Below are 40874 nucleotides of genomic sequence, written 5' to 3' on the forward strand. Positions count from 1 at the left end.
CTCCGCGCTTCGCCCCGCGTGCTTCTTGGCTCGGTCGCCTACGGGGCGCCCAAGCCGGTGTCGAGACCTCGATCGTGCTCAGCGCTTCGCGCCTCCGCGCGTTCGAGGTCTCGACACCGGCGCGCCCCTTCGGCTCCCTCGCGGCCGGCGCGTGGGGACGGTGGGACTTGGTGGGCCCTTGCCCTTGAGCCGTGGCAGGGCAGGCGCAGCCCGCCCCGACACCAGCGCCTCTTTGGCGCGTGGGGGTGGTGGGACTTGGTGGGCCCTTACGTGAGGCCGTAGGGGGGCGCGGCCAGCCCCTGACACCAGGGCCCCGGTCTTTGCCCGCCCGGCACCGGCGCGCCCTGCTTGGCCCCTCGCGGCCGGCGCGTGGGGACGGTGGGACTTGGCGGGCCCTTGCCGTGAGGCCGTAGGAGGGCGGGCGCGGCCAGCCCCTGACACCAGGGCCCCGGTCTTTGCCCGCCCGGCACCGGCGCGCCCTGCTTGGCCCCTCGCGGCCGGCGCCTGGGGACGGCCGGACTTGGCGAGCCCTTGCCCTTGGGCGGTAGCAGGGCAGGCGCAGCCGGCACCCGACACCAGCGCCCCTGTGGCACTCAGCCGGCCCCGGCTCCGACGCGCCCCTTCGGCCCCCCTCAGGGCCGGCGCGTGGGACTTGGTGGGCCCTTGCCGTTGGAGCGGCGGGCGTCCTTCGTCGGGTGGGACGGGGCTACTGCTCGCCGGACTCCACTCGCTTCTTCAGGCCTGCCAGGGCCCGGTCGATGATGACCTTCTCCGCCTTGCGCTTGATCATGCCGAGCATGGGGATCTTGACGTCCACGGTGAGCCGGTAGGTCACCTCGGTGGATCCGGCGCCCGCCGGCTTGAGGATGTAGGAGCCGTCCAGGGAGCGCAGCATCTGGGACTTCACCAGGGTCCAGGAGACCTCGTTGTCACCGGTCCAGGTGTACGCCAGGGTCTGGTCGTCCTTGATGGCGCCCGCGTCCATCACGAGGCGGACCTGTTCGGCGCGGCCCTGGTCGTCGGTCTCGAGGACCTCCGCCTCCTTCACCTCGCCGGTCCAGTCCGGGTAGCGGGCGAAGTCGGCGATCACCCCCATCACGTCGGCCGGTGCCGCCTCGATCGTGATGCTCGAGCTGGTGTGTTCCGCCATCGCCGTGGCTCCTCCAGATGCGGGCCGGTAGTCAGGCCTGACAAGGCCGGTGGTGCGGTTGTCGTGCGCACGTGTGTGCAGCGTGAAGGCTACCGCGCGGGCGAGCGCCCGACGTCACCCCCACCTGCGCGCTCGGCCGGAATGCTCACCACTCCAGCGCCCACGGCTGCCCGGTACCGGCGAAGTGCCCCACATTCACGCACTCGGTGGCCCCGATGCGCATCCGACGCACCAGCGGCTGGTGGACGTGGCCGAAGAGCGCGTACCGGGGGCGGGTGCGGCGGATCGCCTCCAGCAGGGCGCGGCTGCCGCGCTCGAAACGGCGCGCCACGGTGTCGTAGACCAGCTCCGGCACCTCCGGCGGAATGTGCGTGCAGAGCACGTCGACCTCGCCGACCGCCTCGACCTTCGCCGCGTACTCCTCGTCGCTGATCTCGTACGGCGTCCGCATGGGCGTCCGCAGGCCTCCGCCCACGAAGCCGAAGACCCGGCCGCCGATCTCCACCCGCTCCCCGTCGAGCACTCTGGTCCCGGGTCCGGCGTACTCGCGCCACAGCGGGGGCATGTCGACGTTGCCGTAGGTGGCGTACGTCGGGGTGGGGAAGGCGGCGAAGAGCTCCGCATACTGCTTGCGCACCGCGCCCTCGATCACCGCGGCGCGGTCCCCGTCGATGCCCGCCCACAGCCGGGCGCCGAGCTCCCGGGCCTCGGCGAAGCGGCGGGCGGTGCGCAGCTCGACGAGGCGGTCGGCGTTCTCCACCCCGAACAGGTCGGGGAAGATGCCGCGCGAGTGGTCGGCGTAGTCGAGGAAGAGGACCAGGTCCCCCAGACAGATCAGGGCGTCGGCACCCCGACCGGCGCCGGCCAGGTCACGTGCGTTGCCGTGCACGTCGCTGACCACGTGGACGCGTGTCCTGCGGTTGCCGGCTGGTGTGGGTGCCATGTCGATCAAGCGTAGGCGCCGCGGTGCACTTGTGAACAGTGGCGGCCGACCCTTGGTTACTGGCCAGTCATTTCATGCGTCGACTACTGTGCGCGCAGGAACACCAATCCGTGTGACGCAGCGAACATCTCGCCGGGAACCCCTGTCGAAGAAGCCATACCGGCGGGTAACGTCCGGGCCGTCCAGTCGTGCTCTGGATTTCAACCACCGAGTCCTCGTGGCTCCTGGCGAAGCCCCGGGCACCTGACCGAGCCTTGGACCGCACCGTCGCAGCACACAACGTCGTGGCGCCGGCGCCCTATGAGGAGCAGCAGTCTTGCGCGAGTTCAGCCTTCCGGCTTTGTACGAGGTCCCTGCGGACGGCAACCTGACCGACATCGTCCGCAGAAACGCCGCGCAGCATCCCGACGTCGCCGTCATCGCGCGCAAGGCGGTCGGCGCCTGGCAGGACGTCACGGCGAGGGCCTTCCTCGCCGAGGTGCGCGCCGCCGCCAAGGGCCTGATCGCCTCCGGCGTCCAGCCCGGCGACCGGGTGGGCCTGATGTCCCGCACGCGGTACGAGTGGACGCTGCTGGACTTCGCGATCTGGAGCGCGGGCGCGGTCACCGTGCCGGTGTACGAGACCAGCTCCCCGGAGCAGGTCCAGTGGATCCTCGGCGACTCGGGCGCGACCGCCTGCCTGGTGGAGCTGGACGGCCACGCGGCCGCCGTGGAGTCGGTGCGCGAGACGCTGCCCGCGCTGAAGCACGTCTGGCAGATCGAGGCCGGCGGGGTGGAGGAGCTGGGCCGCCTCGGGCAGGACATCAGCGACGCGGCCGTCGAGGAGCGCAGCTCGCTGGCCAAGGCGGACGATCCGGCGACCATCGTCTACACCTCCGGCACGACCGGCCGCCCCAAGGGCTGTGTGCTCACCCACCGCAACTTCTTCGCGGAGTGCGGCAACATCGTCGAGCGGCTGCGGCCGCTGTTCCGCACCGGCGACTGTTCGGTCCTGCTGTTCCTGCCGCTCGCGCACGTCTTCGGGCGGCTGGTGCAGATCGCCCCGATGATGGCGCCGATCAAGCTGGGCTGCGTCCCGGACATCAAGCACCTCACCGACGAGCTCGCCGCCTTCCGTCCGACGCTGGTCCTGGGTGTGCCGCGGGTCTTCGAGAAGGTCTACAACTCCGCGCGGGCCAAGGCGCAGGCGGACGGCAAGGGCAGGATCTTCGACAAGGCCGCGGACACGGCGATCGTCTACAGCAAGGCGCTGGACACCCCGTCGGGCCCGTCGCTCGGTCTGAAGATCAAGCACAAGACGTTCGACAGGCTCGTCTACAGCAAGCTGCGTGCGGTGCTCGGCGGGCGTGGTGAGTACGCCATCTCCGGCGGAGCTCCGCTGGGCGAGCGGCTCGGGCACTTCTTCCGGGGCATCGGCTTCACGGTTCTGGAGGGCTACGGCCTGACCGAGTCCTGCGCGGCGACCGCCTTCAACCCCTGGGACCGGCAGAAGATCGGCACGGTCGGGCAGCCGCTGCCGGGTTCGGTGATCCGCATCGCGGACGACGGGGAGGTGCTGCTGCACGGCGAGCACCTGTTCAAGGAGTACTGGAACAACCCGGGCGCGACCGCGGAGGCGCTGGCCGACGGCTGGTTCCACACCGGTGACATCGGCACCCTCGACGAGGACGGCTACCTGAGGATCACCGGCCGCAAGAAGGAGATCATCGTCACCGCGGGCGGCAAGAACGTCGCCCCGGCCGTGATCGAGGACCGCATCCGGGCGCACGCTCTGGTCGCGGAGTGCATGGTGGTGGGCGACGGCCGTCCGTTCGTCGGCGCGCTGGTCACCATCGACGAGGAGTTCCTGGGCCGCTGGGCCGCCGAGCACGGCAAGCCGGCGGGCTCCACCGCGGCGTCGCTGCGCGAGGACCCGGATCTGCTCGCGGCGATCCAGGACGCGGTCGACGACGGCAACGCCGCGGTGTCGAAGGCGGAATCGGTGCGGAAGTTCCGCATTCTGTCCTCCCAGTTCACGGAGGAGTCGGGCCACCTCACGCCGTCGCTGAAGCTGAAGCGGAACGTGGTGGCGAAGGACTATTCGAATGAGATCGAGGCGATCTACGCGAAGTAGTCGCCGACGGTCCGGCCGGTGCCGCGGCCGGTGGTCCGGCTCATGGCGCGGTGTCCTCGGCGAGGACCCGCGCCATCGTGCGTTCGGCGAGCGCGGTGATGGTGACGAACGGGTTGACGCCGATCGACCCGGGCACGAGCGAGCCGTCGGTGACGTAGAGCCGCGGATAGCCCTTCACCCGCCCGTAGTCGTCGGTCGCCTTCCCCAGCACGCAGCCGCCCAGCGGGTGGTAGGTGAAGTCGTCGGCGAAGACCTTGCTGGTCGAGCCGAACAGGTCGTAGCGGTAGATCGTCAGGTTGGCCAGGTTGATCCGGTCGAAGAGCTTCTTGGCCATGGCCACCGACACCGCGCTCTGGGCGGCGGTCCAGCCCAGCTTCACCGAGCCGGACGGCGCGTCGTACGTGAACGACGCCCGTTGCGGGTTCTTGGTGATCGCCAGGTAGAGGCTCACCCAGTGCTCGAACCCCATCGGCAGCGGGGCGATTTCCGCGAAGACGGGGTTGTCGGCGTTGGCCCAGTCGTCGATGCCCATCACCGGCATGGTCGCCTGGTTGGCGCCGACCGTGTCCCACACGTGGTTGGCGCGGCCGAGCATGGTGTTGCCGTTGGTCCCCCAGCCGCCGCCCACGCTGGCGTCCAGGTCCGGCAGGGCGCCCGTGTCCCGGGCACGGACGAGGAGTTCGCTGGTGCCGAGGCTGCCGCCGCCGAGGAAGAGGTACGTGCAGCCGTACTGTCTGGTCTCGACGACCGCGCCGGTGGTGTCGATGCGGTCGGCGGTCAGCAGCCACGTCCCGTCGCTCGCGCGGCTGATGCTCCTCACCTTCTCCAGCGTGTGGACGGTGACGTTGCCGGTGCCGAGCGCGGCGGCGAGGTACGTCTTGTCCAGGCTGCGTTTGCCGTAGTTGTTGCCGTAGATCACCTCCCCGGCGAGGGCGGATCCGGTCGCCGTGCCGGCCGCCTCGCGCTCCATGTAGCCGAAGTCGTACACGTTGGGCACGAAGGTGGTCTTCAGGCCGGCGTTCGCCGCGGCCTTGCGGGAGGTACGGGCGAACCGGTACCACTCCGTCGACTCGAACCAGCCGGGGTCGATGGTGTTGACCCCCAGCATCGAGCGCGCCCGCGGGAAGTAGGTGCCGTACATCTCGTTGACGTCCACGGTCGGGAACTGCTCGGCGAAGTAGGACGTCTGCGGGGTGACGGCCATGCCGCCGTTGACCAGGGAGCCGCCGCCGACGCCCCGTCCGACGTAGACGGACATCTGGTCGAAGTGGACGCGGTCGAGGGCACCCGGGTAGGGGCTGATGTCCTTGTTCACGACGTCCAGCCACAGGAAGGTGGCGAGCGGCGCCTCGGTGCGGGTGCGGAACCACATGGAGCGCTGGTCCGGGGCGCTGGTGGAGCAGAACACCTTGCCGTCGGGGCCGGGTGTGTTCCACAGGCGGCCCATCTCGATCATGAGGGTGCGGATGCCGGCCTGGCCGAGGCGGAGCGCGGCGACCGCGCCGCCGTAGCCGGAGCCCACGACGATCGCCGGGGCGGACTCGACGGCGTCGGGCTCGGCGGCGCGGGCCGATTGCAGGCCGATCCGCGTGAAGCCGAGGCCGGCGGCGGTCTGCAGGGCGACCATACCGAGAATGTGACGTCTCGTCAGCTGATGCTGCATCAGTTTTGCTGTCATGCGCGCAGCATGTGCGGATTTTCCGGTTCCGCCTAGAGGCGCGTCACGGATTGGAGCACGGATTAGAGCAGCGCGTTGAGCTTGCCCGCCAGCAGGTCCCAGCGCCACTTCTCCTCGACCCACTGCCGCCCCCGCTGTCCCATGCGGCGGCGCAGTTCCGGGTCCTTCAGGAGGGTGACGATCCGGTCGGCGGCCTCCTCGGGAACACCGCCACGCACGACCCAGCCGGTCTCGCCGTCCAGCACGGCGTCGGGCGCGCCGCCGGAGTCCCCGGCGACGACGGGCAGTCCCGTCGCGGAGGCCTCCAGGTAGACGATGCCGAGCCCCTCGACGTCGAGTCCACCGCGCCGGGTGCGGCAGGGCATGGCGAAGACGTCCCCGGCGCCGTAGTGCGCGGGCAGCTCCGGCCAGGGCACGGCTCCGGTGAAGCGCACGGCGGCGGCCACCCCGGTGTCCCGCGCCAGCCCGCGCAGGTCCTTCTCGTACGGTCCGCCCCCGACGATCAGCAGCACGGCGTCCGGCTCGGCGGCCAGGATCCGGGGCATCGCGCGGATGAGCGTGTCCTGGCCCTTGCGCGGCACGAGCCGCGAGACGCACACGACCACCGGCCGGTCGCTCAGCCCGAGCCGGGCGCGCACCTTCTCGCCGCCCGAGCCCGGGTGGAAGGTCTTCTCGTCCACGCCCGGCGCCAGCTGCACCATCCGCCCGGCCGCGGCCGGGGTCAGGGCGGCGGCGATCCGGGAGCGGGTGTACTCGCCGAGGTAGGTGATCGTGTCGGTGGACTCGCCGATGCGGCGCAGGAGTCCGCGCGCGGCCGGCAGTTGCGCCCAGCCCGCCTCGTGCCCATGGGTCGTGGCCACCAGCCGCTCGGCACCGGCCCGCCTGAGGGCCGGGGCCATCAGTCCGAGCGGCGCCGCCGCCCCGAACCACACCGACGTGCACCCGTGCTCCCGCAGCAGCCCGACCGCGCGCCGGGTCGCCCCCGGCGTCGGCAGCAGCATCGTCGTGCGGTCCCGTACGACGGTGAAGGGCTGCTCGGCGTCGAAGGCGGCCGTGGCCTCGACTCCCTCCCGGCTCCGCTTCCAGGTGGAGGCGTAGACGACCAGCCGCTCCGGGTCCGTCCGCAGCGCCATGTTGTGCAGGAATGCCTGGATGCCGCCGGGGCGGGGCGGGAAGTCGTTGGTGACGACGAGGGTCTTGTGCATCGCCGCCGACCCTACCGAACGTGGACGCGCGGCCCCGTTCGGCCGTGCTTCATGGCCCTCGCCCGGCCCACCGGGAGATCATGGCACCCTCGGCTGGGAAACGGACGGACGGGGGCGCAGGTGGAGGTTTCAGGCACCGTGCGGCACATGGCCGCGCTGCTGGGCACCTGGGCCGCGACCCGGCTGGTGCTGCTGCTCTGCGTGTTCGGGGTGTGGACCGTCCCGGGCCCGGACGTCACCAGCGACGTGTGGGCGATCTACCGGGGGTGGTACGAGGTGCTGCGGCACGGCACCTTCCCGCTGGACGACGTCACCTGGCAGTACCCGCCCGTCGCCGCGCTCGCGGTCCTCTCCCCCGCCGTGCTGCCCTTCCTCGGCTACGCCGCGGCCTTCTACGTGCTGGCCTTCCTGGCCGACCTGGTGGTGCTCTGCCTGCTCCTGTACACGGGACTGCGGCCGGGCCGGTCGCTGCGCGGCGCCTGGGTGTGGGTGGCGGGCGCCGCGCTGCTCGGGCCCACGGTGTACGCGCGGTACGACGTGATGGTGACCGCGGTGGCGGTGGCCGCGCTGCTCGCGGCGGCCCGGCACCCGCGGCTGGCCGGAGCGCTGGCCGGATTCGGGGCGATGCTGAAGGTGTGGCCGGTGCTGCTGCTGGCCGGCGTCTTCGGCACGGCCCGGCGCCGCACCTGGACCGCGGCGGTGGTGACCGCGGCCGCGCTCGGCCTGCTGTTCGCGCTCGTCATGCCCGGCGCCCTGGCCTTCCTCGCCTTCCAGCGCGAGCGGGGCACCGAGGTGGAGTCGCTGGGCGCGCTCGTCTTCCACGTGGCCCGGCACTTCGGCTGGAGCGGGCAGGTGCTGCTCAACTACGGCTCGATGGAGTTCCTCGGTCCGTACGTCGGCACGGTGAGCACGGCCGCGCTGGTGCTCACCGGCGCCGCCTTCGGCTGGCTGCTGCTGTGGCGGCTGAGGGCGAGGCGGTTCCTGCCGCACACGCTCGCGGACGCGGCGTTCACGGCCGTGCTGTGCTTCACGACCACCAGCCGGGTGATCAGCCCCCAGTACCTGGTGTGGCTGGTCGGGCTCGGGGCCGTCCGCCTGTCCCACCGGGACACCGGCATGCGGCTGCCGGCCGGGCTGGTCCTGGCGGCTGCCTTCGCGACGGTGCTGGAGTTCCCGGTCTTCTTCGTCGACGTCGTCATGAGCGACCGGCTCGGCGTCGCCCTCCTGTTCGTCCGCAACGGTCTGCTGGTGGCGGCCACCGTGGCCGCGGCCCGTGAGCTGTGGCGTTCCACGGCCGCCCCGGCCGCCCCGGTGTCCCTCCCGGATCAGGCCACCGGCCCCCGGCAGGCCTCCGCCCCGTCCTGAGGGGCCACCCGCCGTGCGCGCTCACCTCAATTGGCTGCGCAGGTACTGCCGCCACTGCTCGGTGAACTTCCCGGGCGTCGTCCCGAGCACCTTTCGCATCGCGTCCTCGACCGCGCCCGCCCGCTCGTCGTGCGTGCCGACGGCCCGGTAGAACTCGCCGAGCCGTGCCTCGCCCCAGTGGTCGGCGATCATCCGGCAGGCCATCCAGCCGCCCTCGTACGCCTGCGCGAGCCGGGTCGCGTCGCCGGCGAAACCGAAGTCCCCGTCGGCCGGCAGCGCCGTCGGCACCCGGCCGTCGGCCACCGCACGCTGCAGCTCCGGCGCGACCTGGTCCGGGGTGCGGCCGGTGCCGCGGTAGCCGACCCAGTCGGCGTATCCCTCGGAGAGCCACAGGGGCGTGGCCCGGTCGGTGTGGGCGCGGGTGGCGACGTGGGTCGTCTCGTGCGTGAGCACGACCTGTTTGCCGAGCGTGCCGAGCATGCCGTAGGCGTCCGGGTTGACGATGATCCGGTCGGCGGGCGCCCGTCCGGTGCCTCCCGCCTCCCCCGTGGTCACGGCGGCGATGCCCCGGAAGTCGGCGGCCGTCGAGCCGAGCAGTGCGGCCATCCCCTCCAGGGACTTCGGGACGACCACCATCACGTGCCGGCTCCAGTCGGTGCCCCAGGCGTCCGACACCGCCGGCACCGCGCGGTCCGCGAGATCGGCGTAGCCGTGCAGCGTCCCGCCGCTCTGGCCGACCCCGAGGACCAGGCTCCGACGGCCCCGGGCCACCGAGACCGTGCCCTCGTCCCACAGTTGCCGGGCGGACTTCTGCGCGGGCCGGTCGGAGTCGACGTACCACTTCCCGTCGGCGCGGGTGGACAGGGTCAGCGTGCGGTCGGCGGTGACCGGGGCCCGGTCGTAGCCCGCGACCCGGTAACGCAGCTCCGCCCGGGCGGTGGCGGTGTCGCCGCTGCGGCGCAGTCCGGTCAGGCGGTAGGACCAGTCCGCGAGCGGCACGGCCCGCAGGTTCTGGTACGGGACCCGGGTGCCGGTGGCGGTGTACGCCGACTCGTCGTGCCGCAGGACCGCCCGCGCCCGCCGGTCCAGCACCTGCTGCACCTCGGCCCTGGCGGTGTCGCCCGCCGACTGCCCCCCGCATGCCGTCAGCGACACCGGCAGCGTCAGCAGCAGGCACAGCCCCACCACCGAGGATCTCGACACCCGCCCGCGACCAGCCACTTCCCGATGGTACGGCGCCCGGTCGGCCGCCGTCAGACCCTGGTGACCGACGAGATCGGCATCATGTCGACGCGGTCGTAGCGCACCGGTGCTCCCGGATAGGGGGCGTGGATCACCCGGCCGTTGCCCATGTACATCCCGACGTGCCCGGCGTCGGACCGGTAGACGACCAGGTCGCCGGGCCGCGCCTGGGACAGCGGGATCCGCCGGCCGGCGTACCGCTGCTCCTGCGAGGTGCGCGGCAGATGGACCCCGGCCTGCGCGTACGCCCACTGCATCAGGCCCGAGCAGTCGAAGCCGGCGGGCCCGCTCGCGCCCCAGACGTAGGGGCGGCCGAGCGCGGAGCGGGCGGCGGCCACGGCGGCGGCCGCACGGGCCGATGCGGCGGGGCCCCCGTCCAGGGCGGGGAAGTCGTCGCGGCCGTAGCGGGAGGAGCGGTCGTAGGCCTCGCGCTGCGCGGGGGACAGCGAGTTGAGCAGCCGACGGGCCTCGGTGAGCTTCTGTTCGACGGTGTGCTTGTGGGAGATGACGGCCTTGCGGCTCTTCTCCAGTTCGGCGAGGGTCCCGGTGGCCTCGGCCCGCTCCTGGGCGAGCTCGCGCATGGCCTGCTGCAGGTCGCTGAGCTCGTCGGCCTGGTGGGCCGTGATCCGGTCGAGCGTGGCCGCCTTGTCGAGGTAGTCGGCGGGGTCGTCGGAGAACAGCAGGGCGAGCGAGGGGTCGATGCCGCCGGCGCGGTACTCGGCGCCGGCGAGCGAACCGAGGGTCTCCCGCAGGGCGTTGACGCGCTGCTGCTGCCGCGCCATGCGGTCCTGGGAGTCCCGTACCCGGCGGCGCAGCAGCCCGGCGCGCTCGTTGGCCTTGTCGTAGGCCTCGGTCGCCCGCTCGGCCTCCTGGTAGAGCCGGTCCACGTCGGCCCGGGCGTCACCGTGCGGCGCCGCGAGGGCCGAGGTCGCCGGCACGGCCCCGAGCGCCGCGGCCGCGGCGGACAGCGCGCAGACGATCCGCACGGCCCGGTTCGCCTCCGTGGCGCCGGAGCCGGTGCCGGCGGTACCGCCGGGCTCGGCCCCCGGCACCGGCGCGTCCCTTCGGCTCACCGGGCGGACGGCACTCGCGCCGCGGTCGAACCCGGACGACGGTGCAAGGCGGCGATGGGACCCCACGGGTAGCCGTACCCCTTCCGCTGGCGGAAACTGACTGCTCCCCGGGTACCGGGGCGGAGGACCGCCCCGGTGGTTGGGGGAAACGCGCCAGACAGTAGCCGCGCGGACACGCACCGGCCAAAGGCCCGCGCCGGGGGCAAAACCCGGCGCCCCGCCTCTGACGCAGGTCATCGGCGGGGCGCGGGGTCAGTGTGGGGTGCCGCGATTCGCCCGTTCGGGCGGCACGGTGTGTTGATCTTGGGTGGGCTCAGACCCGGACGCCGAACTGGAACGGCATGTCGCTCATCGCCTCGTAGCGCACCACGGCTCCGGTGTGCGGGGCGTGCAGCACCTGGCCGTTGCCCGCGTACAGGCCGACGTGGTGCAGGTCGCCGTAGAAGAAGACCAGGTCGCCGACCTGGAGCTGGCTCGACGAGTAGATGCGGCTGCCTATGTTGGCCTGCGCCTCGGAGGTGCGCGGGATGGAGATGCCGGCGGCCGCGTACGCCTGGGAGGTCAGGCCCGAGCAGTCGTAGGCGCCGGGGCCGGAGGCGCCGTAGACGTACGGCTTGCCGAGCTGGGCCTGCGCCCAGGAGAAGGCGGCGCCGGCCCGGCCGGAGCCGGTGACGTTGCCGCCGCCGTCCAGGGCGGTGCGCTGGCTGGCGCGGCTGGCACGGGTCTGCTGGGCGGCGAGTTCCGCCTTCTGCTTCGCCGTCAGCGAGTTGAGGAGCTTCTGAGCCTCGCCGAGCTTGTCCTGGACTTCCTGCTTCTTCTTGCCCAGCTCGGTGCGGGTGGCGGCGAGGTCCTTGAGCTTCTCGGTGGCCTCTGCCCTCTCCTGGGCGAGTTCGCGCTGTTTGTCCTGGATCTTCTTCAGCGCCTCGATCTGCTGGCCGCTCAACTGGTCGAGCGTCGAGGCCTTGTCGAGGTAGTCGTCCGGGTTCGAGGACAGGAAGAGCTGGAGCGAGGGGTCGATCCCGCCGGAGCGGTACTGGCCGGCGGCCATCGAACCGATGCCGTCGCGCAGCTTGTTGAGCTCCTGCTGGCCGCGGGCGACGTTGTCCTGAATGGTGGAGATCTCCTTCTGGAGCTTCTCCTGCTTGTCCTTGGCCCCGTTGAACTTCTCGGTGGCCTGCTCCGCCTGCTGGTAGAGCTCGTCGACCTTGGACTTGACCTCGTCCAGGCTCGGCTTCGCGCTGGGCGCCGCATTGGCGGCGTTCGCGCTGAACGCGACGGCGGCGGCAGCCGCGGTGGTCAGCACGGTCACGCGTGCACGACTCGGTTGCTTGGGTCGACGGTGGGACGCCACGAAAGCGAGCTCCTTCTTGTGAGTGATCACCCGCTCGGAGGTTCGAGGCCAGACCCTAGTGACCTCATCGTGATGAGTTCAAATCCTCACACCAAAAAATCCCATCACGCAAGGCATTCTTTGCACTCAAGCCACAAGCAGTGAGGCCCTGTTGACGCTACGTTGCGCAACAGATCCGTCAATTCGGGCATTGTGCGGCTACGTTGGGATTGGGGCGGAAGCTTCCTTATGCCTGATTTCAGCCGCGCATGAGGCGCTTCAGCAGCACCACGGAGGCCACCGGCCGCGCCCCCGCCCTGGCGACCCCGTCGGCCACCTCGCGATCGGTCGAGGCGACGATGACCGGCCGGCCCGGCGGCTCGGCGCGCACCAGCTGGCGGATCAGCTCGTCCGCGGTGACCCCCGGCTTGGAGAACAGCACCCGCACCCCGCGCGGCGGCGCGAGCAGCACCGGCGCCGCCAGTTCGGCCCCGTCGAAGACGCAGGTGACCTCGGCGCCGGTCTGGGCGGCCAGCTGGGACAGCTGGCCCAGAAGCCTCAACCGCTGCTTCTCCAGCGGCATTTGGGGATAGCCGGTCTTGGTCACGTTGTAGCCGTCGACGACCAGGTGCGCCTGGGGCAGCGCGAGGAGCTGGTCGAGGATCGCGGGGTCGTGCTCGGACAGCGCGCGGGCGGCGATGTCCTTCGGGGTCATCCGTCCCGGCTCGACCGCGTCCACGGTCTCGGCCGGCCGTACGGACACCGGGGGCAGCGCCAGCTCCCGGCGCAGTCCCTGGGCCGCGTCCAGCACGGTGTCGAGCAGCAGCCGTACCCGCATGTCCTCGACACTGCGCCCCTCGCGGGCCGCCCGGCGGGTGGCCTCCAGCGCGGCTTCCGCCTCGCCGAGGCGCGCCTTGAGCCGCCTGGTCTCGCTCTCCGCGGCCGACACGTGCGCCTGCCCCTCGGCCCGTACCGCCTCGCTCTCGGCCTGCGCCTTGCGCAGCGCGGCCTCGCCCCGTTTGACGTCGCTGAGGGCGGCACGCAGCTTACGGTGAAGCGATTCCGCTTCCCTCCTGGCCAGATCCAGCTCGGCCCGCAGCCGCTCGGTCTCGGTCCGGGTCTGCTCGCGGGCCGCCGCCAGGTCGGCGCGCAGCCGCTCCAGTTCGACCCGGCTCTCCTCGTCGGCGCGCTCGGCGTCCGCCCGCTGCGCCTCCTCGCCGGCCGCGGTCACCAGCTTCACCCAGCCCGCCGGACGCAGTACATAGGCCGCGGCCGCCACATCGAGCGGGTCCGCGGCCGGGGGCGGCGAGCCGGAGTCGAGGGCGCCGGACAGCTCCGGCTGGGCTTCTCTGAACTTCTCCCCGATGCGCTGCCGGAACAGCGCATCCGTCTCCAGCGCCGTCGCCATGGCGTTCCCGGCGAACTTCGCCCGGCGGTTCGGGGCGAACCGGGCGTACTGCCTGAGCTGCGGGGGCAGCTCGCCGAGGGTCAGCCCGCCGAACCCGTCGGACACGATCTGCACGACCCTGCGGCGCACACCGTCGGGCAGCGGACGGTCGAGCACCTCGGCGGCGCCGTCGCCCGGCCCCCCGCCTTGTGTCTCCACCATCCGTCACCCCAATGCCTGTGCGGGATCCCCCGGAGGGATCACCTGCCCCGGCCCCGCTCCCGCTCAGGAGCCGGCGCCCGGCCTGTCCACGAGTTCCACCTGGTCCACGGCGTTGCACCAGCGGCACCGCACCGACTCGATGGTCTCACTGACCACCTCGCGCTCCTCGACCGTCGGCTCACCGGCCAGGTCGAGGTGAACGTACTCGACGACCTTGGACGAGCGCGTCACGTCGAAGCGGGTGAGGTTGCCGCAGAGGGTGCAGCGCCACCGCGTCGTGGCGGTCGGCAGGGGAACCGTCATCGTGGCTGTTCGCTTCCTTCTAGTCTCCGTGACGCGCCAGCTTCCCTGGTGCGTGTGGCTCGTAACCCTACGGGGTGGCGGGGACCCGCCGCCCGCCCCTCCGCGGCGGCGAGGCGGTCTGTGCTGATCCGTCCGGTTACGCCATGCTCTGTGTTCATGATCAGCAACTGGAGTGCCGCGGCCGGCCGGACGGGCAGAGCGGTCAGGGCGGTGCGGACCATGCCGGCGCCCGTGACGTGCGGGCTGATCGTCGCGTGCTGCCTGATCTTCCTGGCCGGCCCGGCGGCGGGGCTGAATCCGGCGTACGGCTCCGGCGACCGGTTGTTCGCCGCCCAGCAGGTCTACTTCCGCCGCTGGGGGGTGATCCCCGCCGAGCTGTTCGAGGGCGCCCCGCGGGCCGCCCTCACCCCCGTGACGGCCCTGTTCGTGCACGGCAGCTGGGTCCATCTGCTGGGCAACATGCTCTTCCTCTACGTCTTCGGGGCAATGACCGAGGAACGGATGGGCCGCCTCCAGTACACGCTGTTCTACGTCGGCTGCGGCTATCTCGCCCTGCTGGGCTACGCGGCCGCCAACGCCGCGTCCGGGCAGACCCTGGTGGGGGCCTCCGGGGCGATCTCGGCGGTCCTCGGCGCGTTTCTGTACCTGTTCCCCAGGGCCCGGGTGACCAGTCTCTTCCCGTTCCTGTTCTTTCTGCCGCTGCGCCTTCCCGCGTGGGTCGTCCTGCCGTTCTGGGCCGCGCTGCAGTGGGTGGCGGCGGGACGGGCCGCCCAGGGCCCCGGGGTGGCCTACCTCGCGCACGTGGTGGGCTTCGGGCTGGGCTTTCTCTACGCGTGGCTGCGATGCCGTACGACTAGAGTGAAGGCCGCCCCTGCTCCGGCTCCCGAGGGAGAGACACAGCCGTGATCACCGCGATCGTCCTCATCAAGACCAGCGTGGACCGGATCCCCGAGATCGCCGAGCAGATCGCCGCGCTGGATTCCGTCAGCGAGGTGTTCTCCGTGACCGGGACGTACGACCTGATCGCCATGGTGCGGGTGAAGGAGCACGAGGATCTGGCGGAGGTCATCCCGGGGCGGATCAGCAAGATCCCCGGGGTGGAGGCGACGGACACGCACGTCGCGTTCCGCACGTACTCGCAGCACGACCTGGAGGCGGCGTTCGCGATCGGCCTCGACACGTGAACACCGCCTCCCAAGAGGTCCCTCAGGTCACACGGCCGGTACGCAGCGGCCGTCCTCCGTCCGGTACGTCCACTTCGCGCCCTCCTCGACCAGTTCCTTCACCGCGCGCACGAAGCGCTCCACGTGTTCGTCCGGGGTGCCCGCGCCGAAGCTGACCCGGATGGCGTTGAGGGACTTCTCGCCGGGGGCGGCCTCGGGGGCGCCGCACTCGCCCTGGGCCTGCGGGTCACTGCCGAGCAGAGTGCGGACCAGCGGGTGGGCGCAGAACAGGCCGTCGCGGACGCCGATGCCGTACTCGGCGGAGAGCGCGGCGGCGAAGTGGGAGCTGTTCCAGCCCGCCACCACGAAGGAGATCACGCCGACCCTCGGGGCGTCGTCGCCGAACAGGGAGAGGACCCGGACCTCGGGAACCCCGGCGAGGCCCGCCCGCACCTTGTCGATCAGGTACCGCTCGCGGGCGACGAGGGTGTCGAAGCCGGCCTCGGTGAGGGCCCTGCAGGCGGAGGCGACGGCGTAGGCGCCGATGACGTTCGGTGAGCCGGCCTCGTGGCGGGCGGCGCTCTCGTGCCACTCCACGTCCACTCCCCCGTCGGTGCGGCGCGTGACCCTGCGGCTGGCGCCGCCGCCCGCGAGGTACGGCTCGGCCGCGCGCAGCCAGTCGGCACGGCCGGCCAGGACGCCGGAGCCGAAGGGGGCGTACAGCTTGTGACCGGAGAAGGCGACCCAGTCCACGTCGAGGTCCCGCACCGACACCGGGTGGTGCGGGGCGAGCTGGGCGGCGTCCAGGACGACGCGGGCGCCGTGCGCGTGCGCGGCGGCGGCCAGCTCCCGTACCGGCCACAGCTCGCCGGTGACGTTGGAGGCGCCGGTGACGCAGACGAGGGCGGGGCCGTGCGGGTCGCGGTCGGCCAGCGCCCGCTCCAGGGTCTGGACCGCCTGCCGCGGGGTGCGGGGGGCGTTGAGGTAGGTGACCCGCGCGTCCTTCCAGGGCAGCAGCGAGGCGTGGTGCTCGGTCTCGAAGACGAAGACCTGGCAGTCGGCCGGGAGCGCGCGGGCGAGGAGGTTGAGGGAGTCGGTGGTGGACCGGGTGAAGACCACCTGGTCGGTCCCGCGGCAGTCGAGGAACTCGGCGACCGCCCTGCGGGCGTTCTCGAACAGGTCGGTGGACAGCTGGGAGAGATAGCCGGCGCCGCGGTGGACGCTGCCGTAGTACGGCGCGTACGCGGCCACGTCGTCCCACACGCGCTGGAGGGCCGGCGCGCTGGCGGCGTAGTCGAGGGCGGCGTAGGTGACCTCACCGCCGGTGACGAGCGGGACGGTGACATCCCGTCCCAGAACGGGCAGCGGGGCACAAACGGACTGGTCGGCGGCAAGGGTGGAGACAGACATGGCGAACTCCGGTGAGAGGCAAGCGGAACCACCGTGCGAGCGGATGCGGCTCGAGCACGGAGGAGGGGGAAGGGGGATGCGGAGGCGGGGCTCTACGCCCTATCGCATTCGCTTGCTCACGGAAGGCTCCCTCGAACGACCAGGACCCCTGGCCCCACGCTCAGTCAGGAGCGTGCGAGGGGTCCGCGCTTGCCGCAGACCTCGCTGCCTGCGGCCCGGTCTTCACCCGGGGCACCCCGCCACGGACGGAGGGTTGCCGGACAGTCGGCCGGGGCCTCATGACTGTCACTCATGACCTGATACTGGAACGTACGCGAAGTGATCGCGGTCCCGCAACCCGTGTCCGGATCGCGGGACACCCGTCGGCGAGGGGCCAGGGGGTGTCAGACACCCCCCAGGCGACCCCTAGGCGTTGCTCGCGGCCACCCAGCGCTCCAGCGTCCGCTTCGCCGCCCCGGAGTCGATCGACTCGGCCGCCTGCTGCATCCCGGCGCGGAGCTGCTCCGCCAGGGTCCCGGAACCCGGTTCCAGGGCCACCAGGGCCGCCGCCGAGTTGAGCAGCACGGCGTCCCGTACCGGGCCGGTCTCGCCGTCCAGCAGGCGCCGGGCGACCTCGGCGTTGTAGGAGGCGTCCGCGCCCCGCAGCGCCTCCACCGGCACCAGCTCGATGCCGACGTCCCGCGGGTCGAAGCGCTCCTCGGTGACCTTGCCGTCCCGGACGATCCACACCCGGGAGGTGGAGGTCGTGGTCAGCTCGTCGAGACCGTCGTCGCCGCGGAAGACCAGGGAGGAGTTGCCGCGCTCGGCGAAGACGCCCGCGACGACCGGCGCCATGCGCGGATCCGCGACGCCCACCGCCTGGGCCTTCACCTTCGCCGGGTTGGTGAGCGGACCGATGACGTTGAAGGTGGTGCGGATGCCCAACTGGCCCCGGGCGGCGGCCACATGACGCAGTGCCGGGTGGAACTTCACCGCGAAGCAGATGGTGATGCCCGCTTCCTCGGCGACCTCCGCCACCCGCTTCGGGGTCAGCTGCAGATTGATGCCGAGCTTCTCCAGGACGTCCGACGAGCCCGACGCGGACGAGGCGGCCCGGTTGCCGTGCTTGACGACCTTCGCGCCGGTACCGGCGACGACGATCGAGGACATCGTGGAGATGTTCACCGTCCGCGCGCCGTCGCCGCCGGTGCCCACGATGTCGACGGTCGGACCGGCTACCTCGATCACGTTCGCGTGCTCGTACATGGCCCGGACCAGCCCGGTGATCTCCTCGACCGTCTCGCCCTTGGCCCGCAGGGCCACCAGGAACCCGGCGATCTGGGCGTCGGTCGCCTCGCCGCGCATGATCCGGTCCATCGCCCAGGCCGTGTCGTCCGCGCTCTGGTCGCGGCCGTCGAGCAGGGCGTTCAGTACCGCGGGCCAGGAACGGCCCGCCGCGATGTCGCCTCCAGCGGGGGTCACAGCGCTCATAAGCCGCTCCTGGGTCGGTGTCCCGGACTACGGGACGCAGGTCTCGAACAGGTCCACCCTATCCAGCCCCGGGCACGGCGAAGGGCCCCGTCCGTACACCGGACGGGGCCCTTCGCGTGGCGTGGCGACGCTGGGAGGTCAGTGGTGGCCGTGGCCGCTCGTGATCTCCCGGTACTCCTCGACAGTCGGCTTCGGGATCTGGTTCTCCTCGCCGTAGTACGCGTTGCTCAGCTTGGCGCGCAGCTTCTCGGAGCCCTTCACCTTGCGCTCGACGCCGTTCTCGTCGACCGCCGGGCCGATCTCGGCCGGAGCGTACTGCTCGTGCGCGGTGAGCGTGTGCAGCTGCTCCTGGCTGAGCGGCTCGTGGATCTCGATGAACTCACCGTGCGGCAGGCGCTTGATGATGCCGGTCTCGCGGCCGTGCAGCACCTTGTCGCGGTCCCGACGCTGCAGGCCGAGGCAGATCCGCTTGGTGATGATGAACGCGAGGATCGGTCCGACGAAGAAGCCGATCCGGACGAACCAGGTGACCGCGTTGATCGACAGGTGGAAGTGGGTGGCCCACAGGTCGTTGCCACCGCCGACCAGGGTGATCATGTAGATCGTCACCCAGGCGACACCGAAGGCGGTACGCGTCGGGGCGTTGCGCGGGCGGTCCAGGATGTGGTGCTCGCGCTTGTCGCCGGTGACCCAGGACTCGATGAACGGGTAGACCGCGATCGCCGCCAGGACCAGCGGGAAGAGCACCAGCGGGATGAACACGCCCAGGACGAGCGTGTGACCCCAGAAGTTGACCTCCCAGCCCGGCATGAAGCGGATGAGACCCTCGGCGAAGCCCATGTACCAGTCGGGCTGGGCGCCGGTGGACACCTGGTCCGGACGGTAGGGGCCCATGGCCCAGATCGGGTTGATCTGGGTGACCGCCGCGATGGCCGCGATGACACCGAAGACCAGGAAGAAGAAGCCTCCGGCCTTGGCCATGTAGACCGGCAGCAGCGGCATGCCGACGACGTTCTTCTCGGTCTTTCCGGGACCCGCGAACTGCGTGTGCTTGTGGTAGAAGACCAGGATCAGGTGGCCGACGACCAGGCCGAGCATGATGCCCGGCAGCAGCAGGATGTGGATCGAGTAGAACCGCGCCACGAAGTCGTGGCCGGGGAACTGACCGCCGAAGAGGAAGAACGACAGGTACGTGCCGACGATCGGCACGGACAGGATCGCGCCCTCCATGAAGCGGACACCGGTGCCGGAGAGCAGGTCGTCCGGGAGCGAGTAGCCGGTGAAGCCGGTGAACATGCCCAGGACGAACAGCAGGAAGCCGAACAGCCAGTTGATCTCACGCGGCTTGCGGAACGCGCCGGTGAAGAACACGCGCATCATGTGCACGAACATGCCGGCGAGGAAGATCAGCGCGGCCCAGTGGTGGATCTGCCGGATGAGCAGACCACCGCGCACGTCGAAGGAGATGTGCAGGGTCGAGCTGAACGCCTCGGACATCAGCTGTCCCTGCAGCGGGACGTACGAGCCGTGGTACTCCACCTCGTTCATCGACGGGTGGAAGAACAGCGTCAGGTACACACCCGTGAGGATGATGATGATGAAGCTGTAGAGGCAGACCTCACCCAACATGAACGACCAGTGGTCGGGGAAGATCTTGCGCATGTTGGACTTGGCCAGGGAGTAGATCCCGAGCCGGCCGTCCGCCCAGTCGGCGACGCGCTCACCCGCCGGGGCGTTACTGCGGGAGCGGCCCCCCGCGTCGGACGTATTCGTGTTGCTGGCTGAAGTGCTCATCCGCGCTCCCAGAATGCAGGACCGACGGGCTCCTCGAAGTCGCCGAGCGCCTGGAGGTAACCCTCGCTGTCCACACCGATGCGCAGCTGCGGCAGGGCGTGGCCGGCGGGGCCGAAGATCACTCGGGCACCGTCGGAGAGGTCGAAGGTGGACTGGTGGCACGGGCACAGCACGTGGTGCGTCTGCTGCTCGTACAGGGAGATCGGGCAGCCCACGTGGGTGCAGATCTTCGAGAAGGCGACGATGCCCTCGTGGCCCCAGTCGAGTTCGCGCTTGTCCTTGATGTTCTCCGGCTGGAGCCGGACGATCATCAGGGCCGCCTTGGCGATCTCGTTCTGGAAGTCCTCTTGCGTCTCGTTCAGGCCGTCCGGCTTGGCGAAGGTGAGCGAACCGACGGCGACGTCCTCGGGACGCAGCGGCAGGTTCGTGTTCGTGTTGACGAGGCGCTTGCCCTTGGCCCACAGCGTGTGACGCAGGCTGTTCCCGGGCAGCGGACCGAGGTCGCGCAGCAGCATGACGCCGGAGAGCGGGAACAGGGCCAGCGCGCCGAACATCGTGGTGCGGATCAGCTTGCGACGGCCGAGCGCGGACTCCTTGGCGCCCTGCTGGAAGTCGGCGAGAACCTTCGCCTTGACCTCCGGCGAGGCCTCGATCGGGTGACGCTCGTCGGCGATCTCCGCGTCGGACATCAGGGTGCGGGCCCAGTGGACCGCGCCCGCGCCGATGGTGAAGAGCGCGACAGCCAGCGTCAGGCCCAGCGCGAAGTTCAGCGCGCTGATGTGGCCGATCGGGAAGACGAAGATCGACTTGTCGGCCGGGATCGTCACATACGAGGCGATGAAGCCGAGGGTGGCCAGCATCGACACCGTGAACAGGAGGGCGACCGTCCGCTCGGACCGCTTGGCGGCCCGCTCGTCGATGTCCTGGATCCGGTGCTCGTGGGGCGGCAGGCCCGGGTCGGCGAACGGGTTCCGCTCGTCCGCGACCGAGACCGCACCGTGCTCGTGGGCGCCCTGCTCAGCAGGCAGGTTCTCTTCTGGAATGTCTTGGCTACTCATGACTTCTTGGCCTTTGCGGTCCGAGCGGCGACCCAGACGGCGACCGCGATCAGGACACCGAGTCCGAAGATCCATGCGAACAGACCTTCACTGACCGGCCCGAGGCCACCCAGGTCCATACCACCGGGCTGCTCGGTCTGGTCGCCGTTGACCGCGTTCAGGTACGCGATGATGTCCTTCTTGTTCTTCGACGTCAGCGTGGTGTCCGGGAAGGACGGCATGTTCTGCGGGCCGGTCTGCATGGCCTCGTAGATGTGCTTCGGGGTCACACCCGACAGGTCCGGGGCGTACTTGCCGTGCGTCAGCGCACCACCCTTGCCGGTGAAATTGTGGCACTGGGCGCAGTTGGTACGGAACAGCTCACCACCCCGGCCGATGTCCGCCCCGTCCGGGCTGTACTGGTTCTTCGTGGGGACCACGGGGCCGGCGCCGAGGGAGGCGATGTACGCGGCGATCTGGTCGATCTCGGCCTGCTTGTAGATGACCTTCTTGCGCGGGACCTGCGCGCCCGGCTGCTGGGCCGGCATACGGCCGGTGCCGACCTGGAAGTCGACGGCTGCGGAGCCGACGCCCACCAGACTCGGACCGTCACTGGTCCCCTGGCCACCGGTGCCGTGGCAGCTGGCGCAGCCAACGTCGTAGAGCTTCTTGCCCTCCTCGATGGTGAGGGACTGCGCGGAGTCGTCGGCCTTCGCCTTGCTCGCGGGCGCGAACGCGGTGTACAGCCCCCCAGTGGCCGCCAGCGCGAGGAGTAGGACGACGACTGCCGCCAGTGGGTGGCGTCGTCGTGCGGAGAGCTTTTTCACGGATTACCCCGGTGTCAGGATCTTCTGCGTCGATGCTTCTGGGATGTGGATCGGTTCGTCGCGGGTGGTCGGTCCTCCACCGCGGCGGGTGGATGCGACCTGGCCGCGGACGGCGGCCGAATTACCGGATCAGGTAGATCGTGGCGAAGAGGCCGATCCAGACGACATCGACGAAGTGCCAGTAGTAGGACACGACGATCGCGGCCGTCGCCTGCTCGTGGGTGAACCTCTTGGCCGCGTAGGTACGGCCGAGGACCAGCAGGAAGGCGATGAGACCGCCCGTCACGTGCAGGCCGTGGAAGCCGGTGGTCAGGTAGAACACCGAGCCGTACGGGTCGGAGGACAGCGACAGGCCGTCCTTCGTCACCAGCTCCGTGTACTCGAAGATCTGACCGCCGATGAAGATCGCGCCCATGATGAAGGTGACGATGAACCAGCCCCGGAGCTTCTTCACGTCACCGCGCTCGGCCGCGAACACGCCGAGCTGGCAGGTCAGCGAGGAGAGCACCAGGATCGTGGTGTTGGTCGCCGAGAACGGAAGGTTGAGATGGTCGGCCATCTCCTTCCAGTGCGTCGGACCCGTCACCGATCGCAGGGTGAAGTACATCGCGAAGAGGGCCGCGAAGAACATCAGCTCGGAACTCAGCCAGATGATGGTTCCGACACTGGTGAGGTTCGGCCTGTTCACCGACGGGTGCGCGTGCCCGGTTTCTACTGTCGTTGCTGTCGCCACGCCGACATTATGTCGCTCGCTTATCCCGCCCTCACTCCGGGGGGTGCCGTTCGGAGTGTCTGTGGGGTCTGCCCAGCCCGTATGGCCCATCGCGGGGCCGTTCCGACCGCTGTTGACCTGGAGTTGAAGGGAGTAGCATCCGCGCCATCGGTACCCGGAAGTTCCCGACCAACGACGCGGAGGAACAATGCAGGCGACCGCCACGGTGCTGGTCTACAGCGACGACGCAGGCACCCGGGAGCAGGTGCGGCTGGCCTCCGGCCGGAGGCCGGCCCCGGACGTCCCCGCCGTGGAGTTCGTGGAGTGCGCGACCCCCGCGGCGGTGCTGCGCGAACTGGACAACGGCGGGATCGACGTCTGCGTCCTGGACGGCGAGGCCGTGCCCATGGGAGGCATGGGGATGTGCCGGCAGATCAAGGACGAGATCTTCCGCTGCCCGCCGGTGCTCGTGCTCATCGGCCGCCCCCAGGACGCCTGGCTGGCCACGTGGAGCCGGGCCGACGCGGCGGTGACGCTCCCGGTGGAGCCGGTGGAGTTCGCGTCTGCGCTGGCCTCCCTGCTGCGGGACAGGAAGGCCCTGAGCGCCTGAGCGGCCACGGACGGCCCGCTGTCGTGCGACCGCGGGCCGTCCGTGGCCGCTCCCGCGGCTGCCCGCGCCCTCACGCTCTCACCGGTCACAGACTCAGCGGGCGCAGTTTCGCCTGGTCCGTGTGGCTCTGCGGGGCCTTGCCGCCGGACGTCAGCGCACTGCCCGTGAGCCACTTCTTCCAGTCCACGTTCCAGTCGCCGAAGCCGTTGTCGAAGGGTTCCATCTGGGCGCCGTTGGAGTTGACGACCTTGACGAGGTCGCCCTCGTGGATGGTGTTGAAGAACCACTCGGCGTTGCCGGTGCTCATGCCGGTGCAGCCGTGGCTGACGTTGGCGGAGCCCTGCGAGCCGACGGACCAGGGCGCGGCGTGCACGTACTCGCCGCTCCAGGTCACCCGGGTGGCGTAGTAGACCGGCAGATCGTACGACTCCGAGGAGCCCTCGGCGATGCCCACGGTCGAGCTCTTCATCCGCACGAAGTACTGCTTGGCCAGCACGACCTTGACCCCGTTGCGGGTCTCGAAGCCGGGCTTGCCGGTGGTGACCGGGATCTGGTTGATCTCCTTGCCGTTCTTGTACACGGTCATGGAGTGGGCCGACGCGTCCGTGACGGCGAGGATCTGGTCGCCGGTGGTGAGCTTCACCGGCTTCGCCGGGCCTCCCCACAGCCGGTCGCCGATCTTGATGCCGTCCAGGTTGCTGTGCACCTCGATGGTGGCGTGGGTGGGCCAGTAGTCCTTGGGACGGTAGTGCAGCTCCTTGTCGTTCACCCAGTACCAGGAGCCCTGTGCCGCGGGCATGGAGTCCACCCTGAGGGCGTTCTCGACGACAGCGCGCTGGGCCTTGTCCTTGACGGGCTGGTCCAGCTTGGCGGTGATGGGCTGGCCCACCCCGTACGTGCCCGTGTCCGGGCCGAACGTGACGTTCAGGCGCTTCTTGCCGAGGGGCTTGCCGGTGTCGAAGGTGAGGACCTTGCGGCCGGGCGCACCGTCGCCGTCCTCGGTGCTCACCCGCACCGTGTAGTGGGCGTTGGCGGCGAGCGGCGAGGTGCTGTGCCAGCGGCTGCCGTCCGCGGCGAGTTCTCCGGAGACGTAGCGGCCCGTGGCATCCACGGCCGTGACGTCCGTGATACGGCCGTTCGAGCCCTCGGCGGTGACTTCCAGGGGCTTGTCCGGGTCGGCCTTCTTCCCGGCGTCCGTGGGGCCGTTGAAGGAGATCTGGTCCGCCGCGTCGTACGGGTTGTCGGCCAGCGGGTTGCCGTCCGAGCCGCAGGCGGTGACACCCGCACCGAGGGCGGTCACCAGCAGGGTGCAACTGACGACGGTACGGGTGGGCAGGCGCGCCGGCGTCGAGGAGGCGTGGGGGCCCCTCCCGCGAAGAAACACAGAGGTGCTCATGGGCTCACGCTAAGGAGCTCCCACAACTCCGGCGCGGTGGATTACTCCTACGAGGGTGGGCTGTACGGCAAAAGCGGGAGCCCGGGCCCTCCTGACGGAGGGTCCGGGCTCCCGGTGCGCTCAGCGCCTGCTACTGGGTGCGGTTCTCACCGCGGTAGTACTCGAAGACCCAGCCCCACAGGCCGATCAGGATGAAGGGCACTCCGAAGTACAGCACCCACCAGCCGACCGCGATGCCGAGGAAGGCGAGCGCGCCGCCGACGCCCAGCGAGAGCGGCTGCCAGCTGTGCGGGCTGAAGAACCCGAGCTCACCGGCGTCGTCCGCGACGTCGGCCTCCCTGTTGTCCTGGGCACCCACGTCGACCCGCCGGGCCGTGAAGCCCAGGTAGAAGCCGACCATGATGCTCAGGCCGAAGGCCAGGAAGAGCGCCGTCGTACCGGCCGGCTCCTTCGACCACACGCCATAGACGATCGCCATGACGAGGAGGAAGACGCTCAGCCACATGAACATCTTGCCCTGGATCTTCACTTGCCGGCCTCCTTGCTGCCAGCGAGGGCCTTCTCGCCGTGACCGGCGTTCTCGAGCTGGTCGAGCGCGGCGATCTCGGGGTGGTGCAGGTCGAACGCCGGGGATTCACTGCGGATCCGCGGCAGGGTGATGAAGTTGTGCCGCGGCGGCGGGCAGGAGGTCGCCCACTCCAGCGAACGGCCGTAGCCCCACGGGTCGTCGACGTTGACCGGCTTGCCGTACTTGGCCGTCTTCCACACGTTGTAGAAGAACGGCAGGATCGACAGGCCGAGCAGGAAGGAGAAGATCGTCGACACCGTGTTCAGGGCGGTGAAGCCGTCGGCCGCCAGGTAGTCGGCGTACCGGCGGGGCATGCCCTCGGCGCCCAGCCAGTGCTGCACCAGGAAGGTGCCGTGGAAGCCGATGAACAGCATCCAGAAGGTCATCTTGCCCAGGCGCTCGTCGAGCATCTTGCCGGTGAACTTCGGCCACCAGAAGTGGAAGCCGGAGAACATCGCGAAGACGACGGTGCCGAAGACGACGTAGTGGAAGTGCGCCACCACGAAGTACGAGTCCGAGATGTGGAAGTCCATCGGCGGCGAGGCCAGGATCACGCCGGTCAGACCACCGAACGTGAAGGTGATCAGGAAGCCGGTCGCCCACAGCATGGGGGTCTCGAAGGACAGCGAGCCCTTCCACATGGTGCCGATCCAGTTGAAGAACTTCACACCGGTCGGGACCGCGATCAGGAAGGTCATGAAGGAGAAGAACGGCAGCAGCACACCGCCCGTGACGTACATGTGGTGCGCCCACACGGTCACCGACAGACCCGCGATCGCGATGGTCGCGCCGATCAGGCCCATGTAGCCGAACATCGGCTTGCGGGAGAAGACCGGGATGACCTCACTGATGATGCCGAAGAACGGCAGCGCGATGATGTACACCTCGGGATGGCCGAAGAACCAGAACAGGTGCTGCCACAGCAACGCGCCGCCGTTGGCCGCGTCGAAGACATGGGCGCCGAACTTGCGGTCCGCCTCCAGGGCGAACAGCGCCGCCGCCAGGACCGGGAAGGCCAGCAGCACGAGCACCGCGGTCAGCAGCACGTTCCAGACGAAGATCGGCATGCGGAACATGGTCATGCCCGGCGCACGCATGCAGATGATCGTGGTGATGAAGTTGACCGAGCCGAGGATGGTGCCGAAGCCGGAGAAGGCCAGACCCATGATCCACAGGTCGCCGCCGATGCCCGGCGAGTGCACCGCGTCCGACAGCGGGGCGTAGGCGAACCAGCCGAAGTCGGCCGCGCCCTGCGGGGTGAGGAAGCCGCCGACCGCGATCAGCGAGCCGAACAGGTACAGCCAGTAGGCGAACATGTTCAGCCGCGGGAACGCCACGTCGGGCGCGCCGATCTGCAGCGGCATGATCCAGTTGGTGAAGCCGGCGAACAGCGGCGTCGCGAACATCAGCAGCATGATCGTGCCGTGCATCGTGAACGCCTGGTTGAACTGCTCGTTCGACATGATCTGCAGACCCGGGCGGGCCAGCTCGGCGCGCATGAGCAGAGCCATCACGCCACCGATGCAGAAGAACGCGAACGACGTCGCCAGATAGAGCGTGCCGATCGTCTTGTGGTCCGTGGTCGTCAGCCACTTCACCACGGCGTTTCCGGGTTGCTTGCGCCGGACCGGCAGCTCGCTCTCGTAAGAGCCCTCAGCCGCCGCGGCACCCTGGGGTTCGTTGAGGATGCTCACAGGTTGTTCGTCTCCCGGTTCTTCTCGTGGCTCGTCTGCGCGATGCCGGCGGGAACGTAACCGGTCTGCCCCTTCTTAGCGAGGTCCTTGAGGTGCTGCTCGTAGCGCTCCGGGGAGACGACCTTCACGTTGAACAGCATCCGGGAGTGGTCCTGGCCGCAGAGCTCGGCGCACTTGCCCCGGAAGGTGCCCTCCATGTCGGGGGTCACCTGGAAGGAGTTGGTGTGGCCCGGGATCACGTCCTGCTTCATCAGGAACGGAATCACCCAGAAGTCGTGGATGACGTCCCGCGAGGTGAGGATGAAGCGCACCGTCTTGCCCTTGGGGAGCCACAGGGTCGGGCCGGGGTTGCCGGTCTGCGGGTTCCGCTCACCGGGGGTACCGACCTCGTAGACACCGCCGGCGGCTGCCGGGAAGTCGTTCTTGAACCGGTCCGGAATGGCTGCCAGGTTCTTGTCGGTCTTCGCGTCACCGGTGGAACCGGGGACGGCCTCGATGTAGTTGAAGGCCCAGCTCCACTGGTAGCCGACGACGTTGATGGTGACGTCGGGCTTCTTGGAGATGTCGAGCAGCTTCGACTCGTCCCGGGCGGTGAAGTAGAACAGCACCGAGACGATGATGAGCGGGACCACCGTGTACAGCGCCTCGATGGGCATGTTGTACCGGGTCTGCGGAGGAACCTCGACCTTGGTGCGGCTGCGCCGGTGGAAGATGCAACTCCACAGGATCAGACCCCACACCAGGCAGCCGACGGCGAGCGCAGCCGCCCAGGAACCCTGCCACAGCGAGAGGATCCGCGGAGCCTCTTCCGTGGCCGGGGTGGGCATACCAAGGCGGGGGAAGTCTTCCCAGTTGTACGAGCAACCGGTGGCTGTCGCCAGGACCAGGCCCGCAGTCAGTGCCTGCAGCAGCTTCCGCCGCATCGGGCGCCGCGGCGAGCGGTCGGAGCCGTTGGGACTCACGTAGCGCCTTCCCGAGAGTCTCGCCCGCGCTGTACGGCTGCGGCCTTCTCGCTGGTCGGTCGCCGCCCTGCGTCGGGCAGGGGTTTGGATGTTTATGCGGACCAAACCCTACTGGACGCCTTCCGGCGGGTCGCGGGGAGGGGTGCCCAACGCGCCGCGGGTCACGCCGACGGGTGGGATGCCCGCTGGTGGGCTGTTATGTGACGGCGTTTGGGGCGCCTGACGGCTCGCAAAGCCCGGTGTGTGCGCGGTGGCTCCGGGTGCTTCGTGGCTGGTCGCGCGGTTCCCCGCGCCCCCTTGCAGTGAACGTGGGTCGTAGCGTTGTCGTGTGGCTTACTTCGACGCTGCTTCCGGCGCTCCTCTGCATCCCGTTGCGCGACAGGCCTTGCTCGCCTCCCTCGACGAGGGGTGGGCGGATCCCGCCCGTCTCTATAAAGAGGGACGGCGGGCGCGGTTGCTGCTGGACGCGGCGCGGGAGGCGGCCGCGGATGCGGTGGGCTGCCGGCCCGATGAGCTGACCTTCACCTCGTCGGGCAGCCGCGCGGTGCACACCGGGATCGCGGGCGCACTGGCCGGGCGGCGCCGCGTCGGACGCCACCTGATCGTGTCAGCGGTCGAACACTCCTCGGTACTCCACTCGGCCGAGGTGCACGAGGCGGGCGGAGGGACGGTCACGCAGGTCCCGGTCGACCGCGGGGGCGCGGTCGCGGTCGCCTCGTACGAGGCCGCCCTCCGCCCGGACACCGCGCTGGCCTGTCTGCAGTCGGCCAACCACGAGGTGGGCACCGAGCAGCCGGTGGCCAAGGTGGCTCGGGTGTGCCGGGAGGCGGACGTTCCGCTGCTGGTGGACGCGGCCCAGTCACTGGGCTGGGGACCGGTCGCGGGCGACTGGTCGCTGCTGGCGGCGAGCGCCCACAAGTGGGGCGGGCCGTCGGGGGTCGGGCTGCTCGTCGTCCGTAAGGGGGTGCGGTTCGCGGCGCAGGGGCCGGTGGACGAGCGGGAGTCCGGCCGGGCGGCCGGGTTCGAGAACATCCCGGCGATCGTGGCCGCGGTGGCCTCGCTGCGGGCGGTGCGGGCGGAGGCGGCCGTTCAGGCGGTACGGCTGCGGGAGTTGACGGAGTTGATCCGGGCGCGGGTGCCGCGGCTGGTGCAGGACGTGGAGGTGGTGGGCGACCCCGCCCGGCGGCTGCCGGGCATCGTCACCTTCTCCTGTCTCTATGTCGATGGGGAGACTCTGCTCCACGAACTGGACCGCGAGGGTTTCTCCGTCTCCTCCGGTTCGTCCTGCACCAGCAGCACGCTGACGCCGAGCCACGTCCTCAAGGCGATGGGGGTGCTGAGCGAGGGCAACGTCCGGGTGTCGCTGCCGCCCGGCACACCGGAGGAGGAGGTCGAGCGGTTCCTGTCGGTCCTGCCGGGGGCGGTGGCCGCGGTCCGCGAGAAGCTGGGGGCGCCGGCTGCGACGACGCCGGCCCGGCCGGGCGGCGAGGCGCTGGTCGTCGACGCCCTGGGCAAGCGCTGCCCGATCCCGGTGATCGAGCTGGCGAAGGTCATCGGGGACGTCCCGGTGGGCGGCACGGTCCGTGTCCTGTCGGACGACGAGGCGGCACGGCTGGACATTCCGGCCTGGTGCCAGATGCGGGGGCAGGAGTACGTGGGTGAGGAGCCGGCGGACGCGGGTTCGGCGTACCTGGTCCGCCGGCTCTCCTAGGAACTGTCCCGGCGCGTCCCTTCCGGGGGCGCGGGGTGGGTCCGGGACCGCGTCAGCGCAGGTGCGCGCGGACCTCGTCGGCCGCCTCGTCGCCGTACGCCTTGGTGAAGCGGTCCATGAAGTGGCCGCGGCGCAGCTGGTACTCCTGGGTACCGACCGTCTCGATGACCAGCGTGGCGAGCATGCAGCCGACCTGGGCGGCGCGTTCCAGGGAGACGTCCCAGGCCAGGCCGGACAGGAAGCCGGCGCGGAAGGCGTCGCCGACGCCCGTCGGGTCGGCCTTGCGCTCCTCGTCCGGGCAGCCCACCTCGATCGGGTCCTCGCCGACGCTCTCGATGCGCACGCCCTGCGCGCCGAGGGTCGTCACGCGCTGACCGACCCGGGACAGGATCTCGGCGTCGGACCAGCCGGTCTTGGTCTCGATGAGCCCCTTCTCGTACTCGTTGGAGAAGAGGTACGTCGCCCCGTCCAGCAGTATCCGGATCTCGTCGCCGTCCATCCGGGCGATCTGCTGGGAGAAGTCGGCGGCGAACGGGATGGAGCGCGAGCGGCACTCCTCGGTGTGCCGGAGCATCGCCTCCGGGTCGTCGGCGCCGATCAGCACCAGGTCGAGGCCGCCGACGCGGTCGGCCACGGTCTTGAGCTCGATGAGGCGGGCCTCGCTCATCGCGCCGGTGTAGAAGGAGCCGATCTGGTTGTGGTCGGCGTCGGTGGTGCACACGAAGCGGGCGGTGTGCAGCGTCTCGGAGATGCGGACCGAGTCGGTGTCGACGCCGTGGCGCTCCAGCCAGGCGCGGTACTCGTCGAAGTCCGAGCCCGCGGCGCCGACCAGGACGGGCCGGATGCCGAGCTGGCCCATGCCGAAGGCGATGTTGGCGGCGACCCCGCCGCGCCGTACGTCCAGCTTGTCGACCAGGAAGGAGAGGGAGACCGTGTGCAGCTGGTCCGCGACGAACTGGTCGGCGAAACGACCGGGGAAGGTCATGAGGTGGTCAGTGGCGATGGAGCCGGTGACTGCGATGCGCACGGCGTTGACTCTCCTGAAGGGAGGCAGATTGACAATTCACGCTACCCGGTCGGCGCGCGGCGCTGAAGCGGGCAAAACTACCCGATAGTAGATCTTTCTCGGTCGGCTCGAGCATGCTTACGGTTCGCGTATGACGAACGCCAAGGTCCATGCTGCCCCCGCTGTCGCCGACCTCGAAGGCGACCTCGCGTCGCTGCGCGGGGACTGTGCCCGGATGGCCCCCCACTGGTCGGCTCCCGACCGGCTCACGCCCCGGCCGGTGCCGCCGTCCCACATCCACGGCGTGTCCGTGCCGGCGTCCTCCGCCCGGCTGCTGGAGGCGATGTCCGACTACGGGGACTGATGAGCCTGCGCGCCGGCCGGGCCGATGGGGAGGAGCGGCCGGCGCGCTTGCGGGAACCGTGCGCTCCCCCGCCGCGTCCCATCGCTGTCCCCCGTCTGGGGGATGCCGGATACGACCCCACCGGCCGGTCATCTTGACAGGGCCGGGTCAGGGTCACAGGGACAGCTGTGCAGCCGAAGGAGCGATGCGGTGAACACCGAGCGACCCGACCACGACGACGCGGCCGCGGGTACCGCCGAAGGAGCGTCGACGGAGCCGGAGGCCGCGGAGCCCGGGGCGACGCAGGCCAGGAAGGCCGAGAAGGCCGCCACCGAGCCCGAGGCGACGCAGACTCCGACGGCCGGGACGGAGCCCGGGGCCGAGCAGGGCCGGGAAGCGGACGCGGAGCCGGACGCCGGGCAGCGCCAGGACGCCGACACCGAGCCCCACGCCGAGCAGACCCCGAAAGCCGACACCGAGCCCAAGGTGGGACGGGCCCAGGAGTCGGCGGGGCAGGGTGTTCCGGTTCCGGATGCCGGTGACGCGGACGGTGGCGACCGGGCCGGTCGGTCCGCGCGTTCCCGCTCCCCGCTGGTCGTCGCCTCGGTCGCGGCCGCCGTGCTGCTGGTCGGGGGCGGCGGGGCGTACCTGGCGACGGGCGCGTCCGGCTCGGGTGGCACCACCGGCCCGGCGGCGTCCGGCGGACACGGGACGCCCCCGCCACTCGTCCTCGACGGCTACTCCGCCAGCGGTACCAGGGGAGGTACGACCGGCGGCACGAACGGCATCGCGCCCGGTGAACCCAACCCGTACGGCGCCACCTACCGGGCCGGCGGCACGCTCCCCGCCGGACCCAATTGGGCCCCCGTGTATACGGCGGCGGGCGAGGTCACCAAGGACGAGGTGGCCCGCCTGGCCAGGGCGCTCGGTGTCGACGGGACGCCGGTGGCCGACGCGCAGGCCTGGAAGGTCGGGCCGGGCAGGGACGGCTCGGGGCCGAGTCTGCAGGTGAGCCGGCGGGCGCCGGGCACCTGGACGTTCAGCCGGTACGCGCCGGGCACCGACGACTGCAGGAGCACGGCGCTGTGCACGCACGACCCCGCGGCCCCGGCCGACCAGCCGGTGAGTGTGGCGGTCGCCGAGAAGGCGGCGGCACCGGTGCTGAAGGCGCTCGGCCAGGACGACGCCAAGATGGACGCCGGCCAGGTCATGGGCGCGCAGCGGGTGGTCAACGCCGATCCGGTGGTCGGCGGCCTGCCCAGCTACGGGTGGACGACCGGCCTGACCATCGGCCGACAGGGCGAGGTGGTCGGCGGCAGCGGGCAGTTGAAGGCGCCGGTGAAGGGTGACACGTACCCCGTGCTGAGCGCCCGGAAGACGCTGGACCTCATGAACGCGGCACCCCGGAGCGATCACCGGATGGGCATCGGCGGCTGCGCGAGCCCCGAGCCGCTGAAGGACCGCCTCGAGGCGCCGTGCCGGTCCTCGAGCACCTCCCCGCAGGAGGCCTTCACCGTCGGCAGGGCCGTGTTCGGCCTGGCGTCGCACTACTCCAACGGGCGGCAGACACTGGTGCCGTCCTGGCTGTTCGAGGTGCGCGCGGCGGGCGCGGGGGACGGCTTCACGGTGACCTATCCGGCGATCGACCCCAAGTACCTGGCCTCCTCGGGCACGCCGTCCGGGCAGCCCAGTGCGCAGCCCAGCGGTTCGGGCGGCACCCCGGCGACGCGGGACGTGAAGGTGTCGGGCTACAGCACCGAGGGCAACGACCTCACCGTCAGCTTCGAGGGCGGGGTGTGCGGCGACTACCGGGCGTCGGCGCGGGAGAGCTCCGACAAGGTGACCGTCACGGTGACCGAGACTCCCTGGCGGGGCAAGGTCTGCATCATGATCGCCAAGTTCTACGAGCGGACCGTGCACCTCGACCGGCCGCTCGGCGACCGGAGGGTGGTCGGTTCGGACGGCCGGGAGATCGCGAAGGTCAAGCCCGGCGCGCGGCTGCCGCAGACGTCGTCGGCGGCCCGGTGAGCCCGGCGTAGAGCGGCACGAAGGCGGCGGCCCTCAGCGGCCCGGAGCAGCACGAAGGCGGCGGCCCCGAGGGGGCCGCCGCCTTTCGTCGTCACCTGCCGTGGCCGGCCCGGTCGGGCCGTGGCCGGCTCAGCTGAAGGAGTCGCCGCAGGCGCAGGAGCCCGTCGCGTTCGGGTTGTCGATCGTGAAGCCCTGCTTCTCGATGGTGTCCACGAAGTCGATGGTGGCGCCGCCCAGGTACGGAGCGCTCATGCGGTCGGTGACGACCTTGACTCCGTCGAAGTCCTTCTCCACGTCGCCGTCGAGGGAACGCTCGTCGAAGAAGAGCTGGTAGCGCAGGCCGGAGCAGCCGCCGGGCTGGACGGCGACGCGCAGGGCGAGGTCGTCACGGCCTTCCTGGTCGAGCAGGGCCTTGACCTTGGACGCGGCGGCGTCGGTCAGGATGATGCCGTCGGTGACGGTGGTGGTCTCGTCCGATACGGACATCTACATCTCTCCCGGGTTGTACGGAGACTGCTTGCCGACGAGTGCAACCGGCAGGGCCGCGGATTCATTCCTGGCCGAGCACGTGCTTTTCCCCTACCCCGTACTCGTCCGCAAATCGTCTGCAACTCGTCCGCGCTTGTCCTCTTCATGCTCGCATACGCACGCGGCAGCGGACAGCGCGCTGTGGACGACGCGACGAACGCGACAACACCGTCCGACGGCCGGGTGTCGGGATTCACGTCACATAGACGCTATGGCCCATCGTCAAACTGACGTGAACCGGTTATGATAGATAGCGTCAGTTCGACGAAAAGTAGAAAGGGTGCGTGTCGTGACCACCGCCCAAGCCCAGGAGCTCGACGTACAGCCGACGCCCCTCGCCCTGCTGCTGCTCGGCCGTGAGGCCGACCCGAAGAGCGAGCGGGGCGTCGAGTGCCCCGGCGACCTGCCCTCGCCGTCCGACCCGGACCTGGTGGAGCGCGCCCGCGTGGCGAAGGAGAAGCTCGGGGACAAGGTCTTCGTGCTCGGCCACCACTACCAGCGCGACGAGGTCATCCAGTTCGCCGACGTCACGGGCGACTCCTTCAAGCTGGCCCGGGACGCCGCTGCGCGGCCGGAGGCCGAGTACATCGTCTTCTGCGGTGTGCACTTCATGGCGGAGTCCGCGGACATCCTGACGTCGGACGAGCAGAAGGTGGTCCTGCCGGACCTCGCCGCCGGGTGCTCCATGGCCGACATGGCCACGGCCGAGCAGGTCGCCGAGTGCTGGGACGTGCTGACCGAGGCCGGGATCGCCGAGCAGGTCGTGCCGGTGTCGTACATGAACTCCTCCGCCGACATCAAGGCGTTCACCGGCAAGCACGGCGGCACGATCTGCACCTCGTCGAACGCCCGGCGCGCGCTCGAGTGGGCCTTCCAGCAGGGCGAGAAGGTCCTGTTCCTGCCCGACCAGCACCTGGGGCGCAACACCGCGGTGCGCGAGATGGGCATGTCCCTGGACGACTGCGTGGTCTACAACCCGCACAAGCCGAACGGCGGGCTGACGGCGGAGCAGCTGCGCGCCGCGAAGATGATCCTGTGGCGGGGCCACTGCTCGGTCCACGGGCGCTTCAGCCTGGACTCGGTCAACGAGGTCCGGGAGCGGATCCCCGGCGTCAACGTCCTGGTGCACCCGGAGTGCAAGCACGAGGTGGTGACCGCGGCCGACTACGTCGGGTCGACCGAGTACATCATCAAGACGCTGGAGGCCGCCCCGGCCGGCTCGAAGTGGGCCATCGGTACGGAGCTGAACCTGGTACGGCGGCTGGCGAACCGTTTCGCGCCCGAGGGCAAGGAGGTCGTGTTCCTCGACCGCACGGTCTGCTTCTGCTCGACCATGAACCGCATCGACCTGCCCCACCTGGTGTGGGCCCTGGAGTCCCTGGCCGAGGGCAACCTGGTCAACCGCATCGAGGTGGACGAGGAGACGGAGGCATTCGCCAAGCTGGCGCTGGAGCGGATGCTCGCGCTGCCGTAGTGCCGTAACGTGCCGCAGCCGCCCGACGCGAGCCGCGGGCGGCTGCGGCATACCCGTGGAAGGACGCGACTACCACGGCGCCAACAGGCACGTGGTCATCGGGCGGCCGACTGCCGGGCCCGCCCGTGCAGCATCCGCCAGAAGGTCTGCAACGACTCCCCCGGGCCGCCCTCTTCGAAACGGTTACGGACCTTGCCGGCGTTGCCCTCGCTCGCGGTCGAGGTGACGCCGGTGATTCCGTCGACGGCCTTGAGGTTGTCCTCGATCGGCTCGACGACCTGCTTCTCGACCACGTCCGGGGACGCGCCCTGGTAGGGCGCCGGCACGGACACCACGGGAAGTTCGATGCTGGGCAGCAGCTGTTGCTTCAGCTGGGGGATCGCGATCGCCCCGAACACGAGCGCGACGATCGACATCAGCCCTGTCAGGGCCCGTTGCGCGAGGCTGAATCTGGACAGCCAGGAGATGGGTCAGGGTCTCTCTACTGGGGGCGGCAGAAGCGGCGCGGGACGCATGGGGGTGCCCGCCCCTACACCCTCGGCCATCGGCGGCCGGGGTTTCGTAGGCCCCTGGTCCGTTTCCTGGTCCGGCCCCTACTCCCGGCGCAGTACACGACAGCGGGGTCGCTCCACCCTTCGACGTACCGGCGCGGACCGCGCTCACTCCACCCGGGGACGGACCAGCCCAGACTCGTAGGCGATCACCACCAGCTGCGCCCGGTCGCGCGCGCCCAGCTTGGCCATGGCCCGGTTGACGTGCGTCTTCACGGTCAGTGGGCTCACCTCCAGGCGCTCGGCTATCTCGTCGTTGGAGTGCCCGCCGGCGACCTGCACGAGTACCTCGCGCTCCCGGACCGTGAGCGCGGACAGGCGCGCGGAACGGGCGGGGCCGCGGCCGTCGTCGGCCGGGTCGCCCTGGGCGAGGAAGCGGGCGATCAGACCCTTGGTGGCCGTCGGGGACAACAGCGCCTCTCCGCCGGCCGCCACGCGGATGGCGCTCAGCAGCTCCTCGGGTTCGCTGCCCTTGCCGAGGAAGCCGGAGGCGCCCGCGCGCAACGACTGCACGACGTAGTCGTCGACCTCGAAGGTGGTGAGGATCACCACGCGGACCCGCGCGAGGGCGGGGTCGGCGCTGATCATCCGGGTGGCCGCGAGACCGTCCGTGCCCGGCATACGGATGTCCATCAGCACCACGTCGGCCCCCCGCTCCCCGGCCAGCCGCACCGCCTCGGCACCGTCGGACGCCTCGCCGACCACCTCCATGTCCGGCTCGGAGTCGACGAGCACCCTGAAGGCGCTGCGCAGCAGTGCCTGGTCGTCGGCGAGCAGGACACGGATCGTCATGCGGGGTCCCCCGGGGCGCTGGTGCGGTTCGTGAGCGGCAGGATCGCATGGACGCGGAAGCCGCCGCCGTAGCGGGGACCGGTGGTCAGGGTGCCGCGCAGGGCGGTCACGCGCTCGCGCATGCCGAGCAGGCCGTGCCCACCACCGGTCTGCGGGCCACCGGCATGCCGGCCGTCGTCCTCGTCGGCTCCGCCGTCGAGGACCGTGATCTCGACGACGGGCCCGACACGTACCACGCTGACCTCCGCCTTGGCCCGGCTTCCGGCGTGCTTCTGCACGTTGGTGAGGGCCTCCTGGATCACTCGGTACGCGGCCAGGTCGACGGCGGCGGGCAGGGTGGTGCCGTGGTCGGTGCGGGCGACCTCGACATGCAGCCCGGCGCTGCGGAAGGTGCCGACCAACTCGTCGAGACGGTCCAGGCCGGGGGCCGGTTCGGTGGGGGCCTCGGGGTCTCCGGACTGCCGCAGCAGCCCGACGGTGGCGCGCAGTTCGTTCAGCGCGGAGCGGCTGGCCTCGCGGACATGGGCAAGGGCTTCCTTGGCCTGGTCGGGCCGCTTGTCCATGACATGCGCGGCGACTCCGGCCTGCACGTTGACGAGGGCGATGTGGTGGGCGACGACGTCGTGCAGGTCCCGGGCGATGCGGAGGCGTTCCTCGGCGACGCGACGGCGGGCCTCCTCCTCGCGGGTGCGCTCGGCCCGCTCGGCCCGCTCCCTGATGGCGTGGACGAAGGCGCGGCGGCTGCGCACGGCGTCGCCGCCGGCGGCGGCCATGCCGGTCCAGGCGAAGATGGCGAGGTTCTCCTGGGCGTACCAGGGCGGGGGGCCGGCCAGCATGGCGGCGCCGGTCAGCACGCTCATGGTGAGCAGGCCCAGACGCAGGGTGGTGGGGCGGTCGGTGGCGGCGGCGACGGTGTACAGGGCGACGACCGCGGACATCGCGACCGGGGCGCGGGGGTCGCCGGTGACGCACTCGACCAGCGAGACGGTGCCGGTGAACGCCAGGACCGTCCTGCTCGCGCGGCGCCTGAAGACCAGGGCGGCGGCACCGAGGGTCATCAGGACGAGGCTGAGGAGATCGGGCCTGCGCACCCCCCAGCCGACCCCGTTCTCCCCGTGCGGCCCGGCGAAGGATCCGACCACCATGCAGACGAGCGCCCCCGCGGCGAGCGCCGCGTCCAGCGCCAGGGGGTGCGCCTTGAGTCGGCCTCGGGCGCGGTCGAAGGTGCTCACGGGGTGAACAGTACGGGGCACCCCTCGCGCCGGGAACGGGTGCCGGGCGCCGGGGATGGTCCCTGGCGCCGGGAACGGTCCCGAGCGCCGAGCGCCGAGCGCCGGGCGCCGGGCGCCGGGAGCGGGCGTCGGGCGTCAGGCGTCGGGCGTCGGGCGTCGGGCGTCGGGCGTCGGGCGTCGGGCGTCGGCGGGAGCGTGCCCTGCCGCCGGACGCCGGTCGTCAGAGGTCAGCCATCGGCCGTCAGCCGTCAGCCAGGGATCAGGCCGTCCTCACTCAGCAGCTCCCGGACCTCCTCCACGGTCGCGTCCGGGGACGGAAGGATCAGCTCCGACGGCTCCAGGGAGTCGTCGGGCAGGGGCTCACCCAGTTCGCGGACCTTGGACAGCAGGGCCGCCAGGGTGCGGCGGAAGCCGGGGCCGTCGCCCTTCTGCACCTCGGCCAGGAGTTCGTCGTCCAGCTTGTTCAGGTCGGTGAGGTGGCTGTCGGCCAGCCTCACCTGCCCCTCCCCCATGATCCGTACGATCACGTCGCCCTCCTCGGCATGGGCCCCGGCTGTCGTGAGGTGACTACTGCTTGTCGAAGCGCGGGGTGTCCTGCGGCTGCTGCTGGGACTGCGCCTGGCCCGTGCCGCCCTCGATCGCCTGCTGCGGCGAACCTCCGGCCAGCTCCGCCTTCATGCGCTGCAGCTCCAGCTCTACATCCGTACCACCGGAGAGCCGGTCCAGCTCGGCCGCGATGTCGTCCTTGGCCATGCCGGAGGGGTCGTCCAGGGCGCCGGACGCGAGCAGCTCGTCGATCGCGCCGGCGCGGGCCTGGAGCTGCTGCGTCTTGTCCTCGGCGCGCTGGATGGCCAGTCCGACGTCGCCCATCTCCTCGGAGATGCCGGAGAACGCCTCGCCGATCCGGGTCTGCGCCTGGGCCGCCGTGTACGTGGCCTTGATCGTCTCCTTCTTCGTACGGAAGGCGTCGACCTTGGCCTGGAGCCGCTGGGCCGCCAGGGTGAGCTTCTCCTCCTCCCCCTGGAGGGTGGAGTGCTGCGTCTCCAGGTCCGTCACCTGCTGCTGGAGCGCGGCCCGGCGGGAGAGCGCCTCCCGGGCCAGGTCCTCCCGTCCGAGCGCCAGCGCCTTGCGGCCCTGGTCCTCCAGCTTGGAGGACTGCTGCTGCAACTGGTTCAGCTGGAGTTCCAGGCGCTTGCGCGAGGTCGCCACGTCCGCGACGCCGCGACGCACCTTCTGCAGCAGCTCCAGCTGCTTCTGGTACGAGTAATCGAGGGTTTCGCGCGGGTCCTCGGCCCGGTCAAGGGCCTTGTTCGCCTTCGCGCGGAAGATCATCCCCATACGCTTCATGACACCGCTCATGGGCTTCGCGCGCCCCCTTCTGACGGACTACAGCTCCAGCTCTGCGACAGAACCCACAGTACGGGCCCTGCATCCATTACCGCACTGTTCGGGGACGGATGCGGTCATCCCCAAGGACGACTGCGTACGATCCCGCTCCGGCGCAGGGAGTAGGTGACTCCCGGGGATCCGGAGGGCGTCGTGGAACGGAAGCGTGCGCAACGTCCCCTCCGTGTCCCCTCTGTGTCCCCTCTGTGTCGCCTCTGTCCCCCTACAGACGTCCGGCGTTGCCGGATCGTTCCCCGCCGGACTGGGGTCCATGCCGTCGGAGCCCGTACCCTTGGGTTTTGTGTTCCGTAGCCGTGCCAAAGAAGAGAAGGCCCCGGTCGCCGACAAGGCTCCGGTGAACTTCTCCAAGCAGTCCCGTGACCCGCAGGCCCCCAAGGGCCGGCCCACGCCCAAGCGCAGTGAGGCCCAGTCCCAGCGCCGCAGCGTCGCCAACACGCCGTTGACCCGTAAGGACGCCTCCAAGCGGCAGCGCGAGGAGCGCCGTGCCGCCATGGAGCGCCAGCGCCAGGCGCTGGCCGGCGGCGACGAGCGCTACCTCCCGGCCCGCGACAAGGGCCCGGTCCGCAGGTTCGCTCGCGACTTCATCGACTCGCGCTTCAACGTCGCGGAGTTCTTCCTGCCGATGGCCGTGGTCATCCTGGTGCTGAGCATGGTGCGGGTCGGCTCGCTGCAGAACATCGCACTGCTGCTGTGGCTCGTGGTGATCGTGCTGATCGTGCTGGACTCGATCGTCAGCGCCTTCCGGCTGAAGAAGCGGCTCGGCGAGCGCTTCCCGAACGAGGAAAAGCGGGGCGCGGTCGCCTACGCCCTGATGCGCTCCCTGCAGATGCGCCGGCTCCGGCTGCCCAAGCCGCAGGTCAAGCGCGGGGAGCGGCCCTGAGCACGACCGCCTTCTCCGGGGGCGCGGCGGACGCCTGGCTGCACAGACTGGGCGGGCTGCGTGATGTCGTACGGCAGGAGCTGGTGGCCCGGCAGCTCGACGAGCAGATAGCCGGGCGGTTCCCGGTCGGGCAGCGGCTGCGGGTGCTCGACGTGGGGATGGGCCAGGGCACCCAGGCGCTGCGGCTGGCACGGGCCGGGCACAAGGTGACCGGGCTCGAACGCGACCAGAAGATGATCTCCGTGGCCCGTGCGGCGCTCGCCGCCGAGCCGGAGGGCATCCGGGCGCGGATGCGGATCGTCGAGGGCGACGGCCAGGACACCGGGGTGCACTTCCTGCCGGGCAGTTTCGACGTGGTGCTGTGCCACGGCGTACTCATGTACGTGGAAGAACCCGACCCGCTGCTGGCGGGGCTGGCGCGGATGCTCGCGCCGGGCGGCCTGCTGTCGCTGCTGGTGCGCAACGGGGACGCGCTCGCGATCCGTCCGGGGCTGTCCGGGGACTGGGCGGGGGCGCTGGCCGCGTTCGACACGACGGCGTACCGCAACAGGCTGGGGCTCGACGTCCGGGCGGACCGCCTGGCCGATCTGACGGCCACCCTCGCGGGGATCGGGGCGCCACTGCACGCCTGGTACGGGGTGCGGGTCTTCACGGACACGGCGGCGGACGGCGCACCGCTCCCGGCCGAGACGGAGACACTGCTGGCGGCCGAGGAGCGGGCCGGGCGGACGGATCCGTACCGGGGGGTCGCCGCTCTGCTGCACCTGTGCGGGGTACGCGGCTGAGGATCCGTTGAGGATCTGCCGGGCGCTCTGCGGATTTTCGAGGGACCGGCGCGACGGGGGGCGGCCGATGGCGGCCGCTCACGGCCGTCCCGGGCCGCCCCCGGCCCGGTGCCTAGGACTCGTCCGCGTGCAGGCTCATCGGCCCGTAGATCTCCGTGGCGTCCTCGCACAGCCGGACCTGGTCCGCGCCGCCGTCGAGCAGCGCCTTCCAGTTCTCCCCGATCCAGGACTCGGCGTCGCCCTGCGTGGTGAACTCCTCGGGCTGCACCGCGGGCTGGACCTCCGTCCCGTCGGCCGTCTCGAACCGCCACGTCCATGCCGTCATGTAGGCCTCCCTGGTGTGAGCACACTGCACAGCCGAAGGGTATGCGCTCCGCTGGGTGCGCTGTTAGAAGACCTCGGGTGAGTGGGGTGGGTGGGGTGGGTCGGCTGGGGGTGCGGTGGTGTGTCGGTCGCGTGTCGGCTGCGGGTTTGTGGGGGCAC

Annotated in this window: 38 protein-coding genes and 1 riboswitch; of the genes, 11 read left to right on the plus strand and 27 right to left on the minus strand. The window is 70.8% G+C overall.

Translation table 11 applies throughout. The features are described 5' to 3' along the window. Nucleotides 1-706 precede the first annotated feature (706 nt). Nucleotides 707-1150, minus strand: coding sequence for an SRPBCC family protein (locus AB0A61_RS32145; RefSeq protein WP_361300133.1), 444 nt, complete (start codon nucleotides 1148-1150; stop codon nucleotides 707-709). A gap of 145 nt (nucleotides 1151-1295) precedes the next feature. Continuing rightward, nucleotides 1296-2093 carry a metallophosphoesterase gene (locus AB0A61_RS32150; protein ID WP_361300136.1) on the minus strand — a complete coding sequence of 266 codons (798 nt, stop codon included), beginning with the start codon at nucleotides 2091-2093 and terminating at the stop codon, nucleotides 1296-1298. A 316-nt stretch (nucleotides 2094-2409) separates the two neighbouring features. Here AB0A61_RS32150 and AB0A61_RS32155 point away from each other — a divergent pair, with 316 nt between their 5' ends. Then, nucleotides 2410-4206, plus strand: a complete 1797-nt coding sequence (locus AB0A61_RS32155; RefSeq protein ID WP_361300139.1) for an AMP-dependent synthetase/ligase — start codon at nucleotides 2410-2412, stop codon at nucleotides 4204-4206. A gap of 40 nt (nucleotides 4207-4246) precedes the next feature. Here the strand turns inward: AB0A61_RS32155 and AB0A61_RS32160 are convergent, their stop codons facing one another. After that, nucleotides 4247-5833 carry a GMC oxidoreductase gene (locus tag AB0A61_RS32160; RefSeq protein WP_361300326.1) on the minus strand — a complete coding sequence of 529 codons (1587 nt, stop codon included), beginning with the start codon at nucleotides 5831-5833 and terminating at the stop codon, nucleotides 4247-4249. 113 nt (nucleotides 5834-5946) lie between these two features. Then, entirely contained in the window at nucleotides 5947-7089 is a 1143-nt protein-coding gene (locus tag AB0A61_RS32165; RefSeq protein ID WP_361300142.1) for a glycosyltransferase family 4 protein, read from the minus strand. A 147-nt stretch (nucleotides 7090-7236) separates the two neighbouring features. On the opposite strand from AB0A61_RS32165, the gene AB0A61_RS32170 reads away from it, so the two are divergent. Further along, nucleotides 7237-8454 carry a glycosyltransferase family 87 protein gene (locus tag AB0A61_RS32170; RefSeq protein WP_361300145.1) on the plus strand — a complete coding sequence of 406 codons (1218 nt, stop codon included), beginning with the start codon at nucleotides 7237-7239 and terminating at the stop codon, nucleotides 8452-8454. Between the two features lie 21 nt (nucleotides 8455-8475). Here the strand turns inward: AB0A61_RS32170 and AB0A61_RS32175 are convergent, their stop codons facing one another. The 5 genes from AB0A61_RS32175 to AB0A61_RS32195 form a co-directional block, all read right to left on the minus strand. Then, on the minus strand, nucleotides 8476-9675 hold the full coding sequence (locus tag AB0A61_RS32175) for a hypothetical protein (protein ID WP_361300148.1): 1200 nt from the start codon (nucleotides 9673-9675) through the stop codon (nucleotides 8476-8478). 32 nt (nucleotides 9676-9707) lie between these two features. Next, complete coding sequence (locus tag AB0A61_RS32180; RefSeq protein WP_361300329.1) at nucleotides 9708-10664, minus strand: NlpC/P60 family protein; 957 nt, start codon at nucleotides 10662-10664, stop codon at nucleotides 9708-9710. Nucleotides 10665-11082: 418 nt separating this feature from the next. Beyond that, nucleotides 11083-12120, minus strand: a complete 1038-nt coding sequence (locus AB0A61_RS32185) for an NlpC/P60 family protein (protein ID WP_361300151.1) — start codon at nucleotides 12118-12120, stop codon at nucleotides 11083-11085. A 238-nt stretch (nucleotides 12121-12358) separates the two neighbouring features. After that, complete coding sequence (locus AB0A61_RS32190; RefSeq protein ID WP_361300154.1) at nucleotides 12359-13708, minus strand: NYN domain-containing protein; 1350 nt, start codon at nucleotides 13706-13708, stop codon at nucleotides 12359-12361. Nucleotides 13709-13771: 63 nt separating this feature from the next. After that, nucleotides 13772-14011 carry a hypothetical protein gene (locus AB0A61_RS32195; protein ID WP_014672226.1) on the minus strand — a complete coding sequence of 80 codons (240 nt, stop codon included), beginning with the start codon at nucleotides 14009-14011 and terminating at the stop codon, nucleotides 13772-13774. 156 nt (nucleotides 14012-14167) lie between these two features. Between AB0A61_RS32195 and AB0A61_RS32200 the strand changes: the two genes are divergently transcribed. Continuing rightward, nucleotides 14168-14917: a rhomboid family intramembrane serine protease gene (locus AB0A61_RS32200; RefSeq protein ID WP_361300157.1), complete on the plus strand. Its 750-nt coding sequence runs from the start codon at nucleotides 14168-14170 to the stop codon at nucleotides 14915-14917. After that, entirely contained in the window at nucleotides 14914-15195 is a 282-nt protein-coding gene (locus tag AB0A61_RS32205) for an Lrp/AsnC ligand binding domain-containing protein (protein WP_361300160.1), read from the plus strand. Before AB0A61_RS32200 ends, AB0A61_RS32205 begins: the two co-directional genes overlap by 4 nt. A 27-nt stretch (nucleotides 15196-15222) precedes the next feature. On the opposite strand, the gene AB0A61_RS32210 is transcribed toward AB0A61_RS32205, so the two are convergent. From AB0A61_RS32210 to AB0A61_RS32235, 6 genes are all read right to left on the minus strand, one after another. After that, nucleotides 15223-16584: an aminotransferase class V-fold PLP-dependent enzyme gene (locus AB0A61_RS32210; protein WP_361300163.1), complete on the minus strand. Its 1362-nt coding sequence runs from the start codon at nucleotides 16582-16584 to the stop codon at nucleotides 15223-15225. A 180-nt stretch (nucleotides 16585-16764) separates the two neighbouring features. Beyond that, nucleotides 16765-16881: riboswitch (SAM riboswitch) on the minus strand. 108 nt (nucleotides 16882-16989) lie between these two features. Further along, a complete protein-coding gene (gene trpD, locus AB0A61_RS32215) occupies nucleotides 16990-18054 on the minus strand; it encodes an anthranilate phosphoribosyltransferase (RefSeq protein WP_361300166.1) in 1065 nt (354 codons plus the stop codon). Nucleotides 18055-18192: 138 nt separating this feature from the next. Continuing rightward, nucleotides 18193-19848, minus strand: coding sequence for a cytochrome bc complex cytochrome b subunit (locus AB0A61_RS32220; protein WP_361300169.1), 1656 nt, complete (start codon nucleotides 19846-19848; stop codon nucleotides 18193-18195). Continuing rightward, nucleotides 19845-20906 (minus strand): Rieske 2Fe-2S domain-containing protein, encoded by a 1062-nt coding sequence (locus AB0A61_RS32225; RefSeq protein ID WP_361300172.1) that lies wholly within the window; start codon nucleotides 20904-20906, stop codon nucleotides 19845-19847. The genes AB0A61_RS32220 and AB0A61_RS32225 overlap by 4 nt, the downstream gene beginning before the upstream one ends. Beyond that, nucleotides 20903-21712: a c-type cytochrome gene (locus AB0A61_RS32230; RefSeq protein WP_361300175.1), complete on the minus strand. Its 810-nt coding sequence runs from the start codon at nucleotides 21710-21712 to the stop codon at nucleotides 20903-20905. Before AB0A61_RS32230 ends, AB0A61_RS32225 begins: the two co-directional genes overlap by 4 nt. Nucleotides 21713-21833: 121 nt before the next feature. Then, nucleotides 21834-22445, minus strand: a complete 612-nt coding sequence (locus AB0A61_RS32235; protein ID WP_361300178.1) for a heme-copper oxidase subunit III — start codon at nucleotides 22443-22445, stop codon at nucleotides 21834-21836. 187 nt (nucleotides 22446-22632) lie between these two features. Between AB0A61_RS32235 and AB0A61_RS32240 the strand changes: the two genes are divergently transcribed. After that, nucleotides 22633-23034: a hypothetical protein gene (locus AB0A61_RS32240; RefSeq protein ID WP_361300181.1), complete on the plus strand. Its 402-nt coding sequence runs from the start codon at nucleotides 22633-22635 to the stop codon at nucleotides 23032-23034. Nucleotides 23035-23119: 85 nt separating this feature from the next. Here the strand turns inward: AB0A61_RS32240 and AB0A61_RS32245 are convergent, their stop codons facing one another. The 4 genes from AB0A61_RS32245 to coxB form a co-directional block, all read right to left on the minus strand. Then, nucleotides 23120-24430, minus strand: coding sequence for an Ig-like domain-containing protein (locus AB0A61_RS32245; RefSeq protein WP_361300184.1), 1311 nt, complete (start codon nucleotides 24428-24430; stop codon nucleotides 23120-23122). Nucleotides 24431-24560: 130 nt separating this feature from the next. After that, nucleotides 24561-24959 carry a cytochrome c oxidase subunit 4 gene (locus AB0A61_RS32250; protein ID WP_361300187.1) on the minus strand — a complete coding sequence of 133 codons (399 nt, stop codon included), beginning with the start codon at nucleotides 24957-24959 and terminating at the stop codon, nucleotides 24561-24563. Beyond that, on the minus strand, nucleotides 24956-26692 hold the full coding sequence (ctaD, locus tag AB0A61_RS32255) for a cytochrome c oxidase subunit I (protein ID WP_361300190.1): 1737 nt from the start codon (nucleotides 26690-26692) through the stop codon (nucleotides 24956-24958). The genes AB0A61_RS32250 and ctaD overlap by 4 nt, the downstream gene beginning before the upstream one ends. Beyond that, complete coding sequence (coxB, locus tag AB0A61_RS32260) at nucleotides 26689-27654, minus strand: cytochrome c oxidase subunit II (RefSeq protein WP_361300192.1); 966 nt, start codon at nucleotides 27652-27654, stop codon at nucleotides 26689-26691. Before coxB ends, ctaD begins: the two co-directional genes overlap by 4 nt. Before the next feature lie 328 nt (nucleotides 27655-27982). On the opposite strand from coxB, the gene AB0A61_RS32265 reads away from it, so the two are divergent. Then, nucleotides 27983-29365, plus strand: coding sequence for an aminotransferase class V-fold PLP-dependent enzyme (locus AB0A61_RS32265; RefSeq protein ID WP_361300195.1), 1383 nt, complete (start codon nucleotides 27983-27985; stop codon nucleotides 29363-29365). A 52-nt stretch (nucleotides 29366-29417) separates the two neighbouring features. Here the strand turns inward: AB0A61_RS32265 and AB0A61_RS32270 are convergent, their stop codons facing one another. Beyond that, on the minus strand, nucleotides 29418-30392 hold the full coding sequence (locus AB0A61_RS32270) for a carbohydrate kinase family protein (protein WP_361300198.1): 975 nt from the start codon (nucleotides 30390-30392) through the stop codon (nucleotides 29418-29420). A gap of 130 nt (nucleotides 30393-30522) precedes the next feature. On the opposite strand from AB0A61_RS32270, the gene AB0A61_RS32275 reads away from it, so the two are divergent. Beyond that, on the plus strand, nucleotides 30523-30735 hold the full coding sequence (locus AB0A61_RS32275) for a hypothetical protein (RefSeq protein ID WP_361300201.1): 213 nt from the start codon (nucleotides 30523-30525) through the stop codon (nucleotides 30733-30735). A gap of 189 nt (nucleotides 30736-30924) precedes the next feature. After that, the gene (locus AB0A61_RS32280) at nucleotides 30925-32742 is read left to right on the plus strand and encodes a hypothetical protein (protein WP_361300204.1); all 1818 of its coding nucleotides are present in this window, start codon (nucleotides 30925-30927) and stop codon (nucleotides 32740-32742) included. A gap of 129 nt (nucleotides 32743-32871) precedes the next feature. Here AB0A61_RS32280 and erpA read toward each other — a convergent pair whose 3' ends face one another. After that, complete coding sequence (erpA, locus tag AB0A61_RS32285) at nucleotides 32872-33228, minus strand: iron-sulfur cluster insertion protein ErpA (RefSeq protein ID WP_100572291.1); 357 nt, start codon at nucleotides 33226-33228, stop codon at nucleotides 32872-32874. A gap of 331 nt (nucleotides 33229-33559) precedes the next feature. Between erpA and nadA the strand changes: the two genes are divergently transcribed. After that, nucleotides 33560-34744, plus strand: a complete 1185-nt coding sequence (gene nadA, locus AB0A61_RS32290; RefSeq protein WP_361300207.1) for a quinolinate synthase NadA — start codon at nucleotides 33560-33562, stop codon at nucleotides 34742-34744. A gap of 95 nt (nucleotides 34745-34839) precedes the next feature. Here nadA and AB0A61_RS32295 read toward each other — a convergent pair whose 3' ends face one another. The 5 genes from AB0A61_RS32295 to AB0A61_RS32315 all read right to left on the minus strand — a co-directional run bounded on the left by AB0A61_RS32295 (nucleotide 34840) and on the right by AB0A61_RS32315 (nucleotide 38678). Further along, nucleotides 34840-35211 carry an efflux RND transporter permease subunit gene (locus tag AB0A61_RS32295; RefSeq protein ID WP_361300332.1) on the minus strand — a complete coding sequence of 124 codons (372 nt, stop codon included), beginning with the start codon at nucleotides 35209-35211 and terminating at the stop codon, nucleotides 34840-34842. Nucleotides 35212-35403: 192 nt separating this feature from the next. After that, the gene (locus AB0A61_RS32300; protein ID WP_361300210.1) at nucleotides 35404-36087 is read right to left on the minus strand and encodes a response regulator transcription factor; all 684 of its coding nucleotides are present in this window, start codon (nucleotides 36085-36087) and stop codon (nucleotides 35404-35406) included. After that, nucleotides 36084-37319 (minus strand): histidine kinase, encoded by a 1236-nt coding sequence (locus AB0A61_RS32305; RefSeq protein ID WP_361300213.1) that lies wholly within the window; start codon nucleotides 37317-37319, stop codon nucleotides 36084-36086. The genes AB0A61_RS32300 and AB0A61_RS32305 overlap by 4 nt, the downstream gene beginning before the upstream one ends. Before the next feature lie 248 nt (nucleotides 37320-37567). Then, complete coding sequence (locus tag AB0A61_RS32310; protein WP_361300216.1) at nucleotides 37568-37846, minus strand: hypothetical protein; 279 nt, start codon at nucleotides 37844-37846, stop codon at nucleotides 37568-37570. A 40-nt stretch (nucleotides 37847-37886) separates the two neighbouring features. After that, complete coding sequence (locus AB0A61_RS32315) at nucleotides 37887-38678, minus strand: PspA/IM30 family protein (RefSeq protein WP_361300219.1); 792 nt, start codon at nucleotides 38676-38678, stop codon at nucleotides 37887-37889. A gap of 298 nt (nucleotides 38679-38976) precedes the next feature. Between AB0A61_RS32315 and AB0A61_RS32320 the strand changes: the two genes are divergently transcribed. Further along, a complete protein-coding gene (locus AB0A61_RS32320) occupies nucleotides 38977-39606 on the plus strand; it encodes a DUF3043 domain-containing protein (RefSeq protein WP_361300222.1) in 630 nt (209 codons plus the stop codon). An 83-nt stretch (nucleotides 39607-39689) separates the two neighbouring features. Further along, the gene (locus AB0A61_RS32325) at nucleotides 39690-40391 is read left to right on the plus strand and encodes a methyltransferase domain-containing protein (protein WP_361300225.1); all 702 of its coding nucleotides are present in this window, start codon (nucleotides 39690-39692) and stop codon (nucleotides 40389-40391) included. Between the two features lie 112 nt (nucleotides 40392-40503). Here AB0A61_RS32325 and AB0A61_RS32330 read toward each other — a convergent pair whose 3' ends face one another. After that, nucleotides 40504-40716, minus strand: a complete 213-nt coding sequence (locus AB0A61_RS32330) for a hypothetical protein (RefSeq protein ID WP_361300228.1) — start codon at nucleotides 40714-40716, stop codon at nucleotides 40504-40506. Nucleotides 40717-40874 lie beyond the last annotated feature (158 nt).

This window comes from Streptomyces sp. NPDC046197 (genome assembly GCF_040646295.1).
GTDB lineage: Bacteria > Actinomycetota > Actinomycetes > Streptomycetales > Streptomycetaceae > Streptomyces.

Excerpts from the sequence above, each read along its gene's own strand:
- AB0A61_RS32320 (WP_361300222.1), top strand. The coding sequence starts at position 38,977 with ATGCCGTCGGAGCCCGTACCCTTGGGTTTTGTGTTCCGTAGCCGTGCC.
- AB0A61_RS32220 (WP_361300169.1), bottom strand. The coding sequence starts at position 19,848 with ATGAGCACTTCAGCCAGCAACACGAATACGTCCGACGCGGGGGGCCGC.
- AB0A61_RS32150 (WP_361300136.1), bottom strand. The coding sequence starts at position 2,093 with ATGGCACCCACACCAGCCGGCAACCGCAGGACACGCGTCCACGTGGTC.
- AB0A61_RS32190 (WP_361300154.1), bottom strand. The coding sequence starts at position 13,708 with ATGGTGGAGACACAAGGCGGGGGGCCGGGCGACGGCGCCGCCGAGGTG.
- AB0A61_RS32200 (WP_361300157.1), top strand. The coding sequence starts at position 14,168 with ATGATCAGCAACTGGAGTGCCGCGGCCGGCCGGACGGGCAGAGCGGTC.
- AB0A61_RS32225 (WP_361300172.1), bottom strand. The coding sequence starts at position 20,906 with ATGAGTAGCCAAGACATTCCAGAAGAGAACCTGCCTGCTGAGCAGGGC.
- AB0A61_RS32330 (WP_361300228.1), bottom strand. The coding sequence starts at position 40,716 with ATGACGGCATGGACGTGGCGGTTCGAGACGGCCGACGGGACGGAGGTC.
- AB0A61_RS32245 (WP_361300184.1), bottom strand. The coding sequence starts at position 24,430 with ATGAGCACCTCTGTGTTTCTTCGCGGGAGGGGCCCCCACGCCTCCTCG.
- erpA (WP_100572291.1), bottom strand. The coding sequence starts at position 33,228 with ATGTCCGTATCGGACGAGACCACCACCGTCACCGACGGCATCATCCTG.
- AB0A61_RS32240 (WP_361300181.1), top strand. The coding sequence starts at position 22,633 with ATGCAGGCGACCGCCACGGTGCTGGTCTACAGCGACGACGCAGGCACC.
- AB0A61_RS32300 (WP_361300210.1), bottom strand. The coding sequence starts at position 36,087 with ATGACGATCCGTGTCCTGCTCGCCGACGACCAGGCACTGCTGCGCAGC.
- trpD (WP_361300166.1), bottom strand. The coding sequence starts at position 18,054 with ATGAGCGCTGTGACCCCCGCTGGAGGCGACATCGCGGCGGGCCGTTCC.
- AB0A61_RS32195 (WP_014672226.1), bottom strand. The coding sequence starts at position 14,011 with ATGACGGTTCCCCTGCCGACCGCCACGACGCGGTGGCGCTGCACCCTC.
- AB0A61_RS32145 (WP_361300133.1), bottom strand. The coding sequence starts at position 1,150 with ATGGCGGAACACACCAGCTCGAGCATCACGATCGAGGCGGCACCGGCC.
- AB0A61_RS32160 (WP_361300326.1), bottom strand. The coding sequence starts at position 5,833 with ATGGTCGCCCTGCAGACCGCCGCCGGCCTCGGCTTCACGCGGATCGGC.
- AB0A61_RS32170 (WP_361300145.1), top strand. The coding sequence starts at position 7,237 with ATGGCCGCGCTGCTGGGCACCTGGGCCGCGACCCGGCTGGTGCTGCTG.
- AB0A61_RS32275 (WP_361300201.1), top strand. The coding sequence starts at position 30,523 with ATGACGAACGCCAAGGTCCATGCTGCCCCCGCTGTCGCCGACCTCGAA.
- AB0A61_RS32165 (WP_361300142.1), bottom strand. The coding sequence starts at position 7,089 with ATGCACAAGACCCTCGTCGTCACCAACGACTTCCCGCCCCGCCCCGGC.
- AB0A61_RS32315 (WP_361300219.1), bottom strand. The coding sequence starts at position 38,678 with ATGAGCGGTGTCATGAAGCGTATGGGGATGATCTTCCGCGCGAAGGCG.
- AB0A61_RS32210 (WP_361300163.1), bottom strand. The coding sequence starts at position 16,584 with ATGTCTGTCTCCACCCTTGCCGCCGACCAGTCCGTTTGTGCCCCGCTG.